53 protein-coding genes, 2 tRNA genes and 1 pseudogene (2 of these 56 cut by a window edge) are annotated in these 57,671 nt (G+C 38.2%); 32 read left to right on the top strand and 24 right to left on the bottom strand.

What is annotated here, in order from left to right; genetic code table 11:
• Both ACN0TV_RS01600 and ACN0TV_RS01595 read left to right on the top strand, forming a co-directional pair.
• Positions 1-21: the end of a DUF6364 family protein gene (locus tag ACN0TV_RS01600; protein ID WP_417359444.1), read on the top strand. It extends 234 nt beyond the left edge of the window; 21 of the gene's 255 nt are visible here — the last part of the coding sequence; the start codon falls outside the window, past its left edge; it ends in the stop codon at positions 19-21.
• Positions 11-442: a type II toxin-antitoxin system VapC family toxin gene (locus tag ACN0TV_RS01595; RefSeq protein WP_417359442.1), complete on the top strand. Its 432-nt coding sequence runs from the start codon at positions 11-13 to the stop codon at positions 440-442. The genes ACN0TV_RS01600 and ACN0TV_RS01595 overlap by 11 nt, the downstream gene beginning before the upstream one ends.
• A gap of 171 nt (positions 443-613) precedes the next feature.
• On the opposite strand, the gene ACN0TV_RS01590 is transcribed toward ACN0TV_RS01595, so the two are convergent.
• The 4 genes from ACN0TV_RS01590 to ACN0TV_RS01575 all read right to left on the bottom strand — a co-directional run bounded on the left by ACN0TV_RS01590 (position 614) and on the right by ACN0TV_RS01575 (position 9,750).
• Complete coding sequence (locus ACN0TV_RS01590; RefSeq protein ID WP_417359440.1) at positions 614-2,485, bottom strand: right-handed parallel beta-helix repeat-containing protein; 1,872 nt, start codon at positions 2,483-2,485, stop codon at positions 614-616.
• A gap of 180 nt (positions 2,486-2,665) precedes the next feature.
• Positions 2,666-5,071 carry a glycosyl hydrolase family 95 catalytic domain-containing protein gene (locus tag ACN0TV_RS01585; RefSeq protein WP_417359438.1) on the bottom strand — a complete coding sequence of 802 codons (2,406 nt, stop codon included), beginning with the start codon at positions 5,069-5,071 and terminating at the stop codon, positions 2,666-2,668.
• A gap of 37 nt (positions 5,072-5,108) precedes the next feature.
• Complete coding sequence (locus ACN0TV_RS01580; protein WP_417359435.1) at positions 5,109-6,578, bottom strand: RagB/SusD family nutrient uptake outer membrane protein; 1,470 nt, start codon at positions 6,576-6,578, stop codon at positions 5,109-5,111.
• Between the two features lie 10 nt (positions 6,579-6,588).
• Entirely contained in the window at positions 6,589-9,750 is a 3,162-nt protein-coding gene (locus ACN0TV_RS01575) for a SusC/RagA family TonB-linked outer membrane protein (protein WP_417359433.1), read from the bottom strand.
• Between the two features lie 794 nt (positions 9,751-10,544).
• Between ACN0TV_RS01575 and ACN0TV_RS01570 the strand changes: the two genes are divergently transcribed.
• On the top strand, positions 10,545-10,748 hold the full coding sequence (locus tag ACN0TV_RS01570; RefSeq protein WP_417359940.1) for an IS3 family transposase: 204 nt from the start codon (positions 10,545-10,547) through the stop codon (positions 10,746-10,748).
• Positions 10,749-11,328: 580 nt separating this feature from the next.
• On the opposite strand, the gene dnaB is transcribed toward ACN0TV_RS01570, so the two are convergent.
• From dnaB to tgt, 5 genes are all read right to left on the bottom strand, one after another.
• Positions 11,329-12,864 carry a replicative DNA helicase gene (dnaB, locus tag ACN0TV_RS01565; protein WP_417359431.1) on the bottom strand — a complete coding sequence of 512 codons (1,536 nt, stop codon included), beginning with the start codon at positions 12,862-12,864 and terminating at the stop codon, positions 11,329-11,331.
• A 169-nt stretch (positions 12,865-13,033) separates the two neighbouring features.
• Positions 13,034-13,987 carry an acetyl-CoA carboxylase carboxyltransferase subunit alpha gene (locus tag ACN0TV_RS01560; protein ID WP_417359429.1) on the bottom strand — a complete coding sequence of 318 codons (954 nt, stop codon included), beginning with the start codon at positions 13,985-13,987 and terminating at the stop codon, positions 13,034-13,036.
• A 46-nt stretch (positions 13,988-14,033) separates the two neighbouring features.
• Positions 14,034-14,936, bottom strand: coding sequence for a DMT family transporter (locus ACN0TV_RS01555; protein WP_417359427.1), 903 nt, complete (start codon positions 14,934-14,936; stop codon positions 14,034-14,036).
• On the bottom strand, positions 14,923-16,002 hold the full coding sequence (locus tag ACN0TV_RS01550) for an LptF/LptG family permease (RefSeq protein ID WP_417359425.1): 1,080 nt from the start codon (positions 16,000-16,002) through the stop codon (positions 14,923-14,925). The genes ACN0TV_RS01555 and ACN0TV_RS01550 overlap by 14 nt, the downstream gene beginning before the upstream one ends.
• Before the next feature lie 70 nt (positions 16,003-16,072).
• A complete protein-coding gene (tgt, locus tag ACN0TV_RS01545; RefSeq protein ID WP_417359423.1) occupies positions 16,073-17,203 on the bottom strand; it encodes a tRNA guanosine(34) transglycosylase Tgt in 1,131 nt (376 codons plus the stop codon).
• Positions 17,204-17,445: 242 nt separating this feature from the next.
• Between tgt and ACN0TV_RS01540 the strand changes: the two genes are divergently transcribed.
• The 4 genes from ACN0TV_RS01540 (at position 17,446) to ACN0TV_RS01525 (ending at position 20,837) form a co-directional block, all read left to right on the top strand.
• A complete protein-coding gene (locus ACN0TV_RS01540) occupies positions 17,446-18,291 on the top strand; it encodes a transketolase (protein ID WP_417359421.1) in 846 nt (281 codons plus the stop codon).
• Positions 18,292-18,336: 45 nt separating this feature from the next.
• Positions 18,337-19,290, top strand: coding sequence for a transketolase family protein (locus ACN0TV_RS01535; RefSeq protein ID WP_417359419.1), 954 nt, complete (start codon positions 18,337-18,339; stop codon positions 19,288-19,290).
• A 49-nt stretch (positions 19,291-19,339) separates the two neighbouring features.
• A complete protein-coding gene (locus ACN0TV_RS01530; RefSeq protein ID WP_417359417.1) occupies positions 19,340-19,933 on the top strand; it encodes a porin family protein in 594 nt (197 codons plus the stop codon).
• Positions 19,934-20,255: 322 nt separating this feature from the next.
• Positions 20,256-20,837, top strand: a complete 582-nt coding sequence (locus ACN0TV_RS01525) for a porin family protein (protein WP_417359415.1) — start codon at positions 20,256-20,258, stop codon at positions 20,835-20,837.
• A gap of 225 nt (positions 20,838-21,062) precedes the next feature.
• Here ACN0TV_RS01525 and ACN0TV_RS01520 read toward each other — a convergent pair whose 3' ends face one another.
• The 8 genes from ACN0TV_RS01520 to ACN0TV_RS01485 all read right to left on the bottom strand — a co-directional run bounded on the left by ACN0TV_RS01520 (position 21,063) and on the right by ACN0TV_RS01485 (position 30,304).
• A complete protein-coding gene (locus tag ACN0TV_RS01520; protein ID WP_417359413.1) occupies positions 21,063-21,530 on the bottom strand; it encodes a nuclear transport factor 2 family protein in 468 nt (155 codons plus the stop codon).
• 137 nt (positions 21,531-21,667) lie between these two features.
• Positions 21,668-22,450 carry a glucose 1-dehydrogenase gene (locus ACN0TV_RS01515; RefSeq protein WP_417359411.1) on the bottom strand — a complete coding sequence of 261 codons (783 nt, stop codon included), beginning with the start codon at positions 22,448-22,450 and terminating at the stop codon, positions 21,668-21,670.
• A 213-nt stretch (positions 22,451-22,663) separates the two neighbouring features.
• Positions 22,664-23,077: a VOC family protein gene (locus ACN0TV_RS01510; protein ID WP_417359410.1), complete on the bottom strand. Its 414-nt coding sequence runs from the start codon at positions 23,075-23,077 to the stop codon at positions 22,664-22,666.
• Positions 23,078-23,629 (bottom strand): DUF4287 domain-containing protein, encoded by a 552-nt coding sequence (locus ACN0TV_RS01505; RefSeq protein ID WP_417359408.1) that lies wholly within the window; start codon positions 23,627-23,629, stop codon positions 23,078-23,080.
• 188 nt (positions 23,630-23,817) lie between these two features.
• Entirely contained in the window at positions 23,818-25,074 is a 1,257-nt protein-coding gene (locus tag ACN0TV_RS01500) for a serine hydrolase domain-containing protein (protein WP_417359406.1), read from the bottom strand.
• A gap of 783 nt (positions 25,075-25,857) precedes the next feature.
• Entirely contained in the window at positions 25,858-29,004 is a 3,147-nt protein-coding gene (locus ACN0TV_RS01495) for a CHAT domain-containing protein (protein WP_417359404.1), read from the bottom strand.
• A 45-nt stretch (positions 29,005-29,049) separates the two neighbouring features.
• The gene (locus ACN0TV_RS01490; RefSeq protein ID WP_417359402.1) at positions 29,050-29,766 is read right to left on the bottom strand and encodes a tetratricopeptide repeat protein; all 717 of its coding nucleotides are present in this window, start codon (positions 29,764-29,766) and stop codon (positions 29,050-29,052) included.
• Complete coding sequence (locus tag ACN0TV_RS01485) at positions 29,759-30,304, bottom strand: RNA polymerase sigma factor (RefSeq protein WP_417359400.1); 546 nt, start codon at positions 30,302-30,304, stop codon at positions 29,759-29,761. Before ACN0TV_RS01485 ends, ACN0TV_RS01490 begins: the two co-directional genes overlap by 8 nt.
• Positions 30,305-30,625: 321 nt before the next feature.
• On the opposite strand from ACN0TV_RS01485, the gene ACN0TV_RS01480 reads away from it, so the two are divergent.
• From ACN0TV_RS01480 to ACN0TV_RS01455, 6 genes are all read left to right on the top strand, one after another.
• A complete protein-coding gene (locus ACN0TV_RS01480; protein WP_417359398.1) occupies positions 30,626-30,913 on the top strand; it encodes a hypothetical protein in 288 nt (95 codons plus the stop codon).
• Positions 30,914-30,940: 27 nt separating this feature from the next.
• Positions 30,941-31,666: a lipocalin family protein gene (locus tag ACN0TV_RS01475; RefSeq protein WP_417359396.1), complete on the top strand. Its 726-nt coding sequence runs from the start codon at positions 30,941-30,943 to the stop codon at positions 31,664-31,666.
• A 30-nt stretch (positions 31,667-31,696) separates the two neighbouring features.
• Entirely contained in the window at positions 31,697-32,434 is a 738-nt protein-coding gene (locus ACN0TV_RS01470; RefSeq protein WP_417359394.1) for a lipocalin family protein, read from the top strand.
• Positions 32,435-32,629: 195 nt separating this feature from the next.
• Entirely contained in the window at positions 32,630-33,130 is a 501-nt protein-coding gene (locus tag ACN0TV_RS01465) for an outer membrane protein (RefSeq protein ID WP_417359392.1), read from the top strand.
• 71 nt (positions 33,131-33,201) lie between these two features.
• Complete coding sequence (locus ACN0TV_RS01460; protein WP_417359390.1) at positions 33,202-34,458, top strand: hypothetical protein; 1,257 nt, start codon at positions 33,202-33,204, stop codon at positions 34,456-34,458.
• 147 nt (positions 34,459-34,605) lie between these two features.
• Positions 34,606-35,883 (top strand): hypothetical protein, encoded by a 1,278-nt coding sequence (locus tag ACN0TV_RS01455; RefSeq protein ID WP_417359388.1) that lies wholly within the window; start codon positions 34,606-34,608, stop codon positions 35,881-35,883.
• A gap of 428 nt (positions 35,884-36,311) precedes the next feature.
• Here ACN0TV_RS01455 and ACN0TV_RS01450 read toward each other — a convergent pair whose 3' ends face one another.
• Positions 36,312-37,307, bottom strand: a complete 996-nt coding sequence (locus tag ACN0TV_RS01450; RefSeq protein WP_417359386.1) for a hypothetical protein — start codon at positions 37,305-37,307, stop codon at positions 36,312-36,314.
• 110 nt (positions 37,308-37,417) lie between these two features.
• Between ACN0TV_RS01450 and ACN0TV_RS01445 the strand changes: the two genes are divergently transcribed.
• Together ACN0TV_RS01445 and ACN0TV_RS01440 are read left to right on the top strand one after the other, a co-directional pair.
• Entirely contained in the window at positions 37,418-37,801 is a 384-nt protein-coding gene (locus ACN0TV_RS01445) for an RNA-binding S4 domain-containing protein (protein ID WP_417359384.1), read from the top strand.
• Positions 37,802-37,889: 88 nt separating this feature from the next.
• Entirely contained in the window at positions 37,890-38,393 is a 504-nt protein-coding gene (locus tag ACN0TV_RS01440; RefSeq protein ID WP_417359382.1) for a phosphoribosyltransferase family protein, read from the top strand.
• Here the strand turns inward: ACN0TV_RS01440 and ACN0TV_RS01435 are convergent.
• Entirely contained in the window at positions 38,385-38,897 is a 513-nt protein-coding gene (locus tag ACN0TV_RS01435) for a shikimate kinase (RefSeq protein WP_417359380.1), read from the bottom strand. The genes ACN0TV_RS01440 and ACN0TV_RS01435 overlap by 9 nt on opposite strands.
• A gap of 156 nt (positions 38,898-39,053) precedes the next feature.
• Here ACN0TV_RS01435 and ACN0TV_RS01430 point away from each other — a divergent pair.
• Positions 39,054-39,126, top strand: a tRNA-Lys gene (locus tag ACN0TV_RS01430).
• A gap of 357 nt (positions 39,127-39,483) precedes the next feature.
• Here the strand turns inward: ACN0TV_RS01430 and ACN0TV_RS01425 are convergent.
• Complete coding sequence (locus tag ACN0TV_RS01425) at positions 39,484-40,020, bottom strand: hypothetical protein (protein ID WP_417359378.1); 537 nt, start codon at positions 40,018-40,020, stop codon at positions 39,484-39,486.
• Between the two features lie 95 nt (positions 40,021-40,115).
• Complete coding sequence (locus ACN0TV_RS01420; RefSeq protein ID WP_417359376.1) at positions 40,116-41,216, bottom strand: hypothetical protein; 1,101 nt, start codon at positions 41,214-41,216, stop codon at positions 40,116-40,118.
• A gap of 286 nt (positions 41,217-41,502) precedes the next feature.
• On the opposite strand from ACN0TV_RS01420, the gene ACN0TV_RS01415 reads away from it, so the two are divergent.
• From ACN0TV_RS01415 to ACN0TV_RS01340, 16 genes are all read left to right on the top strand, one after another.
• Positions 41,503-43,371, top strand: coding sequence for an ATP-binding protein (locus tag ACN0TV_RS01415; RefSeq protein WP_417359374.1), 1,869 nt, complete (start codon positions 41,503-41,505; stop codon positions 43,369-43,371).
• The gene (locus tag ACN0TV_RS01410; RefSeq protein WP_417359372.1) at positions 43,364-43,975 is read left to right on the top strand and encodes a response regulator; all 612 of its coding nucleotides are present in this window, start codon (positions 43,364-43,366) and stop codon (positions 43,973-43,975) included. Before ACN0TV_RS01415 ends, ACN0TV_RS01410 begins: the two co-directional genes overlap by 8 nt.
• A 425-nt stretch (positions 43,976-44,400) precedes the next feature.
• Positions 44,401-44,886 (top strand): DinB family protein, encoded by a 486-nt coding sequence (locus ACN0TV_RS01405; RefSeq protein WP_417359370.1) that lies wholly within the window; start codon positions 44,401-44,403, stop codon positions 44,884-44,886.
• Between the two features lie 76 nt (positions 44,887-44,962).
• Positions 44,963-45,535, top strand: coding sequence for a sugar O-acetyltransferase (locus ACN0TV_RS01400; RefSeq protein ID WP_417359368.1), 573 nt, complete (start codon positions 44,963-44,965; stop codon positions 45,533-45,535).
• Between the two features lie 437 nt (positions 45,536-45,972).
• Positions 45,973-46,045, top strand: a tRNA-Lys gene (locus ACN0TV_RS01395).
• 505 nt (positions 46,046-46,550) lie between these two features.
• Positions 46,551-47,213, top strand: a complete 663-nt coding sequence (locus ACN0TV_RS01390; RefSeq protein ID WP_417359366.1) for a MarR family winged helix-turn-helix transcriptional regulator — start codon at positions 46,551-46,553, stop codon at positions 47,211-47,213.
• Positions 47,210-48,691 (top strand): phytoene desaturase family protein, encoded by a 1,482-nt coding sequence (locus tag ACN0TV_RS01385; RefSeq protein WP_417359364.1) that lies wholly within the window; start codon positions 47,210-47,212, stop codon positions 48,689-48,691. The genes ACN0TV_RS01390 and ACN0TV_RS01385 overlap by 4 nt, the downstream gene beginning before the upstream one ends.
• Positions 48,688-49,524 (top strand): phytoene/squalene synthase family protein, encoded by an 837-nt coding sequence (locus ACN0TV_RS01380; protein WP_417359362.1) that lies wholly within the window; start codon positions 48,688-48,690, stop codon positions 49,522-49,524. Before ACN0TV_RS01385 ends, ACN0TV_RS01380 begins: the two co-directional genes overlap by 4 nt.
• Positions 49,524-49,979, top strand: a complete 456-nt coding sequence (locus ACN0TV_RS01375; RefSeq protein WP_417359938.1) for a hypothetical protein — start codon at positions 49,524-49,526, stop codon at positions 49,977-49,979. The genes ACN0TV_RS01380 and ACN0TV_RS01375 overlap by 1 nt, the downstream gene beginning before the upstream one ends.
• A gap of 3 nt (positions 49,980-49,982) precedes the next feature.
• Positions 49,983-50,450, top strand: coding sequence for an SRPBCC family protein (locus ACN0TV_RS01370; protein ID WP_417359360.1), 468 nt, complete (start codon positions 49,983-49,985; stop codon positions 50,448-50,450).
• A 1-nt stretch (position 50,451) separates the two neighbouring features.
• A complete protein-coding gene (locus tag ACN0TV_RS01365) occupies positions 50,452-50,910 on the top strand; it encodes a sterol desaturase family protein (RefSeq protein ID WP_165319616.1) in 459 nt (152 codons plus the stop codon).
• A gap of 17 nt (positions 50,911-50,927) precedes the next feature.
• The gene (locus ACN0TV_RS01360) at positions 50,928-51,608 is read left to right on the top strand and encodes a lycopene cyclase domain-containing protein (RefSeq protein WP_286591865.1); all 681 of its coding nucleotides are present in this window, start codon (positions 50,928-50,930) and stop codon (positions 51,606-51,608) included.
• The gene (locus ACN0TV_RS01355; RefSeq protein WP_165319900.1) at positions 51,592-52,155 is read left to right on the top strand and encodes a lipocalin family protein; all 564 of its coding nucleotides are present in this window, start codon (positions 51,592-51,594) and stop codon (positions 52,153-52,155) included. The genes ACN0TV_RS01360 and ACN0TV_RS01355 overlap by 17 nt, the downstream gene beginning before the upstream one ends.
• The gene (locus tag ACN0TV_RS01350) at positions 52,145-53,452 is read left to right on the top strand and encodes a cryptochrome/photolyase family protein (RefSeq protein ID WP_417359357.1); all 1,308 of its coding nucleotides are present in this window, start codon (positions 52,145-52,147) and stop codon (positions 53,450-53,452) included. The genes ACN0TV_RS01355 and ACN0TV_RS01350 overlap by 11 nt, the downstream gene beginning before the upstream one ends.
• A gap of 18 nt (positions 53,453-53,470) precedes the next feature.
• A complete protein-coding gene (gene idi, locus ACN0TV_RS01345) occupies positions 53,471-53,989 on the top strand; it encodes an isopentenyl-diphosphate Delta-isomerase (protein WP_165319619.1) in 519 nt (172 codons plus the stop codon).
• Complete coding sequence (locus tag ACN0TV_RS01340; protein WP_165319620.1) at positions 53,986-54,888, top strand: TIGR01777 family oxidoreductase; 903 nt, start codon at positions 53,986-53,988, stop codon at positions 54,886-54,888. The genes idi and ACN0TV_RS01340 overlap by 4 nt, the downstream gene beginning before the upstream one ends.
• 450 nt (positions 54,889-55,338) lie before the next feature.
• Here ACN0TV_RS01340 and ACN0TV_RS01335 read toward each other — a convergent pair.
• The 3 genes and pseudogenes from ACN0TV_RS01335 to ACN0TV_RS01325 form a co-directional block, all read right to left on the bottom strand.
• Positions 55,339-55,481 (bottom strand): annotated as a pseudogene (locus ACN0TV_RS01335) (transposase); the annotation flags it as partial.
• Between the two features lie 296 nt (positions 55,482-55,777).
• Entirely contained in the window at positions 55,778-56,878 is a 1,101-nt protein-coding gene (locus tag ACN0TV_RS01330) for a DUF3667 domain-containing protein (RefSeq protein ID WP_417359355.1), read from the bottom strand.
• 586 nt (positions 56,879-57,464) lie between these two features.
• Positions 57,465-57,671, bottom strand: partial view of a PLP-dependent aminotransferase family protein gene (locus tag ACN0TV_RS01325; protein WP_417359353.1) — the end only. 1,209 nt of this gene lie beyond the right edge of the window; only the last 207 of its 1,416 coding nucleotides appear in the window; the start codon falls outside the window, past its right edge; its stop codon occupies positions 57,465-57,467.

The raw sequence follows: 57,671 nt of genomic DNA, 5'->3' as shown, positions 1-57,671 counted from the left end.
TCAAAAAAATATGGAATATAAACTTTTTGTAGATTCGGATGTAGTCATTGACTTTTTCACAGACAGAGAACCTCATGCGAACCCGGCAAGTGAAATTTTTGAGCTTAATGAACAAGGAAATGTAAAACTGTATTTGTCTGCTATCAGCATTAATAACATTTACTATATCGTTAGAAGGCTTTTAGGACACAAAAAAACGATTGAAGTTGTTGAGTTATTAACTGAAATGACAGAAATTGTTGGGACGACCAAAAAGGAAATTATCCAAGCTTTAAAAAACAATTTCTCGGCTTATGAAGATTCTGTTCAATATTCGTCTGCATTGACAATTAAAGATTTGGATGTAATAATTACTAGATATATAAAAGATTATAGAAATTCATCAATCGCTGTAATGACACCTTTGAATTTTCTGAAAATGAGAAAAAAAGTGAGTAAATGACAAAACGTTCCCTTGTTCGGAGCTACCAAAAATATGGAGGTAATAATGACTTAAACCGCATTATTACCTTTTCCCTTTTGAATATTTTTATCGATGACTCGTTCCAAAGAATTAAAATTCCATTTAATCGTTCATTCCCCAAGTGTTTTATACAGCATAATAACAATTGTTTTACTCCATTTTATGAACACTTTCAATTAATTTAAAAGGCCTTTTAGGTCTGTACTTTAATTGTCCTTTTTGCATATGCTCTAACTGTATGTTTTTTTCTGAAAACTGTGTATCGAATTGATTGTTTACAATATCTACATTAGCACAATGCTCTAAGAAAAACATGGGCTTTTCGCTCAAAGGAAAATCTTTGGTAGCTTGACCTGTAATGTGATTATTTTCAAAAGTTAATTTTTTTGTTGCTCTGGCAAAGAGTAGCGGTGGTGCGAATAGGGAAAATTCATTATCTGTAATATGAATATTGGAATGTACATACCTATCTTCTGCAAACTCTTTTGCTTCAGGCATAATTGCTATAGGGTAAGTATTTGGAAAAGAATTATAGCCGCACTCGACGAATTTGTTATTACGGATGGTTACATCTGTAACAGGTCCGGACTCATACCAGGAATTCGCATCATCTGCAATCAATATAGCATGCATTCCGGTTCTGAAAAAGGTATTGTTTTCAATCAGTACTTTTTTTCGGGTTGTCATCAGAATACCTCGAGTATTGGTATGTTCAAATCGGTTATTTCTAATGGTCACCTTAGGAGTTTTTGTGAGATTCTCCACAACATGTCCTTCTCTTAATTCTTCAGAAACAGGGCGATCTAGGGTGAGTTCCAGTTCTCTTGGATTAATTTTGGAAACCTTCTTTATTTTGGCAAAATCATAAACAATTAGAGTCTTGTTATTCACAAGACCAATGGAGTCTCCCGGCTCAAAAGCCATCAAATTCCAGGTTTGATGATGCATAAATCGAACTTTAATGGTATTGTCCTTATGCGATATCACTCGAAGATGCGTGCCGTGGACATTAATACCGTCATCATGAGATCCTGAAAACAAACTGTTTTCTACTGTAATTTCACCGTAACACCCTGAGAAATGTAAGAAATCAGCAAAGGCTGCAATAGTACGTCCGGAATCATCTCTAGGTTTTCCGATAAAATTATCAATATGAATATTTTTTGAGAACTGGCTTACCATTCCCATACCGTGCATATAATGTATCTGGATATTTTTAAAAGATATATCATTTGAAAAATGATTTAATATCCCTAAATAATCTCTATAAACATCACGAAAGGTCAGTATATCTCCTACTCGATATTTAACGTTAGAAAAGTCCCCGGTGTACCTTAAGGTATTTGGGGCAATTTCAGCGGCCTTTCCATTGGCTAAAAATGTGTAATCGCCATAATACATCGTCTCTAAAGAAGGGCGATAAATTATTAAGTGCATATTGGCTTTTTTGGCCTTCCACCCCTGCCCATACCAACTAACTTTATCTTCTTCCATCCAGTACTTGGAATCTTTATGTACGCGCACTGTAATAGCATTATCATTCAATTCTAATACCTCCATCTCAGACATCGTTGGTCTTTCATAGTCAAACTGGAGATCTTTTACCTTAATTCCACTACTGTTGTCAATGGCCAGGTGTACCATTTTTCCATGAATCATGACAAGGGTATTATTCCCTTCCAGGGTGATATTATGCATATTATCAAGTAAAATACCAACCGACTTCACCTTAGTTAAACTGTCTGCCTCTGTGGTGTTGGACACAAAGTATTCCTTACTTCTGGTGCCTTGAGGCCATAAATCTATTCGACCCCCGGGAAAGCGGATCACTGCGTTTTTTTCTTTCTTTGCATCCGCTATTGCTCGCACTAGCGCATGAGAAGCATTTTCAAAGGAATTGGGTACAATACCGTAATCTTTGAGGTCTATGATTGTTTGAGCTTTTAACTCAGAACCTGCTGTTAAAAATAAAATGAGCACGATCCAAATTAAAGGGTAGCTGTAAACAGAATTCGTCTTCATAACTTTTTGGATTAATAATGTTGGACTTGTTGTTTCAAGCTTCAATTTGATTGAACATGTATACAAGTTGAGCTTCAATCTTAGAGCTGGGTTGTATGTTGCTCTGTTCAAAACAGAAGCAATTGGAATAGCATATAAAAACACTATACGCTATTCCAATACTTCAATATTGAATTTTCTTTAGAGTACCGTAAAAAACCGAACTTGATCTCCTTGCTCAAGGTCAAGGGTGATAAATTTTGCATCAATTGCGATTCGTTGTTTTGGCTTATTACTTATGGTATAACTCTTAATGGTATGCGGTATTTTAATCTTAAAAGTGTTTTTTGTTGTAGCCCTGAGCCGAGCACTGACCACCTCACCCTTTTCCCATGACACCTCTACTTCACCTCCACCTCGGACTCGCAAACCGTTATAACTGCCATTCCCCCATGCCCTGGGGAGTGCCGGTAGAAAATTAATAAACCCCTCATGGCTTTGAATTAACATCTCAGCGATACCGGCGGTACCACCGAAATTTCCATCAATTTGAAAGGGTGGATGGGCGCAAAATAAATTCGGATAGGTTCCACCGCCATCGGTCATATTAAATCCGGTTTCAGTTACGGGCTTGAGCAAATCGCCAAACAGCTTATACGCCCGTTCTCCATCGCCAAGTCGCGCCCAGAGGTTAATTTTCCAAGCTAATGACCAGCCCGTACTCACATCACCCCTCTTGATTAAGGTTTTCTCTGCTGCTCGGGCCAACTCAGGAGTTTTGCTAAGGCTGATTTCATTACCCGGATAAAGTCCCCAAAGATGTGAAACATGGCGATGATGCGGTTCCGGTTCCTGATATTCTTTAATCCACTCCATCAGACGTCCTTCACTTGAGATTTGGTTAGGAGGTAGTTTTACAATATCGCGCTCTAGCTCTTTTCTGAACTCTTTGTCGGTGTTTAAGATCTCAGAAGCCGTAATTACATTTTGGAATAGGGCTCTTATAATCTGATTGTCCACTGTTGGAGCAATAGTCACATGAGCGGTTTTCCCATTAGGCAATCGAAATGAATTTTCCGGAGAATTAGAGGGTGCTGTTACCAGCCAGTCCTTTTCAGGATACTCAATCAAGGTACTGTTGTAAAATTGTGCGGAACCCTTTAAAATAGGATACACTTTCTCTAGGTATTGCCTGTCTTGTGTAAATACATAATGCCTCCACAACATTTGGGAGAGCCATCCTGAACCGGAATTAGTTGCTCCCCATGAGGGGTGTTCTCCCGGAGAAGTATAGCCCCAAATATTTGTAATCACGTGCGCCACCCAGCCATCTCCATTGTAATAGGTTTTTGCAGTTTTTTCCCCAGGCTCGACAAGACCTTTTATTAACTCGTAATAGGGCTCGTTCAGCATGGGAAGATTGGCAACATTTAAAGGCCAATGGTTCATTTGAATATTTACGTCTAAATGATAGTCACCATTCCAAGGAGTTTGCAAGGTATTGGCCCACAACCCCTGTAGGTTGGGAGGCAACAAGCCCGGTCGGGTACTTGAAATTGCCAAATAACGACCAAACTGAAAGTACAGTTCTGCCAGTCCGGGATCATTTTTAGTTTGCGCAAATTGTGCAAGACGCTTTATTATCGGCAGAGCTTCAGCTTTGGGATTTGTTCCCAGATCTAAGGTAGCTCTGTCAAACATGTTTTTGTAAAACTCAATATGCTTTTGCTTTACCTTTTTATACGCCTTTTTTGCAACTACGTCCAGCACCTCAGTTACGGTGTTCTCAAATTCTGAATCCTTGTAATCGGTGGCTGCAGAAATTAATATCAAGGCTGAATTTGCACCTTCAAGTTCGAGAGAGCTCGTTGTAGCTTCTAAGGCTCCTCCTTCGGGAATAACTCTTAGGTTTACCGCATATTTCATTCCCTTTCCGTCTGTACCGTTATTCAATTGCCCACGCATTTGAAGTTCCTTCCCTTTGGTTGTCGTGGTGAACCTTTCAGGCCTGTCCAAGTGCAGATCAAATGAAATATTTCCCGGCTGACTTGCGGTCAGCTTAATGAGGATCACATCATCTGAAAAGCTGGTGATGTATTCCCTTTTATAGGTTACACCGTTAATCTCAAAGCTGGTGGAGGCTACTGCATTGGAAATATCTAACTCACGGCTATAGTTTTCGACCTTTTCCGGTAAGTCGTAATCCAAATGAAGGTTTCCTAAAATTTGATAACTACCATAAGGCACATTCGCACCATTTCCTTGACCACTACCGGCACCTTTGCTCACAAATGTTTTATACATCAGAGCTTCGGCTTCACTGTTTTTACCCGCAAATAGTAATCTTCGTATTTCGGGAAGGTGTTTAATGGCATTTGGATCATCAGCATCCTGTGGCCCGCCGGACCACAGCGTAATCTCGTTCAATACGAGCTTCTCTTGTGATATTCCTCCATCGGGCATAAGCCCTAAACGACCATTGCCCAGTGGTATTGACTCTTCCCACATTTCGGCTGGGCGCTCGTACCGGAGTTTTAAATTATCCTGAGCAAAGCCTATTTGAAAAAGAGAAATGGCAAATAATAATGTATTTATTTGTATTTTCATTTTCTACATTTTTGTTTCAATATACATTCCAATGAATCTATAAATAATCCGGATTTTGTTCCAATACACCCTGACTTTTATCGATTTCAGTTTGAGGTAACGGCCACAAGTAAAAACGATCTTCAAAGTGGTACGAGAGCACACCGTCGGTTACATTATTTAAAACCTCATCGGCAATTCTCCAACGCTTCAGATCGTAATAGCGCATTCCTTCAAAAGCAAATTCTATTCGTCGCTCGTGCCGTATTTGCGCTCTCATCTCTTCCTTGTTCAGTCCATCCGCAAGTCCTTGCAGATCTGCGCGTTCTCTTATGGCATCCACAGCATCAATAACAGATTGATCAGGCCCCACAATTTCGTTCTGCGCCTCAGCATAAGATAACAATACCTCAGCATAACGCAACATCACCCAGTCTTGCTGGCTTTGGGTAGAATACCCGTAAGGCATCAAACCAGGGCTCAAGAATTTTTTAAGACCATAACCGGTAGGATCATCATTGGAAGGAGAATGAATATTCCCATTGATATCGATGATATCTTCAAAAATGGATTTCTCATATCGCAAATCGCCTTCTTCAAAATCATCAACTAAGTTTTGAAGCGGGCTGACAACCAACCAGTCTCCATACCACTGATCCATTGGTGTTGAATTATCCGGTGCCAAAAATTTAATAGAAAACATAATCTCCCCACTATCTTCTTGTGTACCGTCTCTAAACACATTCTCAAAAGTTGGATCAAGCGAATAGCCTGAATTCATGATTTCTAAGGCCAGATCCCTTGCCTGCGTTAAAATCTCAGTGTTTGGTGAACCGGTCTGATCATAGGCCGTATACATAAGCACACGTAATTTTAAAGCCTGCGCCGATGTCTTTACCGCATGACCCGCATTGTCCGGATAAAGCGATTGTGATAGATTGGCAATCGCAAAATCAATATCAGACAAACTTTGATTCAATACTTCTTGGGCAGGGGATTTGGGTTGAATTTGATTTTCCAAATTAAGGGGCTCGGTGGTTATTGGAACAGCACCATAGCTAAAATATAAAAGATAATAGTAGTACCCTCGAATAAATTTAGCTTCAGCTTCGTATTTAGATTTAGTTTCTGCGTTTATATCTGTCCCCTGATAATTAGCGAGCTGCTTTAGAAATATATTCACGCGAGTGATCCCGTTATAACAGGTATCATACATATCAGTGATGTATCCACCGGTAGCAGGTGAAATGTTTCCCTGTACAAAAGTCTGACTTCCCCAGTAATTATGTTGCCCGTAAGCATTATCTGTAAGTACATCCCAGTTCGGCATTCCATAAGAAATTATCCCTCCTCCACCTTGAGTACTCGAGTACACAGCTGCTAAAGCCATGTCAAAATCTGATTTTGATTTCCAAAACTCAGAAGAAGATAATTTATCTAAAGGATTCTTGTCTAAAAAATCAGTTTCACAACTTCCCATTCCAAGGACGATGAAAACCAAAAAACTATAAATGATATATTTTTTCATAATACGCGCTTTAAAATATGATATTCAGACCAAGTGAATAAACTTTATTTTGTGGATAGTTTAGGAAATTCCCACTACCACCCCTTTCAGGATCAAGGCCAAAATAATTTGTGAATGTTAATAAGTTATCCCCTGAAACATACAAACGTAGTTTCTTAATGTTCAACCGCTGAATCACTTCATCAGGAAGGCTATATCCCAATGTGATGTTTTTTAAACGTAAATATGAAGCGTCCTGCAGATAATAGCTCGAATTTCTTCGAATTTTATCAGGAGCATTAAACCCCCAGTAAATTTTAGGCATTGTTGTCGAAGGATTCTCCTCTGTCCATCTGTCTCTCCAATGTGTAGTCGGAGGCGATCCCTGAACAAAAGGTTGAATCCCCCAATTGTTTACGAAAATTTTTCTACCTTCAACTCCTTGGAAGAAGAACGAAAAATCAAAATTCTTCCAACTGGAACTAAAGTTGAATGAATATTCAAAATCAGGATATTGCCCGTCTAAATAGGTTCGGTCATCATCATTAATCACCCCATCCCCATTTTGATCTTTAAACCGCAGATCCCCGGGTTGTGTATTGTCATTATATTGTTTTGGTGCGGCATCCACCTCAGCCTGGGTTTGAAATATGCCATCCCATTCCAACATATAGAAAGTATTCCAAGGCCGGCCTTCTTCATTAACTACCGTACCTGAGATTTCCTGAGCTCCAAAATCAACTAGTTCATTCTTGAACTTATCGACATAAAAGCTGGCATTATATGACAAGCCTTCAAAAACTCCGGACTGCACGATATTTCTGTATTGCAGACTTAGCTCTAAGCCTGTGTTTTCCATCGTCCCGCTATTTACTGTCGGTGCATTCAGACCAACAATCCCGGTTAATTGGGAACCTCTTAAAATATCTGTGGTTGTTTTCTTATACCAATCAAAGGTAATATCCAGTCCCCTAAAGGCTGTTATATCAATACCGATATCTGTGATTTTGGTAGTCTCCCACATTATATTTTGATTGGAAAGCGCTAATTGCGCAGCACCTGAAGTCAGATTGGTATTATCAAAGGGATAGTTCCCGGTAAATGCAAGGATGTCTTGATAAGGATAGTCTCCTATATTTTGATTTCCCAACTCACCGTAAGATCCTCGTATTTTCAAATTATTTAGCCAATTTATATTTGCATTTTGAATAAAAGGCTCTTCTGTAACTCTCCAACCTGCTGAAACTGAAGGGAATGCCCCCCAGCGCTTATCTTGGTGCAAACGTGAAGTCCCATCATATCGCAAGTTGAACTCTACAAGATATCGTTGTTTAAAGTCATAGCCCAATCGACCGAAAAAAGATTGTAACGCCCATTCGTAGGTCGAACCGTATGCATTTTGTATTGCAGGGCTTCCTGCATCGAGTTCGGTCAGGTTATTCCCGGCATAATCTCGCCTATAACCTTGGAGATATTGGTTTTCGTTATATTCCTGACTATACCCAATTTGAGCGGTAAGGTTATGATGTTCTGCTAAAGTTTCTTCGAATTTTAAATACGAAAAAAGGTTTGTATAGATATTCTGGCCATCATTAACTGTTAATCCACTGCCTCCAACATCGAGATTAGTTGCAAATTCTCCACTATGGAAATTATAAAGCGGGACTTGCGGTCTCCAGTCTTTCCATTTTTCAAAATCTGCTACAATAGCCACTTTAGTGTACCAGTTCAGGTTATCTGTAAAGTTTATATCCACCCATCCTTGAGCATTCACGGTATAATCAACCGTATTTCTTAGGGCGTTATTCTCCACAATGGCAACCGGATTCTTATTATTAGCCTCAAAATCATACGCCTTATATGAGTAGCGTCCATCCGCTAATCGCGGTGAGTAGGTCGGTGCCTGAGACAGGGTAGAAAGAAACAAATCTGAAGCCCCTTGTCTGGGTGCACTTCGATCTCCTTTTTTCAATGCAAGATTGGTCCCGAATTTAATATTATCATTGATCTGTGAACCAAAATTAAAACGAACGTTGTAGCGCTGATAGTCAAATCCTATCATCACACCTGGTTGGTCAACATAACCAAGAGATAAATTATAATTAGTATCTCCTTTGGTACCGTTGATACTCAAATGGTGGGATTGTACAAAAGCAGGGTTAAAGACTGTATCCATCCAATCAGCATTTGGATACCTCACGCGATCTGTCGCATTGCGATACAAGTCTATTTCAGATTGGGGATATAAGCCCGAAGTAATTCCGGTGTTTTGCTTGGCCTCATTCCATAGCTCCATGTATTCAGCTGAATTGGTAATAAGATCAAATAGTTTGGTTGGTGTATGAATTGATGTGTTCAAGTTATACTCCACATTAACACCCTCACCTTTACCCTTTTTTGTGGTCACTAAAATAACTCCATTTGCCGCACGTGATCCATAAATAGAGGCTGAAGCTGCATCCTTAAGCACTGATACATTCTCTATATTATTAGGATCAATACTATTTAGACTTCCTTCAACTCCATCGATCAGCACCAAAGGGTTTGAACCGGCTCCACTAAAGGTACCTTGCCCACGTATTCTCACTGACAGGCCTTCATTACCGGGTTCTCCCGAATTCTGTACTACTCTAAGACCCGGAACCTGACCCTGTAGCATGGAAGCAGAATTCGTCACCGGACGTCGATTAAGTGTCTCTCCGTCAACAGAACTCACTGCTCCCGTAAGATTAACCTTCTTTTGTGTACCATAACCGACCACAACAACCTCATCTAAAGCTTGTGTTTCTACATCAAGCTTTATAGAAATTGTGGTCTGTCCATTAACTTGTATTTCCTGTGTCGCAAAACCAATATAGCTCACCACCAAAGTAGCTTCCTTGGAAACCTCAATGGAATAATTCCCGTCGAAATCGGTCATCACACCATTAGTGCTACCTTTTTCCAATATATTCACTCCCGGAATAGGCATGCTCGTTCCGGCTTCCGAAACGGTACCTGTTACTGTAATTGTTTCCTGCTGTGTGGATATTTGAATTGGTTGAATGCTCTTGCGAGATAACCGTGGGCTATCTGTAGCTGCATGAGCATTAGCAAGGGCTACCAATACTAAAACTGCTGCAAGTTTTAGTCCTAATCCGTCCTTATAAAGCCTTCCGGAATCGGAAAGCTTAGTGAAAACATAATTTTTCATATTTTTGTTTAGATTTAGTGATTGAACATACTCTCATTTTAAATCAAATATTATAACCGGGAAATGCGCCAACATCTTCCGGTTTTTTTGATTTTGAATTAAATTTTAACTCATAGGCGTTTTAAGTTTTATTGATTCGTTTGTTTGCTTATCTATACTCACTATGAAACTATAGTGCTTTCGTTTCCTTTAACTTTTATGGCTAAAGTATTGTAATATTTAACTAATATCTACCACATTATTAACTGAACCTGATATTTTTTTTGCATCTTACTAGAAATTGTAGCATTATTTTGTCAATTTGAATTTAATTTAATTAATTTTTTGTCAAATATTAAATCACACAACTGAACCCAAACACTACAATATATGGAGTTGAATATAAGTACGTAATACGATAGAATTTCGCATTAATCTTAGGTGTATTTATAGTAATTTCTCTGATTTATAACAAAGCTGCTGTCATTGATCTAGTTTGAATTGTTCAAAAGCAGATAGTCGTGTATAAATCTATAAATCAGCCGTTTTACAACAAATTAGTTGCTATTATTTTCAAAATATAAGGTTTGTGAATTATAGTATTTGGTAGTAGGGTAATATAGGTTGTAATAAAATTAAAATTGCATGGTAAACTCTTCTCATTACATGGTAAAACGAATACTTGCCGCACACAACCATAGTACTTTTTGTTCCGTCAGGCGGTACTGAAGTCCAAGAATAAAATGATTCTCCGCCCACAACCTCAGGATGAATTTGTAGATAAATTCGCTACAAACCATGTATAACAAGCTCATATTGAGGCTTATCACGGTATACTTAAAAAGGAGGTATTTACTCGATTTGATTACAGAACCTTTGGTCAGATCGAGCAAATCTTAAAACGATATGTTGTCTTTTACAATAATGATAGGCTCCATGGGCAACTAGGAAGGATCACGCCAATGGAAAAGTGGAATCAGGATCAGCACTTAATTTTAATGAAAAAATGTGTTGTTTAATTAATTTTTGAAATGTAGAATAATTCTCTTGTTTTATAGGGGTCAAAACACAATTGAGACCCCCGTAATATCTTCTAAGGAAGCAATTGCTTGATAAACAAAATCATAATCTTTATACATCTCTGTTCAATAATATTTAATGTTCAGCAGTACTGAACAAGTAAATTTAATGAACAAAATTAATAAATAAAAGCTTTTCCACCTTAAAGTTATCTGTCAGCCAAGATTCTAGAGCTAAAAACAGTAAGACAATCATAAATGATCAACTTTATAATATTTACAATAATCTGTTAAGAACAATGTGCACTATAAACAAAAATAAACGTAAACATTTGTTTTTGATAAAATACAAGGGCTATTAGTTGACTAACGCGCAAAAGAGCGTACAACATTGAAAATAAATAACTCAAAACAAGGAATTACATAACCATAAATCAAAACCAACTAGTTTTGTTCATTAAATTTAGTGTTCAGCAGTGCTGAACACGTAAATTTAATGAACAAAACTGAACAGAAAACAAAAATTGCCCAGGGACACATTGAAGTATTTGGGCAATAGGTTAGTTTTTATCAGTGACTCTTAAAACGGCACATCTCCATCATCATCATTCATAGAGCTTCCGAAAGCTTCGTCAGCACTGGGGAGATCAGTTGTTGCAAAAGGATTGTCGTCATTGGCATTCATCTTTGACTGGAATTCAAAGGGTGAATCAAAATCATCCAAGTTGTCAAATTTACCGAGGTGACCAACGAATTTAAGACGGATATTCTCCAAACCACCGTTACGGTGCTTCGCTATAATGAATTCCGCCTGACCTTGTGTTGGGCTTCGCTCTTCATCATCCCATTCATCAATCTTATAATATTCCGGTCTGTAGATAAAGGACACAATATCCGCATCCTGCTCAATTGCTCCGGATTCCCTAAGATCCGAAAGTAATGGTCGTTTACTACCTCCCCTGGTTTCCACAGCACGTGATAACTGAGAAAGAGCAATAACTGGTACGTCCAATTCTTTTGCAAGCGCCTTAAGGTTCCTTGAAATAGTAGAAATCTCTTGTTCACGGTTTCCGCCTTTTTGGCTACCCCCGGCGGTCATAAGTTGCAAGTAATCAATTACGATAAGTCGAATACCGTGTTGAGAAGCCAATCTTCTCGCCTTTGCTCTGAGGTCAAAAATAGATAGTGAAGGCGAATCATCAATAAATAAAGGTGCGGTTTCTAATCCTTTCACCTTTACATTGAGTTGCTCCCATTCGTGTTTTTCTAATTTCCCCGTACGGAGTTTCTCAGAAGACAATCCTGTCTCTGAAGAAATCAAACGGGTAATAAGCTGTACTGAGGACATCTCTAGTGAGAAAAAGGCCACAGGTATGTTTGAGTTTACCGCAATGTTCCTGGCCATAGACAAGGTCAGCGCAGTTTTACCCATACCCGGACGCGCAGCAACGATAATTAAATCACTGGGCTGCCATCCTGAGGTTAATTTATCTAAACGATCAAATCCGGAAGGAATACCACTGAGCCCTTCTTTGTTTGATATTTCTTCAATTTTTTTCTTTGCCTGGATTACCAAACTCTGAGCAGTCTCCGAGGATTTTTTGATATTCCCCTGAGTTACTTCATACAACTTAGATTCTGCTGAATCTAAAAGGTCAAAAACATCAGTACCCTCATCATAGGCCTCTTCGATAATCTCACTGGAAATTTTAATCAGACTACGCTGAATGTATTTCTGTAAAATAATACGGGAGTGGAACTCAATATGCGCCGAAGAAGATACTTTTTTAGTCAATTGGATCAAATAAAAGTCCCCTCCTACTGCTTCAAGTCTTTTGTTCTGTTTTAAACGCGCCGAAACTGTTAATAAGTCTATGGGCTCGGAAGATTCAAATAACTGCACTATGGCCTCAAAAATGTGTTTGTGGGCCTCCTTATAGAACGCATCCGGGCTCAAAATGTCGATCGCCTCGTCGACACCTTTCTTGTCAATCATCATTGCCCCTAACACAGCCTCCTCTAAATCAGTAGCTTGCGGTGGAATTTTGCCTTTTTCCAACGGAATCACACTGGATTTATTGATTCTGACGCCTTGTATCGGGTTTAAATTTTCCATAGACACGAATGTATATAATTGTATTCTCAACTAGGGTTAAAACGCGCGTGGGTTTATTAACCGGTTGTGAACAATTATAGTGTTAATAACTTGAATTTCTTGTTAATAAAGGTAAAAAAAACCGAAGCACAAACTCCGGTCTTAACATTTTCGTAACAAACACAGGGGCTTATCCGGAATAGACGCCCATCTTTGAATATTTATCCATACGTTTTTTGACCAAATCTGTTGGGGATAACTTTTTAAGTTGCTCATGTACTTCATGAATTTTCTCCTCTACGATTTTAAAAGTCGTTCCACGATCGGAATGCGCTCCCCCTAATGGTTCTTTTACAATATCATCCACTAGGTGTAATTTTTTCATATCACTGGCTGTCAGCTTAAGCGCCTCAGCAGCCTGTTCTTTGTATTCCCAACTTCTCCAAAGAATTGAAGAACATGATTCCGGTGAGATTACAGAATACCAAGTATTCTCTAACATCAGTACGCGATCACCTACTCCAATTCCCAAGGCTCCTCCGGAGGCTCCCTCACCGATTATAAGTACGATGATCGGTACCTTTAATCTGGTCATCTCAAGAATGTTTCTGGCAATAGCCTCACCTTGTCCACGTTCCTCTGCTTCGATACCGGGATAAGCACCGGGAGTATCAATAAGGGTCACTACAGGAACTCCAAACTTCTCTGCCATTTTCATCAGGCGAAGTGCTTTGCGATAACCTTCAGGATTTGCCATCCCAAAGTTTCTGTACTGACGTGTTTTCGTATTATAACCTTTTTGCTGTCCGATGAACATATAGGTTTGTTCCCCAATTTTGCCCAACCCTCCGATCATCGCTTTGTCATCTTTGACATTTCGATCACCGTGAAGTTCTAAGAAGGTATCTCCGCAAATGGCCTCAATATAATCCATGGTGTAGGGTCTGGACGGATGTCTGGACAACTGCACACGTTGCCATGCGGTAAGGTTTTTATAAATATCTTTTTTGGTCTTTTCTAGTTTCTTCTCCAATTGCTTGCAGGTATCAGATACGTCAATTTCACTCTCTGATCCCAACACCACACATTTATCCAATTGTTCTTCAAGCTCTTTAATTGGCAACTCAAAATCTAAATATTCCATGAGTACATTTAATTTATTCTACAGCCCACAAATATAAAACTTTAAACTATTTGTCTTGCTTTATCGCTGTTTTTCTTTTCAGTGTATTCTTCATTATTCCGTTAGCCAGTACTGTGGCTAAAATCACAGCGCCCCCTACATAAAAACCCGGACTCATCTTTTCAGCATCTCCAAAGATAAGGTATGCTAGGAAGATTCCATAAATCGGCTCCAAGTTAATGGTCAGCATCACTGTATAAGGGCTGATAAGCTTCATAACTTTCACTGAAGCAACAATAGCAAAAGCAGTACAAATACTAGAGAGTAGTAGCATGTACATCCAATCTGAAGTTGACAATTGGAAGTATTCAAAAGTGAACTGTTTAGTTATAAAAAGATAGCCGGTAATCAGGAGCACCCCGGCAGTAATCTCATAAAGACCGATTACAGTGGAATCGAGTTTATGTACCAGTTTTCCATTAATTAGAGAAAATATCGAGGAGAGCAATGCCGATACTAACGCCAGTATAATTCCTAATTTATAGTCGGCACCCACATTAAAGATGATATACAACCCGGCAATCACAATAAGACCAAACATAATCTCATACCAAACCATCTTTCTCTTGTAAAAGATTGGCTCCAAAAAGGCCGTAAAAAAAGCGCCCGTTGAAATCGTTGCCAAAGTGACCGACACATTGGACACCTTGATAGCCATAAAGAAAGTGATCCAGTGCAAGGCAATGATCCCTCCTGCGATGACCAGTGTAATAAATAACTTTTTAGTGACGCGTAGTTTAATACGCCTAAAGGCCACATAGATCCCAATGAATACTGCGGCAAGGGACATCCTAAACCACACCAGAGGTATGGCGTCCAAAGAAATTAAGGCTCCCAAAATAGCCGTAAACCCCCATATGAATACAATCAGATGTAAAAGGAGGTAATTTTTTAATTTAGCGTTTAGCATTATTAAGTAGATAAATAGCGAGTACACCAAATATAATATTTGGGAGGGCCACAGCAAGTAGCGGTGAAAAATCCGACTGCTCTGCCAGTGTTCCAAAAACCTTGTCAAAGAACACAAAAATAAAAGCCAGAGAGATTCCGATGGCTAAATTTAGCCCCATACCCCCACGGCGTTTCATGGAAGAAACGGATACCGCAATAATCGTTAAGATAAAAGCCGATACCGGTAAACTCCAACGTTTGTATTTCACCACCAAATAGGTGTTAATGTTTGGAGCGCCTTTGTCGCGTTGTTGCTGAATAAATTCATTTAACTCAAATAAATTTTTGGTCTCCGCTACATAAGAAACGGGCGTCAAATCTTCCAAGTCAAAATCAAAAATGGTATCTAGTCGGTTTTCTTTTATGATAATATCGTCTCTTTCTCCAACGATACGTTTGATATAACTGCTTAAACGATAGGTGCTATCCTTATCTACCCAGCGAATATTACTGGCCGTAATTTTATACTGAAGCTCATTACCCTTAAAATTCTCCAAGGTAAAGTTATAGCCAATCTTGGTACTGGGGGTAAAACTACTCACGTAAATATATTCGTTTTCGTTGATCTGATTGAAAAGGTTGGTTGTCTCCCTACCCTTATCTCGACCTCCCTTAAGGTAGGTGATATAAAAATCATTATAACCCTCACTGGCATCAGGAACGATAAACATCCCCATGATAAAAGCAAAGATTGCAATGATGGTTGCGCCTATAAAATAAGGGCGTAAAAATCGTCTAAAGGATATCCCGGAACTTAGGATCGCAATCACCTCAGTGTTGTTGGCAAGCTTGGAGGTAAACCAAATGATCGATAAGAATAAAAATATAGGGAACAAGAAACTGGCAAAGTAAAACGTAAAGTCAATATAATACGCAATAATTTCACTTGTAGGCGCTTCATTGGCAATCATCTTGTCTACCTTCTCCGAGACATCGATCATGATACCGATGGGGATAAACAAAACCATCATCGCAAAGAAGGTCATTAAGTAGCGCTTTAATATATACCAGTCTATTATTTTCACTTTAATAAATACTCCTTTTGGTTAAAATATATTCCGTTTTTTAAGTCTGTTTGCTCTTGTTTAATGCCAGCTACAACCGCTTGTCCATTTGCTTGACCATGGTATTCTTCCAAGCCGTGAAATCTCCTGCTAAGATATGTTTTCTTGCCTGACGAACCAACCATAAATAAAAACCTAAATTGTGAATTGTCGCAATTTGTTTTCCTAAATATTCATTGGCAGCAAAGAGGTGTCTTAGATAAGCCTTGGTATAATAGGTATCCACATAAGTAATACCCATCTCATCGACAGGAGAAAAATCATCCTCCCATTTTTTATTTTTTATATTGATTGTACCGTGTGCGGTAAACAGCATCCCGTTTCTGGCATTACGCGTCGGCATCACACAGTCAAACATATCCACTCCTAAGGCGATGTTCTCCAAAATATTAATCGGTGTCCCCACACCCATTAAATACCGTGGTTTATCTTCGGGCAATATACCACACACCACCTCGGTCATCGCATACATTTCTTCTGCGGGCTCCCCTACCGATAAGCCGCCGATAGCATTACCCTCAGCGCCGGAATTGGCGATGTACTCTGCGGATTGTATTCTTAAATCTTTATAGGTAGAACCTTGAACTATGGGAAACAAGGTCTGATTGTAACCGTACTTTGGCTGCGTTTGATCAAATCTTTTAATACAACGGTCCAGCCATCTATGCGTCATATGCATAGAACGTCTTGCGTAATTGTAATCACATGGGTAGGGTGTACACTCATCAAAGGCCATGATAATGTCTGCACCTATGGTACGCTGAATATCCATAACGTATTCAGGACTAAAGAAATGGTAAGAGCCATCGATATGACTTTTAAACTTAACACCTTCCTCTTTAATCTTTCGCGTTCCGGAGAGCGAATACACCTGGTATCCTCCACTATCGGTTAGGATGTTTCGGTCCCAATTCATGAATTTATGCAACCCTCCTGCAGCCTCTAAAATAGAGGTTTTAGGTCGTAAGTATAAATGATAGGTGTTCCCCAAAATAATATCGGGATTGATATCTTCTTTGAGTTCACGTTGATGCACGCCCTTTACCGAGGCCACTGTTCCCACCGGCATAAAGATCGGAGTCTCAATGGTTCCGTGATCTGTAGTAATGGTTGCTGCCCTGGCTTTACCGGCCGCATCCTTTGCTGATATTTTAAAATCCATGTAGCTTGTCTGCTCTAATTTGTTTCCTGGGTCAAATCCAACAACTTGCGTCTATTTCCTTTTCTAACGCAGGACTTTTATTTCAAAGATGCAAAGATAAACAAGTTAATCGCTCCACATTACTAAAGATTGTATAATCTGGGCGTATTATATCACAAATAACCCGAATTAGTGTGCTAAATTCCTTTGCTATACATTTTTAAAACTTTATTTTTGTGGGAGATAAATAATAAAGAAAACCAATGTCAGACACACAGAAACTAAAGGAGTTAACAACCCAAGTAAGAAGGGATATTGTAAGGATGGTACATAAAGTAAATTCAGGTCACCCCGGAGGATCTTTAGGATGTGCCGAGTTTTTAGTAGCCTTATATAATGATGTCATGGAAATCAAAGAAGAATTTACCATGGACGGAATCGGTGAAGATTTGTTTTTCCTATCTAACGGTCATATCTCTCCCGTATTTTATAGTGTATTGGCCCGAAGAGGATTCTTCCCAGTTGAAGAATTAGATACATTCCGATTATTAGACTCTCGTCTACAAGGACACCCAACCACGCATGAAGGCCTTCCAGGTATTCGTATCGCATCAGGTTCCTTAGGACAAGGGATGTCCGTAGCCATAGGCGCAGCTCAAGCAAAGAAACTTAATAAGGATAATCATATCATCTACACCTTACATGGTGATGGTGAACTTCAGGAAGGTCAAAACTGGGAAGCAATTATGTATGCTGCCGGTAACAACATAGACAACCTAATTTCTACTATTGACTACAACGGTCAACAAATTGACGGAGCGACTAAGGATGTACTTCCACTTGGAAACTTAAAAGCTAAATTTGAAGCTTTTGGTTGGGATGTGTTGGAAGTAGAACAAGGGAATGACCTCGATGCCGTTTTAGCAGGTCTTGCAGAGGCAAAAAGCAGAACCGGAAAAGGCAAACCCGTTTGTATTTTATTACATACCGTTATGGGGAACGGCGTAGATTTTATGATGGGCACCCATGCATGGCACGGAAAGGCTCCAAACGACGAGCAATTGGAAAAAGCATTAGCTCAAAATCCGGAAACCTTGGGTGATTATTAAGTCACTACCCCATAGACGCATTGTAAAACACAAGAAAATATAAAGATGAAAAAATATACATATACAGAAAAGATAGATACCAGAAGCGGATTTGGAGCAGGACTTACTGAATTGGGACGCACCAATCCAAATGTAGTAGCACTTTGCGCTGATTTGGTAGGTTCCTTAAAAATGGCTGACTTTATCAAAGAAAATCCGGAGCGTTTTTTCCAAATCGGTATTGCTGAAGCCAATATGATGGGTATCGCTGCCGGACTTACTATCGGTGGTAAAATTCCTTTTACCGGTACTTTCGCAAACTTCTCTACCGGTAGAGTTTATGATCAAATCAGACAGTCAATCGCTTATTCCGATAAAAACGTAAAAATATGTGCTTCTCACGCTGGTCTTACACTAGGTGAAGATGGTGCAACGCACCAGATCCTTGAAGATATAGGTATGATGAAAATGTTACCGGGAATGACTGTAATCAATCCTTGTGACTTTAATCAAACCAAAGCAGCTACTATTGCTATTGCAGAATACGAAGGACCTGTATACCTGCGTTTCGGACGTCCTGCAGTTCCTAACTTCACTCCTGCCGATCAAAAATTTGAGATCGGTAAAGCTGTTAAGATCAATGACGGTACCGATGTAACTATTATCGCAACCGGTCACTTGGTATGGGAATCTATAATCGCGGGAGAAGAACTTGCTAAGCAAGGAATTTCAGCTGACATCCTGGATATTCACACCATAAAACCTATCGATAGAGAAGCAATTCTGGAATCAGTAGGTAAAACAGGTTGTGTAGTTACTGCAGAAGAGCATAACTACCTTGGCGGACTGGGAGAAAGTGTCGCTAGAGTACTAGCAGAAAACAACCCAAGCCCTCAAGAATTTGTTGCAACACAAGATACTTTTGGAGAAAGTGGTACTCCTGCGCAGCTTATGGACAAGTATGGTTTAAACAGTGAAGCAATTGTTAAAGCTGTTATAAAAGTGTTAAAAAGAAAATAAACCTCAATAAAAACAGTTTAATAGCAATAGACCGTAAAATAACTTTATTATGAAAAAAGCAATTTTAATGATCTGCCTATTGGCAGGAGCAGTAACCTACGCACAATCAGGTTCAGGTATCGGACTTAAGGGTGGACTTAACTTTGGAGCCAATGGTGACGCCTCAATCCGTGAAAACCTAGGCAACATCGGTTCAGATTCTAAAGTAGGCTTCCACTTAGGTGTATTTGGTAAAATGGACTTTGGAACACTTTATTTCAGACCTGAATTGGTATATACTAAGCTCAACTCAGAATACGATTATGATACAGGTACCAATAAATTTGAAATGAGCAAACTAGATATGCCACTTCTTGTTGGTCTTAACATTCTAGGCCCATTACATATCTTTGCGGGACCTTCTTTACAATATATCCTGGATACAGAATTGGAAAATATTGAATTGGAAGATGTTAAAAATGACTTTACAGTAGGTCTTAACATTGGAGCCGGTGTAAACCTCTCTGATCAATTAGGAGTTGACCTTAGGTTCGAAAGAGGATTTAGCGATAATGAAGCGGAGTTTTCTAGTAACGAAGAATTCCAAGGTAGAGTTGACACCAGACCTTCTCAACTTATTTTGGGATTGTCATATAAATTCTAAAAATAGTATGCTGACAACAAGGCCAATAAGCTGAATTGTTACCATCAATATAAGATTAAGGGCTGCCACATGGCGGCCCTTTTTGTTTTAAATAATTATCATAGCGATTAAGTGATTCAACACGTCTCAAATACCCGGGTCTTCTGCCGGAGTCAACAAAAAACCATAAACAATCGAAATTATACCACCTTTAAAATGAAATTAAAAGAGCCGTAACCTGAGAAATCGTTAATCGTTAAAATGCAGAAAAAGGGAATAGAAATGAAATAAATGTAGGAAAAATCAGTTAAGTAGTAAAACACTGTAATAAAATAACTATTTCATGAAAAAAGCAATTATAATCATCTGCCTTTTGGCAGGAGTAACAACGTATGCACAGACAGGAACCGGTCTTGGAGTTAAGGGTGGTCTTAACTTTGGAGCAACGGGAGACCTCACCCAGAGCATCGGAAATCTAAATTCGGATTCTAGTTCAAAACTAGGATTTCATATTGGAGCCTTTGGAAAAATGGACTTTGGTACACTATACTTAAGACCGGAGCTCATCTATACTCGACTTAATTCTAAGTATGGCGACGATGATTTTAAGATGAATAAACTGGATATGCCGCTTTTAGTTGGTCTAAACATTCTTGAACCGGTACATATTTTTGCCGGACCTGCATTACAATACATTCTAGATACAGAGCTTGAACATGTGAAACTAGAAGATGTTAAAAACGACTTTACAATTGGTTTTCAAATTGGAGCAGGTGTAAACCTTTCCGAAGAGTTGGGTCTTGATATTCGTTACGAAAGAGGCTTTAGCGAAAATGAAGCTAAGTTTGTTGGTAATGATGCCGTTGAACGTAGAATCGACACAAGACCATCTCAAATTATTTTAGGATTGTCATACAAATTCTAAAGATATTAAAATGTCTTAACAAAGCCCATTGGCTGGTAAGTATATGACATTTGATTAAGAGCTGCCCATGGGCGGCTCTTTTACTATTTAATAGGTGAATTGAATCTTTCACAGCCACATCTTCTCTAGTTAACAGTTCAGCACATTAAATTGGAAAAATAGAAGGGATCTGTAGATAATGCAATGGTATCCGCACCATGTTTTCTTAGGTGCAGTTTTTTCCCGCTACCAATATTCAAAAATTCGAGAAATTTTTCCCTTCCTAAATTCAAAAAGGGTCATCTGCGGTTCTCCATCTTTAATTGTACCATCTTTCCTTTCCACAAAACATTTTTGCGTCACCACAGCGTTCAATCCGACAATTTTATTTAGTATTTTAATATCCGTGACTTTTCCATCATACCCTCCATTTTTTTGATTTCGAACGTATCCGTTATACAATTCCTCTCTGGTGTACGTTCCGCCATATTTTGGATGAACATATGTAAAGTCGTCCGAAAAAAGTTCAAAGATGTTGTCGATATCTTCTACTTTCGAATTTGCTTGAAATATTTTAAGATTTAAATCATAATATTTCTTAACAATTGTTTCCAACGAATCCTGATGTGCTTCTGTGGCCTCCTGTGCAACAATTTGATTTGTTGCCAAAAGAACTAGGAAAAAAGAAGCTAATATTTTTAGACGTGTTTTCATAACCGCTTTTTGTTTGTTTTAAATTGTATCTAATGGTTTGGGGCTTGGCGAAGGTGGCGATTTTCACCACAAATGTTTATGCGGAGTACTAAAGAGCCACTTTTGCAAAGCCCGTGTTAGCGGCTGCCAAAATTGAATTATGAGTTACCATAAATGTTTGATTCGCCTCCATCAATAGCAATGGTTTGTCCGCTTACATAGCCGTTGTCTTCACTCAAAAGGAATGCAACTAATTTGGCTACATCACGTGGCTGTCCCAATCGTTTTGTAGGGTTGCGTTGTGCATATTCTGTTTCCGCTACTTTCGGATTGTCAGGATTTACTTGTTTGAATGCTTCTGCAACCATTGGAGTCAGAATTGCTCCGGGTGCTATTGCATTAGTTAGGATTCCGTCTCTGCCATATTCCAAAGCGGCATTTTTTGTCATACCCGAGACAGCGTGTTTGCTCGCCACATAAGGCATTTGGTTTAAAACTCCACGAATGCCACCAACAGATGCCGCATTCACAATACGACCAAACTTTTGTTTTTGCATCACTGGAATTACATAGCGTAAACCGTAGTAAACTCCCATCAAGTTGATGTCAATTACCTTTTTGAAAACATCTATATCATATTCGGTAATGCTTTCCTGTTTTCCCTCAATGCCTGCGTTGTTGTAGAGTCCGTCAATTCTGCCAAATGCCTTTACTGTTTCATCAACATAATTTTTAACGGCTTCCTCATTTGAAACATCCGCCACAACGGTGATTGTTTTTACATCAGGAAACTCTTTGTTTAGTTCTGATTTTGCGTCCACTAACGCTTTTTCGTTGTAGTCAACCAACACAAGGTTTGCACCTTTTGAAGCTAATTCCTTTGCTGCTGCTAATCCAAGTCCCATCCCGGCACCTGTGATAATGATTGATTTGTTTTTCATTTTATTTTAATTGTTTATTGTCAAAAGTTATCTTTATTCTCTGGTCATTCAGCGAACTGTCGTCATTGGTTTCTGCTAACGGTCTCGGCTATGGCCAGTGCGGGATTTCAAAGCACTTTAATGTCCGCCTACCGATATGTTTGTTAATATTCATTTGTTTTCAATTTTAGCACCAAAACCCGCATTACGCATAGCCGCTGTTTTGGGTAGTGGTTATTTTGTACGTCCTTCAACGATTTTATCATACTCAATGTCATTTGGTTCCCACAGTTCTATCTTATTCCCCTCTATGTCTATGATGTGGGCAAATTTTCCATAATCAAAAGTTTCTATTTTATCAACTATGGTCACTCCTTGTTTTTTCAATTCCTCAATAAGCCGTTCAAGATTTTCTACCCTATAATTAATCATAAATTCTTTTTGGGACGGCTCAAAATGAGATGTGTTTTCTGCGGATGGACTCCATTGGGTAAAACCCTTTTTTGTGGAATCCGAACCTTGTCGCCATTCAAAATTAGTTCCCCATTTATCAGTGTCAAATCCTAAATGGTTTCTGTACCAATCTTTCATTTTTTCGGGGTTCTTACATTTAAAAAAAATCCCCCCTATGCCTGTTACTTTTTTCATTTATCCTGCGTTTTCGTATGCGGTTTTAATCCAATCAATTACTTCTTTGTCGATGTCTTTTATGTTAGTCAAGTTCATTTTATGCGAACACATTGCATTTGGTTTTTCGGGTTCTAACTTTCCTTTGGGTTCTTGCCCTTTGAGGTTAATCCCTATTTCAAAACGGTTTTTTGTTGCGGGATTTAAAGTTGCAAACTGCTTTTTTCGCCTTAAACTTACATACGCGTTTTTGGGCGCTATTTCAATGTCATTTCCAAAACTCTGGATTTCAGAAATGAGTTTGTCGTAAATGGGTTTGAAATGTTCTTTGCCTTTGTATTGTTTCGTTATCAAGTCGTCTTGGTTTTTTACAGAACCAGCATCAGTTTCTTTTGCTTTGTGTGCAACAAGATTGGCAAATCCATGAGTAAATTTGTGTTGCTCTTTCAGGTACTTTACAATTTCTCCGTGTTTTGCGAAATTTTGTGCTTTAACAATATCAATCCACTGTGCCAATGTTTTACCTGTGTTCTTGTGCAGGTTTTCAATCATTGTTTGTGTTGCTTTATCCATATTTCGTTGATTTTGGTTTTATTTCGTAGATGTGTTTATACCATTACCCATAACGGTCGTGGCTATGAGCAGTTAGGGATTTTAAACCCCAAACCTTTTAATTTATCACTGTCCTTTATTTTATCATTATGATTTAAATTAAGCATCTAGACCCCAATTGCTTATAGCCTTTGTTATGTGCTGGCTATTTATAGGTTCAGCTTATCAAAATATTCATTCATTGTATCCCAAACCGTATAATATTCTAATTCTTTGGTTCGTTTATCATTACCCATATCTGTGTTAATTACAATGTATCTGCCCGTTTTTTTCTCTTTGTCAAAATACATCCAAGTTGCGACTCCTGCATCTCCGCCTGAATGTCCTATGTAACCCAATGCACTATGTCCAATGAACAAAGCAGGGCTATAATCTCCATTGTAGGGATTACCTGCATTTCTTGATTCAAAGTTATGTTCTTCTAATTGTTCTGTAAAGAGTTCCTTGTAGCTTTCTTTTAAAAGTAATGTACCTTCTCCAGAATAGCCTTTAACTAATTCGGCTAGGTATTTAGCCATATCGTTACTTGATGAAATCAACATACCGTCAGGATAAGTTATAGCGGTATAAAAGGGTAAAAGCGTATTGTCATTTCTATACAATCTCGAATGTTTTTTTATATCCACATCCTCTAGTGACCAACCTGATGAATTCATACCTAAAGGCTTTAAGATATGTTCTTCGGTAAATGAATCAAATGCTTGACCTGTCGCTTTTTCGATAACTAATGCACATAATGTAGCACCTATGTTTGAATAGTTATACCGTTCTCCTGGTTTGAACTTAATGTAATTATTATCTTGGTAGTATTGGCCATTTATTTCTAAATAGCCGTTCAAATATTTTTCCATTGGAACATCAAATTCAGATGAATTCAATCTTTGAGCTGGATAAGCTGTGCTTATATTTGTTAAGTCTTGGTCTTTTGTAAGAATCCAAGCTCTTTCCATATATTGTTCGGTATCATTAATACTTGAAGTATGTGTTGCTAATTGTCTTATTGTAATTGTTTCATCAGGATAATATGGGTTTATTACCTTAAAGGGTAAATAGTCCTGAATTGGGTCGTCTAAATTTAGTTTCCCCATTTCTTTAGCTTTCATTAAAGCGATACCAATTAGTGTTTTAGAAACCGAAGCAATATGTTGTATTGTGTTTTCAGTATACTTTTCTTTGGTCTCAATATTAGCTAGTCCAAAGCCTTTTTCATAGAGCACTCCATTTTGGCTGACCATCGCAACTGCAAATCCATTTATTTGTCCATTTCTTTGAATTGAATCCAATTCTGCTGTCAAAGAATCTAATATAATTTGGTTTTTACTTATCGAATTGGCTGTGTGTTTTTTGCTTTGATTACAAGATGAAAATGAAATCCCGATGATTAATAGTAAAGCTAATTTATTCATTTGTTCTTTTGTTTTTCTTGAAAATCACAAAAATGGATTCCTATTACAGTTTCGTTTTTATTGCTTGCACATAACGTAGCCGGTGCTTGGCACAGGTTCGGGCGCATTGCGCCAAGCGCGTGTTAGAGGACAGTCCCGTAGAGCTGGACTCCGTCAAGCGCCGGCTACGTTGAGCGGGAAGCCCGAAGGGATTTCCGCTCAACAACACAATTATCGAAACAGAATTTCGCTAAACCGTCTCTATATTCGTATTGCGTAATGTGCAGTTATGAAATTAGTGATATTTTTGTAAATCAGAATGATAACTATTATTATTTCCTGGATAGCGAAATAAACTACTTAGTTTCTTCATTATTAAGGTATGGATAGCGAAGCATTGATATTGGTAATGACTGAGCGTATGACTTTGCTTGGACTAATACTATTTAGGCATACAAACAATATGCTCAGGTTTTCCTAAAAGTGATGTCAGATTATCCCAGATTGTAGGATATACCATTGTTAGAAATTGAAGGATTTGTCAATGGTATGGTTAGGTATCAATAATGCGCCTGCCTATAGCTAATGGTATTCAAACAACTTTGAAATATGCTATAACTATAAACTGATGGAATTCTAGTACATGTGCTTATGGGCATAAAACAATCAAAGGTAACTTTGAGGTACACTGATTTGAAAATAGGCAATCATTTATTTGTTAAATAACTTTTAAATAAACCGCTAGGAGAATTTCTGATGTGGTTTTTGGTAACCGATATCTTAAAAAAACGTGACTGCTATTCGTTAATTGTCTTTACCCTTGATGCCTTTTTTCTTTTTTCTATTATAAGCAACAACTACTAGAATGATTAACAATACCGGCAAGCCAATGATAAAGGTAGGTTGCTTCCAAAAAGGCGTTGAAAAATGGATGGGAGAATCATCTCCTGACAAAACAAAACCTGCCCAATAGAAGGGATGCGCTAATTCTTGGTACTTTACGTTTTTAAGGTAACTTAGTTTGGCGTTTTTTAAAGCTTCACTTTTGGTTTGCCCCTGCTTTAAATACTCATAAAACAGTACCATTAATTCAGAAGTCTGTTGATCCGGCACTTTCCACAAGCTCATCACCGTACTCGATGTACCTGCATAGGTAAAGGCTCTGGACATACTCATCACACCATCGCCTCTGTAGACACCGGTTCCTGTGTTACATGCACTTAATACCGCCATATCGGCATTGAGTTGTAAACCATAAATTTCCGAAGTGGTCAGCTCGTTTGAAGCTTGGTCTTTAGAAAATAATATTTTATTGAGCATGGGGTTAAGCTTATCCAATTCGGTATGCGTAGCAAGGTGAATGATAGAAGCCTCATCACTGAGTTGAATGAGCTTTTGTTTGGTCGCTTCTTCTCCCAGGATAGGATTTCCTTCTACAATCTCACTAATAGAATAGACTTCCTTTTCATTGTCAAAAAGACTCGCCGTCTCATATTTGGGTGCAAAACCAACCCAATTATAACCATGCTGCCCTCCTATCTCCTTTTGCTTTTCATAGAGTTGTAGCGATCCTATATAATTGATGTTGTAGCTTGTTACCAGTGGCGCTTCATTGTAGTGCAAGACTTCAAAAGGAATTTGATTCAAAGATCGATCAAGTACAAATATAATATCCGTGATATTCGAAGGTAACTTAGGCAATAGTAAGGTTCCCAACTCGGATGATAAAGAGGTGATTTCTTTATGTCCGATCAACTGATCCCGAAGTTTTGTAACTGATTGCTCCCACCCCTTTTCAGCAATGATTTTATCATATGCGATCTTGCCCTTGGATACGGTTATTCGGTAAATGATCGTATCATTGATATAATACTCGACCAAGGCCTGATTATCAGCAAGGGTGTTTTCTTGATAAAAAGAAAGGTCCTCGGTTTGCTTAAACTCTATGGCCTGAACATATTTTGGATAGTCATCCTCTAAAACGGATGTGATGCTATCTAAGCCTTTTATATAAGCCAGCCGTTTATTGACCAGTTCTATTTGCTGAGCTTGGGTATCTTCTTTTGTTGTGCCAAGGGTATAAATTTGCTTGTTTATATCCGCTAACTTAATCTCCAGGGAATTTTGCTTCTCTATAATACGATCCGGCACCCCAAGTTCTTTTTTGATGCTCGAGTCATTGATACCGTCTAGAAGAACGGATGATTTATTAAGCTCCATCAACTTAAAGATGGTATTGATCACCGAGGGATCTTTACTTAAGTGATATTTTAGATGACACACCTCCATGGCGGTGTTGATAGACCCTACAATACTTTCACTATAATAAAGCTTGGATTCATTGTGTTTATAGAAAGCCTTTCCTGAAATGACTTCATCGATTAGCTTCGCCACATGAGAATAGGCCTTATTAAGACTGGCCGAATCCTGTTGCTCTTTGTATAAATTTAAATACAAAAGCATTTCCAAGGAACGTGATCTTAGTTTTATAACACCATCGGCATCACTGTTTTTCGCATCTAAAACACCTCTTGCACCTGCTATATAGCCAGCTGCACTGTCCAATGCTTTTAAACCCATGTAACCATCGGCTAACAATAATTGCGCATTAACTGTGCTCATATGATCACCTTCCAGGGCTTGTTTGTCTAATTCATAATAAATATGAGCATTGGTCACAGCGTTTTCATAGTCTTCCCTTTCCAGATAAAAATTCACCAGATTCTCATAGGCTGATAGCCTGGAGTAGACACGACCGGTGTTTTCAGCGGCCTCTACTGCACGCTTTAAATACACTTGGGCGGTATCGTAATTTTTGGCTTGAATTTCAACATTCGCCTTATCATTAAAAGCCTGCACGGTAAATTTGTTATCTTCCCCAAAAAAAGCAATACTTTCTTCCACGACCTTATCGATTACCCGGCGCGCATTTTCAAAGTCCCCCTTTGCTGCATAAATCCTGGAATAAGACATAGAAGGCAGTGATCGATAATAGACACTTTCTAATTTCAGGACATCATTTGCCAGTAAATACCCTTTTTCGGCATAGTATTCCGACTGCTCAATATCTTTAAGCTCAAAATAAACATCGGCTAGAAGCGAGTATAACATTACCAGAAAATCAGTTTCTCCTCTTGATTCGATCTGATAGTGAATGGATTCTTTAAAGTAATCTATGGACTTTTGTTTATTTGCAAACTGGCCTGCATTAATTAACGCAATATTAAATGCTAATTGAGATAACCTATAGGCATTAGGATGCTCAAATGTTTTGAGTAAGCCATAAGCCTTTTCCATATATTCCAAACTCAGTTCTGCCTTATCCATCCAGTGATAGCATCCTCCCACAAAATGGATCGTAGCGACATACATGGCCTTAAAACCGGCTTTGTCGTAATAGGTAATAGCCTTTTCACCGTAGGCTGCCGCAATCTCAGCCGCTTCATAGTCGTCTTTCTTTAGGCTGAGACGACTAAGGTTATCATAAGCCATGGCAACAATCTCATAGTTTGGTTGCGCTTTCTTTAATTGATCATCAATAATTTGCAAGATATTCTCTTTAGCACCAGGCTCGCCTACATAAAACCGTAAAAACTGCTGATAATAAAGCAGCATATCATAAAGCTCCTTATCGTCCAAAGCTTCAGTATTATAGGTGTCGATTAATTCTGTGAGAATCTTCAGGTCATCTTCTGCGCCACGAGAATGCCCGATGCGTATAAGATAAAGTTCTGTAGCGATCTTCTCTGAGGTAGATGCAAATTCCCCACTTGCCTTTAAGGCAGTAAATACAGAGTCGGCCTGTTTAAAGGCTTGAGGGTCGCCTGTGTGAAACTTATTATAGAAATAGGTTTCACCTTGTTCAAATAATGGAACATCTGTTGTGGGCTCTTGCGCAGATAATAATATGCAACAAAAGAATATAGCAAGCAAGAATGTAATTTTATCCATATTTAACGCGTAAATTTTGTAGTCCTTAAAGATAGTAAAACATTTCTACCTCAGCGTTTTTAGGATTTCTTTTGCTTGATGAGCAATTGGAGTCGAAGAATTTGCGACTTTTTCTAAATATAGAATGGCTTTTTCTTTATGCTCCAGTTTCAAATAGCCTAATGCTACATACCACTGTGCATTAGTCTTGTATTTTTGTGGTGTACTCCAATGGTGCAGTTCTAAATTCGCAACTGCTGTTTCTGTTTTACTGGCTGCCATTAAACTTATGTTTTGATAGAAGTAGGCGTAATCCTGGTCTGTTTCTTTGTAAAGCTCCCCAAATAATGAGGCAGCCTCGGTGTAGTTTTTACTATCGTATGCGTGGAAGGCTGCTTCCATCATAGGCATGTCAGCCTCGGAGTCTCCGCGCACCGTAGGTGCTATTACATTGGGATAGGCTTCAAAGTTTTGGGCATACAACTCTTGGAAATCAGGTTGCGCGTTATAAAAGAGGTATCCAATACCAACACCAATAAGCACAGCCACTGTGGCGGCATATAAATACCATTTGGTTCTAGGCGCTGATTTTTTATCTAACCCTGCGAATCGATCTTTTAAGAAGGCACTTTTTTCTTGGGCAATAGTCTGCTGGATTTCCAACTGCGCATGGAATTCCTTCTTGAATTCAGGATCTACTTCCAATAAGGTCTTTAATTCTAAGAACTCCTCATTGGATAGTTGTCCAGTAAAATATTGTTCTATTAAATCTTGTTTATTCATATTTTTTTGCCACAAATTCTTTTAATTGTCTTAAACATCTCGATTTTTGACTTTTCAGTACATCTTTAGAGCTATACCCTAAATAGTCTTGTATCTCGTCTAATGTCAAACCTTCGTAATAATACAATTCCAATACTTTTTTACACTTAATCCCCAGCTCGGTAAAGGCGCTTTTTAACACCTGCTGTTTTTCAATATCAATATCAACTTCAAATGTTCTAACCTCTTCATCTGCATGAATAATCAAATCATTGCTGATACGTGCTTTATTACTTTCCATTGCCTTGTACATCTTAAATTTACCGATGGCAAATAAATAGGTTTTTAAGGTGCTGGTTAGGTTATTGAGTTTTCCATTCTGTATGTTTTCATAAAAACTGATAATGGTCTCATGGTATAGATCCGAAATATCTTCTTCCGGAAAAGACAGACTTCTGGCAAATAGAAAAAACTCTTCTTTATAAGTAAGGTAGACCTGATCCAGGGTCTTTAGTTGTTTTTGTTTGAGTTGATCAATTAAATAATGGTCTTCAATCATTAATACGTTGGGAGGTTACAAAGTAAACATAAACAAAGTTAAACTTTTTTAAAAATTAAACTCTATAAGCCAGTGCAGATATCTGGATTAAAACATTAGCACTTAATAACTTCCAGATTTAAGCAAGTAAAAAAATGCAATTCAATCAATTATATTACGATTAATTATCTAAAAATCAATCCTTTATGTGTTTCAACTCATTTTTATTTATAGGATTAGCGGAACATAGAGGGTAACTAATCTTTTTTGTCCCCCTAATGATTTCACAATCAGGGTCTTGAAATTTAATTTGAGGTTTTAACACACTTTTCTTTTAAAAAAATGTTTACCTCCTTTTTCCTATGGTATAAATGGGTAGGAAAAATCGTAAAGAATATGTTGTGTCCTGTAAGATTAAGACTCGCTCATGATAAAATGGTGCAAGCACTAGATAAACTCATTTTACAATCAAGCCCGATTGGTGTTCTTGTTATGGTAAAAAACATGGTTATCAACCGCAATGGGTATAACGCTGGGGGTACTTGTCGCCTATACCATAAGCTGAGTCGCATTTCTACTTCGAAGGCACAAGTTAATAAGACCTACCAGGGCATCTCCCCTATATTTTAAATGTAAACACTAAATATAAAGCTAAACATGAAAACTAATTTTATTAAAATTAAACAAACCGGACGATGGGCCATCCTTTTATTTTTAACGATTACAATTGCAGCGTGCAGCAGCGATGATGATGGCCCAAGTAACCAAGCACCCGATAAAGCGATACTTCTAAACCCATCCAACCAAGCCAAGGATCTCGAGGCTAGTGAAGTCGAACTAAAGTGGCAAGCCACTACTGATCCAGATGGTGATGCTGTATCTTATGACATCTATCTGGACACGATACATCCGCCTGAGGCAAAAATTATGGGGGATATCTCTGAGACAAGTTTAAAGCTCACAGAGGATATTGAATTTGATAAAACCTACTACTGGAGTGTTGTCGCTAAAGATGAAAGTGGGGCTGAAAGCAACAGTAACATTGGGGTATTTTCTACAAGAGAACAAACTACAGCAGAATTGCTTATTGGAAAGTGGATCATTACTGGAGTGGAGCACAACTCAAACCCTGAAGACTTTGAATGCCTAGGCAAGTCCTATTTTCAGTTTGACCCTGATGGAAAGCTTACCCTAAATATATACTCTGGAGCTACATGCAATGATTCCAGTTCCGCGGTATTTGAATTCATCCTAACGGGGGCAAACACCATTACTGCTTCGCGAGGAACCGAACAATATTCCTTAAGCATTCTCTCCATAACAAAAACAAGTCTACGCCTGTTAGAGGAAGGCGTAATGACGTACCAACTCGAGCGCGAGTAATATAATTTATTACTAAAAAAAAACAATAAAATGAAAACTAATTTTTTTAAATTTTATAAATACCCTGCGTGGATACTTATCGCATCCTTAGCACTTATAATAAGTTCATGTAGCAAAGATGACGAACCAAGTAACCAAGCTCCAAGCCAAAGTTCTCTTGTTACTCCATCCAATCAAGAGAAGGATGTAGATATAAGTGAAGTTGAACTAAGCTGGAAAGCCTCTACTGACCCAGATGGTGATACAGTATCATATGACGTCTATCTGGACACGTTGCTTCCACCTGAAGAAAAAATTATGGGAGATGTATCCGAAGTTAACTTGAAACTGCAAAACGATCTTAAGTATAGCACAACTTACTATTGGAACGTTGTTGCTAAAGATCAAAGTGGAGCTGAAAGCAACAGCGAGATTGCAACATTTACTACCCGAGATGCGATGGTAGAAGATTTAATTGTAGGAAAGTGGTTTATGAAAAGTGCAGTTGTAAATGGAAACCAAGTTATCGTATCGGAGTGTTTAAGTCAAACGTATTTCGAATTTACGGCTGACCAGACATTGAGGTTCGTCCTTTATCAAGGATCCCCATGTGGTATTGCTGAGGACGAATTATATAATTACCAGATAACTAATGCAGGTAACTTAGTTCTAACCTTGTCAACAAACTCGACGGTCGAATCAAATGTAGAAGTTATTTCCATCACAGAGACACACCTGGAATTAGTGATCAATGAAGGTACACAATACAATTTAGAGCGAGACCAGTAAAATTCCAAAGCGGATATTAATGTAATGAAAAACAATAAGAAGTTTCATTAAACAAGTAGTGTTAGCTAGAGACACCTTTGTGTTGTTTTAAAGAGCACACACTCACAACACAAAGGTGCTCACTATGATCGAGCATCATAACACAGATTGAAAATTAATAAATCAAAAAAACATTAATCCTTAAACATAAACATTATGAATCTAAAATCAACAGTACTTGGAATTTTTATTATGGCACTTAGCCTAGGGTATTCGGTTAACGCACAAGAAAATACCCGAATTGGAGCATTATTAGCCTATGGAACAGAAATAGAAAGCATTGGTATTGGTGCCAACGCCGAATTTCCGGTTCTTGAAAATTTAACCATCTCTCCTTCGGTAATCTATTATTTACCAAAAGAAGAATCTGGTTTTAAAATGAACTGGATTGAAGTCAATGCCAATGCTAACTACTACTTTGTTTCTCAAGACAACATGGGAGTTTATGCCATAGGAGGACTAAACTATAGTCACGTTAAATTGGAGTACGATACTTCCTTTGCGTTTGCTGATGCTTCAGATGGGCGATTTGGACTCAACCTTGGAGCAGGCGCGAATTTTGAGCTTGGCGGTATCACTCCATTTGCTGAGCTTAAGTATGTTATTATTGATGGCGGTCAATTGGTCATTGGCGGCGGAGTTAAATTTAATTTATAAAAATTAGAGAGGTAATTCCCAACATTAAAATTATCTAATTCAAATAGTATAATATAAAAACAATGAAAACAATGAAAATTTTTAGAAACACACAAAAAGTAGCTACAATTGCTCTTGTATCATTAATGATATTCGCTTGTAGCTCTGAGGACGATGTTGATGAAACATTGGATCCAACCGACCCAATTGAGGAACTAGTAGAACCGATTATTTTGGATTGTGGTATTTTCTCAGAAGCCGAAGTCCATCTAACTGATGACCCAAATGCACCAGTAGATTATATCATGAATTGCGATCCGGAGGTCAATGGAAATCTTACAATTGACCCAGGCGTTGTGATCGCCTTCAAGAGTGATGCTGGAATGCGGATAGGAAAATCAGGTAATGGAAAAGTTCAAATGAAGGGTACAGCTGAGAAGCCGATTGTTCTTACAGGGGTAAATAAGTCCAAAGGATCATGGAGAGGTATACAGATCTCAAGCGATAATACGGCTAACGTAATGGAATATGTAACCGTAGAATATGCCGGACAAACCGGTCGTGGTGGATGGGCCCTGCAAGGCTCTGTTATCGGTACCGTTGGTGGGACGATGAAAATGGATCATTGTACTATTCAGCATGGGAATCTCATTGGTTTACATTGGGTAGGTGGATCACTTAACGCAGGAGACTTAACTTTATCCAACAGTACCTTAACCGGTAATGACACTCCTGTGGTAACTAATATAAATCACGTCAGTTCCATTGACGGCAGTAATTCCTATACCGGTAATACAAATGACTACATTGAATTGAAAAACGGTGGCGGTGCGTATAGAGACGTAACTTTTCATAAAACCGATGTCCCTTTTTTCACTAATGGATTTGGTCCTGATAATGAAGAGAAACGCAGGTTTACCTTTAAACCTGGTGTTACTATGTTAATGGAAGCCGGAAGTTTGATCAGGTTTCAAAATGCTTTTCACTATAACCATGAAATCATTATGGTGGGAACAGAGGATGAACCTATTACAATTAAAGGAAAAGAGGACGTCGCAGGATATTGGACAGGTATCAAAATCGATTATACGACTAACCCATTAAATGAGATGGCGTTTGTGGATATTGCCAATGCAGGAGTAACCACAGGCAATCCTAATGGAGCTGTTCATATTGCAAGTAGCGATGTATATTTAAACATGCATGATGTTAACTTTATTGATTGTTTCGAGTATGCCGTAAGTATTGAGCGCCCCACTGCAATCAATTTCACTTACAACAATCTGAATTTGATCAATACTCCAAAATTATTCTCAGATTGGAGCGGATCTGAATTAGTAAATCCATAAAACACATATTTATTTATGGCTTGTAATACGCAGGAGTGCTGCAAAATTGCGCATTCCTGCAATTACTTACAAAACGGCAATAAAACAATAAATTATATGTCTGTAGGTATTGTTATAAATGCATAAACCAAATTAAAAATCACTATTATGCAACCTTATTTATTCACATACGTTAAAAGAGCAGGAATTCTATTTTTTATATTGTTCTTGTTGTTTTCTTGTTCCAAAGACGATGGACCGACTAAAGATCCTGATCATTTAGAAAAACACCAATTAACGCTTACTGCCAACAACATGGAAGTTGAAAAAGGGGATACTATCACCTTTGAGACCACTGTTGACGGCAAAGCCGTTCTTGCCGATATATATATCAATAACAATAAAATAAGTGGTACAAGTCACATCTTCGAAAAAGCCGGTATTCATCAAATTGTAGCTAAAAAAGAAGGCTATACGGACAGCGAAGCGGCAGAACTAAAAGTATATCAAATAGACGTATATATTGCTGGAAATGAACGCAATGAAACAAAGGCTGTTGCGAAATACTGGAAGAATGGCAAAGCAATAACCTTATCCGATGGAAGCCAAGACGTCTATATAGAATCCATTTTTGTAGATAAGGGAGATGTTTATGTTGCAGGCTACGAAGTTGGGGACTTAGGAAGATATGCCAGATATTGGAAAAACGGTACGGCCATAAATCTTACCGATGGAAGTCAAATATCGAGGGCATTATCCGCTTGGGCAGCTAATGGAGATGTGTATATAGCCGGATACGAAAGAACCGATGGATTATTCATTGCTAAATACTGGAAAAATGGCATAGCCGTAGAACTCACTGATGGAAGTGAACATGCACAAGCTTATTCTGTGTTGGTAGATAACGAAGATGTACACGTTGCCGGAAGTGAATATAATGGTTCAGAAGACATTGCCACTTACTGGAAAAACGGTACGGCTGTTAAGCTTACAGATGAAGGCACGGAGTCATTTGCTTACGATATTTTCATAGATAAGGGTGATGTCTATATAGCAGGAGTGCTAAATAGGGGTTCAGAAGACATTGCCACTTACTGGAAAAATGGCATAGCCGTAGAACTCACTGACGGAAGTCAAGAATCGGCACTACATTCCATTTTTGTACATAATGGAGATCTGTACGCAGTCGGAGTAGAATCTTCTACAGCAAAGTTCTGGAAGAATGGAAAAGCCAAAGCGCTCACAGATGGAAGTAAATCCGCAATTGCCAATTCAATTTTTATAGTAAACGAAGACATCTATATTGCCGGATATGAAAATGGTGACGGCAGATCAAGAATCAATCTGAGATACTGGAAGAACGGTAAAGCTATAACTCTACCCGATGTGAACGAAAATTCCTATGCAACATCCATTTTTGTGACACGTTCATTAGGCGAAAATTAAGCGGTTAGAGACATTCAACATGGAAAAGGCATCTTAGTCATTCGATTGGCTGGAATGGAAACCTAAGCTCATTTGGATTATTTCAATACAGTTATCTTTTCCAGCAACAAATGCATCATATATGGCCAATGTGTTATCATTAAAAACCCCAACCTACACTTCCAATAAAATCGTGTTGAAACCTTGATTTAAACATGGAAAACTATGGGATTAGTCGCCATTGCCCCATGATACCTACTGGCTGACTAATTATGAAAACATGAAATTCAGTAATGAAACCGATTTTGTTTTCATAATGTTCCTGCTTTGGCCGATGTACAACGCCAGAGCAGGTTTTTTATACGACAAATCGGCTTTATGAAACTCGGTTTTAAGGCATTCACATCAAAGCCCTTGCAACACTCTAAAGTGTTGATGTTAAGCCTTAATTAGATACCACTCCCTATTTGATTATCGGGATCTAGGTAATCATAGATACCATCACCGTCACTGTCATCAGGAATACCGTCTCCATCACCTTCATCTATAATACCATTGTTATTGTTATCCGGAAGTACATCATATTCATAAATGGTTAGGATACCATCATTGTCGTCATCTGCATCCAAATAGTTTGGTATACCATCGCCATCGGTATCATCATCTCTTGGATCTCCATTACCATTTACATCTTCCATACTTGATGGGATTCCATCGGGTGAGCTTACATTACCCCCTGCAGTATAGTCATATATATAATCTTGATCTATCTGATTAAAAGCTAACATATCTACCTTAAAAATAAAGGGTTTGTAGTTTCCGCTTCTGTAATACGCAAGTCCAGCCGGTACAAAACAGGCTCCGATACCATAATCGTTATTCCATGTCAATGTTCCGTCTGCGTTTTCTACGTAACCACTACCCACGTGTAAATCCAGAATTAAATGAGTGAAGCCTTCTGTGAATTGATACATTTGTTGAGGATCTGTTGATAAGGTTGGACTAGAAAATTCTACTGCTGAAGCATCCACGATTGTACCATCAGGGTTGCTAGCCTCATATTTAACTACGACCTGATCACCTAGAAGTGGCTTGTCACCAGTACCCTGTCGGACATTTAAAATGTACATTTTATGTGGCACGTCATCAACTGAAACCACCATGTCTTTAAGTTCTGGTCTATCTATCAGTGGAATTTTATCGGCATTATCTCCTGCTATAGTATCAAACACAATTTTATAGTCAAAACCTTCTGTCGGGTTTGCAAACTCTTCGTAATTATAAAAATGAGTTTTTAAATAAGCTTGTAATTCTGTCTCATTTTCAGCCGTTACCTCAGAAAGATCTCTAAGTGTCGGTCCATCAGGATTATTATCGTCATCGCTTTTACAAGCCATTAAGGCAAGTAGGGCCATTGCGGCAAATCCTACAAATTTTATCTTCATCAATCTTGCTTTTACTTTCTTAAATGTTATATTCAACATATACAGGTGCGCAAGATACTATTTTCTAGTATTTTTGCTTCAACGTTAACGAAATTTTTTAAATTATCATTATGCGTGTCGATAAATATCTGTGGTGTGTTCGTTATTTTAAAACCAGAAACATTGCCACTACAGCATGTAAGAAAGGTCATGTTCGCGTAAATGGCCAAAGTGTGAAGTCTTCCAGGGAGGTATATCCTACGGATAAAATTGTGGTGCGTAAAGATCAGATCGATTATCAATTAACTGTTCTGGATATTCCCCAGAGTCGTGTCGGTGCCAAATTGGTGGATATCTATCGTATAGACACCACTCCTAAGGAGGCTTTTGAACATTCGGAACTATTGCAGTATTCCAAGGAATACTATCGTAAAAAAGGTACCGGGCGTCCTACCAAAAAAGATCGTAGGGATATTGATGATTATTTGGATGAGACCCCAACGAAAGAGATCTGATTTTTTTCCTAAAGGTTTTAAAGAAAGCCCTTGTGTTGCACAATAGATTTTGACATTATATCCTATCTTTGAAAAAACATTTTTGGTTATGACAACTCTAGAAAATAAAATTCTTTCTCACCAAGAGATTCAGCATAAGATTAAACGTATAGCGTATCAGATTTATGAAACCTATGTAGATGAGGATGAAATCGTAATTGCCGGAATTGCTTCTAGTGGATTGGAATTAGCTAAAAAGATTGATGAGAGCTTTAGTGAAATATCAGATATCAAAACTACCTTTTGTGAGGTCACAATAGACAAAACAAACCCGTTAAACCCTATTATCACTTCCTTGGATAAATCTGCGTACGAGAATAAATGTGTCATCTTAGTGGATGATGTATTAAATTCCGGGAGCACCCTAATATACGCCGTTCGTCATTTTTTAGATGTTCCTCTTAAGAAATTAAAAACTGTAGTCCTGGTCGATCGAAATCACAAGAAATTCCCGGTAAAAGCTGATTTTAAAGGGATCTCACTTTCAACTTCGCTTCAAGAGCATGTTGATGTTGTTTTTGAGGAAGGAAATGACGCAGTTTATCTACGATAGTTTTTCACTTACCTCAGCTGCGAGTTCTTCAGGAGTTTGATTTACTACATTTACAATGTGAGGAGCCTGCATGTAATAAAAATTGCGTTCAAACAGGTGTTTTCTAATGAATTCAGAAAGGTCCGCGTCTGCTATGTCTTTAATTAACGGACGGTATGCTTTTTCAGGTTTTAATCTACTGATGAGTTTATCTACTGAGAGTTTTAAATAGAATACATTTGGTGAGGCTTCTACAATAGTTTGCATGTTGGTGCCAAAACAAGGAGTTCCACCTCCCAGGGATACTACAACGTTTGGATTTTCATCGAGCAGCTCACCTAAGTATTGGGTTTCTTTGTTTCTAAAATACACCTCCCCTTTTTGTTTAAAGATTTCCGGGATACTTCGATTTTCTTTAGCTTCAATATAATTATCGAAGTCTATAAAATCCATTTCCAATTGTTTGGCTAAAACCTTGCCTACAGTGGATTTTCCACTCCCCATATATCCAATTAATACAATCATACAAAAAACTTAATTCGTTAATTTTCACTTCTTTAAAGATGACCCTTAAAAAAAAGACAAATTTATAGTAAAAATGACTTGAAAAATAAATAAATGATCTTATATTTGCACCCGCTAACAGAAAAGTTAGCCAGTGTTAGAATAACATACTGTAATGACTCGATAGCTCAGTTGGTAGAGCACAACACTTTTAATGTTGGGGTCCTGGGTTCGAGCCCCAGTCGGGTCACTAAAGAGCTCAATCGAAAGATTGGGCTTTTTTTATGCCTTAAATTTTAGACAGTATAATTATTCATGTTCCCATAATCCCTTGTCATCTCTTGGACAATTCGTTGAATGTGTTTTCAAAGACTGGGATATCATTCACTGCAGTATCCCAAATTATTCTTGAAAATAAAGGTATTGAAATACAAGTGAGAAAGCCAGTTATCGAAACGATATTTCGGTAACCCCTTTACTAAAGGCTTATGTTTTTAGATAAGGAATTTTTTGAATCAAAACCAAGAAGTTTAATCAGCAATAAACCCCCTGAGAATATTCAGCGGGTTTATCTTTTGAAAAGTAGGCGTAGCGTATTCCTATTTCTTTAGAATTTATAAGTCACCCCTGCATTCAATACCGATACTCCATAACCCAACTCAGCGTAGGCACCGATATGCTCAGTGAAAAACCAGCGTCCTCCTAAAAATCCAGTAAAACCAAGGCCGCTACCATAGCTATTCGCCAATGAGTTATCGCTATCCGACGAGTATTTTACAATATTATATCCGAGCATTATCCCGCCATAGAAGTCTAGCTTTGGCACGTTGGTAAAACCGTTGTAATGATAGGCACCCCTTACTCCCACGATGGTATAGTTCCATTTCGCTGTATACCCCAGGTCGGTATATTTGTACCCGGTGTTTCCTACATAACCACCTAGGCTGATCACGCCCGGGCCGCCGATATCCCACATACCGTGGTCAACGGATATGGATATGGCAGGTCGGGCTTTTCCAAGACCTCCCAAAGCAGTACCTAATCCGATACCGAGATTGGCCGTTGTGGTACCATTTTGAAATTGCTGAGCCTGAGCAGTGACGGCGATAATAACGGCCATAAGTGTAAAGATTGCTTTTTTCATGATTTACGAATTTGTTCTTGAAGTTTGTTATGAATTATTCAATAGGTATGGTAAAACAAGGGCGTTTGATTCTCGCCCTTGTTTTATTCACTAAACTAATTACTCGAGTATAATATGTTCGGGCTTTGCTCCCAATTAGGGATTGCACCATAGGCATTACGAAGGCCTTGCCAATCTCCTGATACTGGGGAAGTGGTGCTCCCGTCTCCGTTAGTATCGCCTCCATGGTCATCGTCTTTGTAAGAAGTCAGGATTGCCGTAGGATTGAGGATAATATTCTGGGGCGCATTTCTTTGAAGTCCTGCACTTGTACTCATAAATTTCACAACTACATCGGGTCCGATATTGATTGTAGCAGAATTGTAGACCTGATAATTCTGATCCACTACATAGGGCACTTCCGTATTGTTCCAATCCACCGTCATATCAAGTACTTGACCGTATAAATAGATGCCATTATTTGTGTTGGTTATCGAAGGGTCTTCCGGGTTGTGGAATACATTGCTCGGATCTAAGGTGTAGAATGCATTAAAATAAATAGGCTTTCCATTATCGTAGAGTGCGTTATTGGTAAACTTACTTACCTTGGCATCTGTCATACCCGTGCTCCCGTGAAAGGCTTGGGAATCGTGTCGGGTACCACTCATCGTGTGTGCGATTCTACAATGGTCGAAAGTAAATGCAACGGACTGTTGCCAACCAATATCTACCGCTCTATTCGTTCCACCGCTGCTTTGCCCGGCATAAAAAATATCGACAAATTTAAACACCGAACCAATTGTTCCTTGAAGGGTTAATGACACCCAATCCCCTTTTTCGGGTCCGGTCGCGTTTTCGTCACCATTAGTATCACCGCAATAATGGTCATCTGCAAGTGAGGTAAAGACAATGCGTTTGTCTGCCGTTCCTTCTGCGATGATTTTGCCCTGTTCAAGAATGCTGATTCTGGCATTCCGTACTTTTATCACAACGCCCGGCTCTATAGTTAGCACCGACTCAACCCTCAGGTCGAAACCGTCAATCACATACACAAAACCTGCCTGCCAAACAGTAGGCTCGTTAATTGTTCCTGATACTTCAATGATTTCACAAAAGGTAACCTGAGGTTCAGGGTTGATGTCGTCGTCTTTGCTACAGCTTGCCAGGGCAGCTGTTATCAATAACATTAGAAATGTTTTTCTGATGGTTGCTTTCATTTTGTTTATTTTTATTGTTTATAATTTTTATCCGGATGACGGTCAACAGAACGCGTTGATCACTTTCCTCCATTTGATAAAAACAAAAGTATGGTGGCAAAACTTCCCCCAATACCCCCCAAAGGGGGTTTTTAACAAAGGTGTCTACCACTACCTTTGTCTTAAGAACAATTAAAATAATCCCGAATAATCAAACAGGATGATAAAAAGATATATACATAGCGTAATACAGCAGGCACAGCATTTATCGCTATATCTATTGATAGCACTTGTGCCGGTTATAACTTTGGGACAGGATCTGGATTCGCTGGAGCATGTATTGAATACAAAGAAGCTGACAGAGGAAGAACGGATTAAAATATTGGATGACCTCAATTGGTTTTATAACAGTATCGATGCCGACCGCTCTATCGCTTTCGGAATACAGGGACTAGCACTTGCTAAGAAAATCGGAAACGAAAAAATGACCGCCACTTTCCTTAAAAATATCGGCATATCCTATTATATGGATGATGCGCAAGATACCGCGCTAGTGTATCTCAACAAAGCCAGGCCAATTATCGAAAAGCTGGATGATTACCGAATGCAGACCTCTCTTTATAATGCGTATGCCAATATCTACCGCCAACAAAGCCTGTATAACGAAGCGATCGCCAATTACCTAAATGCGGTAAAAATTCTCGAATCACAGAATGATATCAAAAGGCTAGGTATCGTCTATTCCAATATTGGTGGAGTTTATCAGATTATGATAAACCTTGAACAGGCATTGATTTACTACAAAAAAGCGGAACAATTGGCTATAGAAGCTGATGACAAAGATGGGGTGGGAAGTGTCTATATTGCTTTGAGCGATATCAGTCTTCATCAAAAGGCCCCTATTGAGGAATCTATAGCGTATGCAAATAAGGCAACAGAATTATTTCGACAAACGGATAATAAACTTTTTCTGAACAAAGCTTTACAGACCCTTGCAAAGGTTCACTATCATCACAATGATTTTGCTACAGCGTTGCCGCTCGCACTACAAGCGGTCAAACAAGCCAGAGAATTAGGTTTTGACCATTACACTGCCGAAGCGATAGAACTGACCTCCAATATTTACTTCTATCAAGGTCAGTATGGGCAATCTGCCGAAGCGGCACTGGCGGTATTAGCCATCGACACGACCGACATCAATCTCACAAGGAGTATCTATTTCAATCTTACTACCGCCTATGCTTACTTGGGGAAACCAGACCTCACCCATCAGTATATGATTAAATATATGGAAACCTTGGATCGCTATAGTAACGAAACGTATCAGAATTCACTCTCGGCTATGGAAGTCAAATATGAAACCGAGAAAAAAGAAATCAAAATTACCGCATTGGAAAAACAACGGCAATTATATATATGGCTTGGTATTTCCGGGGCAACTATTCTTCTTATCGCATTGGCTTTTGCTTTTATCCGCTATCGTTTGGCGGTAAGCAAGCGAAAGCTGGCGGAAAAAGAAACCGAACGACTGGAACAGGAAAAGCAATTGGTCGCCGTGCAAGCCACATTAGATGGTGAGGCGGCAGAACGAACCCGTTTAGCCAAAGACCTACACGATGGACTGGGCGGGATGCTATCTGCTGTAAAGATGAATTTGCCTCAGGTAAAAGGCAATACTCTATTGGAATCAGTGGACGTAACCCGATTTCAAACAGCCCTGGGCATGCTGGACGACTCCATACAAGAACTCCGCCGTGTAGCGCACCATATGATGCCCGGATCGCTACTGCGCTACGGGCTGAAAGTTTCACTTGCCGATTTCTGCGCTGCCATTCCAACAGCCGATTTTCATTATTTCGGAAATGAAGCCCGGTTGCCAGATAAAATTGAGATCGTGGTGTACCGCTGCATCCATGAGCTGGTCAACAATGCGCTGAAACACGCCCAGGCTAGCCATATCAACGTGCAACTGGTACAGGAACCGGACCGTGTTTCCTTTACAGTACAGGACGATGGAAAAGGATTCGATCAGCACACTGTTTCCGAAGGGATGGGCTTGCAGAACATCCGGCAGCGAGTAGACGCATTTCAAGGTAAATTGGATATATTTTCTTCGGCAGGCGGAACAGAGGTACATGTAGAATTGGAACTGACAAAAAATGAACAATATGATTAATGTAGCAATTGTGGACGACCATAAGATCCTGACAGACGGACTAAAAAGTCTTATTGAAGAATCGGGCATAGCGAAAGTAGTCGGTGTGGCGCACAGTGGCGCCGAATGCCGGAACTCCATCGGCTTCTGGAAACCTGATGTGCTGCTCCTCGATGTAGGCTTGCCCGATATCAACGGGGTGGATTTATGTAAGGAACTCAAAGAGCATCTTCCCGAACTCAAGATCCTAGCATTAACTACGCACAATGAATACAGTGTAGTACGACAGATGCTGGAAAACGGTGCTTTAGGCTACCTGATCAAAAACGCCATGACCGAAGAGGTTCTTGCAGGAATACAGGCGGTTGCCGCAGGCGAAACGTTCCTCTGTCATGAAATCGATGTGCTGATGAAACGGCCAAAAGAGACTCATCTCTGGCTGAGTCAGCGGGAACGGGAAATGCTGAAATTGGTGGCCGAGGGACTGACAAACGGGGAAATAGCCGACCGTATTTTTCTTAGTCCTGAAACGATCAAAAGCTATCGCAAAAACTTGTTGCTCAAGCTGAATGCCAAAAACACTGCAGTACTGGTAAGAATAGCTATTGAACAAAAACTGATCTAATGTAAGGTTTAAGGTGTAATATGTTCTTGAAAAGGAGTAAATTGCAGCTAGTGATTACGCGCGCTTTCGTAATCAAATGCTGTAAATCGGTACCATTTTTAGTTCTGTTCGTCTATTCTCCGTACAAATTTTCCCCGAAGCGCATCAAGGAATTTTGAACGGTTCGTTTCGGATTCTAACTCCGAATAAGTTTGATAAAAAGTTACTCCTACTGCCTCTCACTTCCCACAATTGGATTTCATTATTCTGATCTTGCTACATTTGTTAGGACATTGAGTTAAGGGACATAAGTGGACTACTCCCTCTAAATCATAGATTATAGGGGAGAGTTTCGAGATTTTTAGTTAAAAACCTTAACTTTATAAATGATGAATGGAAACAGAAGTAAACAACTAAATTCGAAATTAATATTAAATTCATTGACAATGCAGGACATTGAATTATACTTAAACACTCAGTATTCTTTAGTTCAACAATCAAGAGCTAAAATTTTTGAGTATTGTAAAACGATCTCTACTGATGACTTTGTGAACGAAAATACGTCATTTGGACTTGGAGGTAGTATTCGTAATCTACTCATCCATGTTGCAGATACATACAAATTCTGGATTCAAAAGAGAGCCTTAAATAAGACCGTTAACGAAACTCAATATTCTTCATTGGGTACTGTTGCTGAAATTGAAAATCTATATCGCTCGGTTGACAATGGTGTCTTAGAATTTATAAAGCGCTATCAATCTACTATGCTTGACACCATACGCATTAATAAAGCAGGTGTGGATCATGATATTTCTCCATTGGAATTATTTACCCATGTCACCACCCATGAATTCCACCACAAAGGTCAAATTTTGTCACTAAGCAGACATCTGGGTTATACCCCAATAGATTCTGATATAATAACATTTTAGTTACGTTCATCTTATTTGGGAAAACAGGAGTTAAACATCTTAATTTTCATATTTTTATGATAAACCAAGACTAATCATGGACAAGAAATCAATAGATATCTTTGAACGCTTGAAAAATGGTAAAAATATTGCTCCAAAGGATCCAATGGGTCACCAATTAATGGAAGCATCTTACGCTACCAAGGAATTACTAGTACGGATGAACAATTCCTCGGATCCTTCAGAAATCAGGGCATTGTTAAGCAATATTACAAATAGTGAGATTGACCAAAGTGTTAATGTATTTACACCCCTGTATATCAATTATGGAAAACACACTAAAATAGGTAAAAACGTATTCATCAATTTCAATTGTACAATTTTAGATTTAGGAGGAGTTACTATAGAAGACGGAGTTCTCATCGCTCCAAACGTTAACCTATTGTCGGAAGGACATCCTATTGCTCCACAAGATAGGCAAACACTGGTTCCAGGTCCTATTCTTATCAAGAAAAACGCGTGGATTGGAGCAAATGCCACAATACTTCCAGGCGTTACCATTGGTGAAAATTCTGTCGTAGCTGCTGGGGCAATCGTTTCCATAGATGTACCGGATAATGTCATTGTTGGTGGCATCCCTGCAAAGGTCATACGAGAAATAGCTCAATAACAAACAGGCTCATTGCCGTTTAAATTGCTTTTGTACTAACACAAAATAGCTGTGCTTTAATTATAATAGACCATTTTTACTGATTAAATGGGCAGGACAGACATTATTAGCGGTAGAAAGTTCTTTTTAATCCAATTAAAGGAAATCATTTTAACGTAAACATCTCTATTCAAGTAGATTTAAAGAACTATGCTGATTTTTCTTAAAAAAAAGGAGAAATAAATTTTTATAATTCTTAAAAAGAAAATACATTTGCACCGCTCTAAACGGATAGAGAAAACCGTTTACAAGTTCTATTACATAGTATATTCAATTCTGGAAGTTGATTGAAAAATTAGGCACATGAAAAGTCAATAGTATTCCAGATTCATAAATAAAAAGTTCGAAATTTACTTTTTCACAATACTAATAGCCAAACTGGCTATTTATTTTATTTAGACTCGATAGCTCAGTTGGTAGAGCACAACACTTTTAATGTTGGGGTCCTGGGTTCGAGCCCCAGTCGGGTCACTAACAAAGCTCAATCGAAAGATTGGGCTTTGTTTGTACCCGCCGGATTCGAACAGAAGGGTTGGGATGGGTTCGATTCTAGAAGGTTCAGGCATGAGTTTGGGCAATGTGGGATTGAAGCAATCCCAGCGGGATCACTTCTTGGGACAAGTGTAAAAGAGATAGATTTGTCCCATTTTTCACCTTGTAATTCACGGTTAACCAGTGGATTTTATCAACAACCATCAATTGATTTATTTCAACCTGATTTGTTAAACAGTCCATATGGTTTTTGGGTAAGCTTTTATTTCTCTTCTTTCTATAAGATTCACCTCCAATATTTATTATTAGCTAATTTTCGGTAATAAACTGAATGATACATTATTGCCATTACATCCTCATAATATATATACTACCGACCTTATCAAGAGTCTTGTATTGCTAAAAATTAACCCGCAAATAATTTAGTATAAATTTATACATTTAATAGATTGAGTATAGTATATTTGTAAACTAATATAATTGTATGAAATATGATATTTTAAAAAATGTTGTCAATCTGCTTGAGGAATTTGAAGCGGATATTCTTCAAGGAAGGACATACCCTAATGATATCGAAGGTTTTAAAAGATGGATAGTTGCCAATTATAAAGGTGAGGAAAAAAATATTGAACCTAATTGGGATGGAAAGGAAAAGGGACGTAGTGCAGAAAGTGTTATTAATACTTTAATTGTCCATATAAACAGATACGCTAAGAGTTATTCAAAATCGGCAATATTCGGTTCAGATTTTTCTACGCAGGAAGATTTTATCTACCTCATTAACCTAAAAGCTTTCGGAGAAATGACCAAAATGGATTTGATAAAAAAGAATGTTCATGAAAAACCTGCCGGGATGCAAGTTATCAACCGGTTGATTGCGCAAGGTTGGGTCAATCAAACCGACTCTGAGACCGACAAAAGAAGTAAGATTTTAAGCATCAGCAATAAAGGGCTTGAGGTTTTAGAAAATCAAATGGACAGAATCAGAAAAGCAACTGAAATAGTTACAGGAAATTTAACATATATCGAAAAAATGGAATTGATTAGGTTGCTCAATAAGCTTGATGATTTTCATAAACGGATCTATGATAAAAATATTGAGTCCGAGTATTTGTTGAATGAAGTTTTAAAAGATAAAAGACGATGAAGAAGAAAATAGCCGTTATCGGTTCCGGTTTCTCGGGTTTATCTGCAAGTGCTTATTTGGCAAAAGCGGGCAATGAAGTTCACGTATTTGAAAAACATGACCAGCCCGGAGGAAGAGCAAGGCAATTTTCTACCGGACAAGGTTACGTTTTTGATATGGGGCCAAGCTGGTATTGGATGCCTGATATAATGGAGAGTTTTTTTGCCGACTTCCGTTACAGAACTTCTGATTTCTTCGAGTTGATTTCGTTAAACCCGCAGTTTGAAGTGGTTTTTTCAGAAGACAAAATCAGTGTCCCTAAAAATTTAGAGGAATTAAAAATCTTGTTTGAAGAAATTGAAAAAGGTGCAGGCTTGCAATTAGAGAAATTTATGCAATCGGCCAAGTTCAAGTATGAAGTCGGGATGAAGGATTTTGTGAATAAGCCTTGTCACAATTGGGCGGAATTCATTTCTCCTAAAATAGCCAAAAGTGCGTTGAAATTGGATTTGCTGACCAACTTCAGAACGTATGTTGACAAATACTTTAAAAGCGAAACACTAAGGACATTGATGGAGTTTCCTGTAATTTTTCTGGGTGCTTCTCCAAAGAATATTCCTGCATTGTACAGTTTGATGAATTATGGAGGTTATGCTTTGGGAACGCATTATCCGAAGGGCGGCTTTTATCAATTGGTATTGGCGATGAAAAAAGTAGCCGAGAAGCAAGGTGCTGTTTTTCATTTTAACAAAACAGTTGAAAGCATTAATACACACAACAGTAAGGTAGCCTCTTTAACCATCAATGACGAGATCTATGAATTTGATACTGTAATTGCTTCTTCGGATTATCATCATACAGAAACACTTTTAAATAAAGAATATAGAAATTATTCCGAAGCATACTGGCAAAACAGAACATTTGCACCATCAAGTTTGATCTATTATTTAGGTATCAATCAAGCCATTCCCAACCTAAACCATCATACACTTTTCTTTGAAAATGATTTAGACGAACATATTGATTGCATCTATGGCGAGAAAAAATGGCCCGAGAAACCATTATTTTATGCCTGTTGTCCGTCAAAAACAGATGATGCCGTTGCCCCTGAAGACAAAGAAAACCTATTTCTTTTGATGCCTTTGGCTATTGGGATAAAGGATGATGAGGTCATTCGCGAGAAATATTTAATAGAAATGCTTTCAAGAATTGAAAAACATACAGGCATAACCGATTTATGGTCAAAGATAGAATACAAAAGAAGCTATTGTGCCAGTGATTTTGTTTCAGATTACAATGCCTATGGTGGCAATGCTTACGGACTAGCAAATACGCTCGGTCAAACTGCGGTTCTAAAACCTAAAATAAGAAATAAAAAGCTGAAAAACTTATTCTACACGGGTCAATTGACCGTTCCCGGCCCGGGAGTTCCTCCTTCCATCATATCGGGCAAAATTGTAGCGAACGAAATAATCAAACTTAGACAAGAAGAACGATGAAACAGCTGTTTGACGAACTTTCTTACTCGGTAAGCAAGATAACAACCCAAAAATACAGTACGAGTTTTTCCTTGGGAATTTTAGCGCTGAAACCGTCTATCCGTTCCGCTATCTATGCGATATATGGATATGTGAGACTGGCAGATGAAATCGTGGACAGTTTTCACGGGTACGATAAAGTGAAGTTATTGAATCGATTAAAAGTAGAAACGGACAATGCACTGCATGAAGGGATTTCACTCAACCCTATTCTGCAATCGTTCCAAGAAACTGTAAATCGGTTCAAAATCGACAAAGACCTGATCGAACAGTTTTTACACAGTATGGAAATGGATCTGCAAAAAATAGATTACAATTCAGAACTATACAAAGAATACATTTTTGGTTCAGCGGAAGTAGTCGGGTTGATGTGCCTGCAAGTTTTTACAGATGGGAATATGGAGAAATATAAAGAACTGAAACCTTATGCAATGAAACTGGGCTCGGCTTTTCAAAAAGTTAATTTTTTAAGGGATCTGAAAGATGATTATCAGATTTTGGGCAGAACTTATTTTCCGAATATTGATATGTGCATATTTGATAATTATGTAAAATGTCAGATTGAAGAAGAAATAGAGGAAGAATTTAAGGAAGCGTTGATCGGGATTAAGAAGCTTCCAAATTCTTCGATGTTCGGTGTGTATCTGGCCTATAAATACTACCTCTCTTTGTTCGGAAAGATAAAGAGAAAATCTTCCAAAGAGATAATGAACAATAGGGTTCGCATCCCTAATTCCGAAAAGGCGTATGTAGCATTCAAAAGTTATGTAAGGTATAAAACGGCTTGTCTGTGATGAAATTTCTTGGTTTACTAATATCGGCCATATTCTTTTTGATAAATTTTAATGGAACAGATTTGGATGTAGTAAGGGCTAATTACAACAAGCTGGTATCAGATAAAGAATTGTGCGAAAAAATGATTGCGGATTTGGATAAAGCAAAAAATAACTCAGCTACTCATTTGGCTTATTTAGGTGCTTTGCAAACTATTTGGGCAAATCATGTCTTTAGTCCTGTAAGTAAACTAGGTACATTTAAAGAAGGGAAGAAAAACATCGAGCAGGCAATCAAAAAAGAACCTGACAATGTGGAATTAAGGTTTATCCGTCTTTCGGTTCAAAAAAATGCCCCGTCTTTTTTAGGGTATAAATCAAACATAAATGAGGATACCGAATTTATTAAGGAGAACCGCCACCAAAACGAGTCGGAGATTTTGCAGAAAAATATAGAAACGCTTTTAAAGGACTAAGCTATGAAACACCGGTTATACAGGGAGCAACAATTGTATTGCGATATCGAAGCAGCGTGGGATTTTTTCTCTTCTCCTAAGAACCTTTCGAAGATCACACCCAAAGATATGGGTTTTACGGTGCTGTCGGATTATAACAGCGAACAGATTGCTGAAGGAATGGTGATCGATTATATCGTTTCGCCGTTGCTGAAAGTTCCGTTGAAGTGGAGAACGAGAATTACTCATGTGGAATCAAATAAAAGCTTTACTGATTTTCAGGAGAAAGGACCTTATAAATACTGGAGCCATTTTCACGAATTTATCCCCAATAAAGACGGAGTGCTGATGAAAGATACGGTAGATTATGAATTGCCTTTCGGCTTTTTGGGGAAGATGGCACATCTACTTTTTGTGAAAAAGAAATTGGCGTACATCTTTGATTTCCGATACAACGTTTTAGAAAAACTTTTTAACCCAATAAAAAACTGATATGGCTTTTTTAATCGTATTGCTCACGTTTACATTGATGGAAGGGGCAACCTGGATTATCCATAAATATGTTATGCACGGTTTTCTTTGGGTTTTGCACAAAGACCATCACGACCACAGCAATGAGGGCGTTCTTGAAAAGAATGACTATTTCTTTGTCATATTTGCCATACCCACGATTGCTTTGATGTATTTCGGTTCGCTTGAAAATTTCAACTATCTGTTTTATATCGGATTGGGCATTATGCTGTACGGAATGGCTTATTTTTTTGTGCACGATATTTTTATCCACCAACGGATTAAATTTCTGTCCCAGACCCAAAGTGCCTATTTTTTGGCACTGCGCAGGGCACACAAACAACATCACAAACATATCGGAAAAGAAAACGGTGAATGTTTCGGGTTTTTATATGTGCCTTTCAAATATTTCAAAATGTATTTTAATTCCGCGAAAAAATGATGGCATATACTTATTCAATGATATTATTTTTTACGGTCATCATTTGCTTTATCGCATCTTTTGACAGCCGGATTCTCTTTAACCGTTATTTTGGATCGTTTATAAAATCTGCGATTTTGGTTGCTATACCATTTATTTCTTGGGATATATGGTTTACCGCAAAAGGTGTTTGGTGGTTCAATACAGATTATACACTGGGAATAGTGATAGCGGGTTTGCCTCTTGAAGAATGGCTTTTCTTTATTTTCATTCCGTTTTCATGCGTGTTTACCTATTTCTGTTTTGATAAGTTTTTCAAGTTAGGATGGCTATCCGCCTTAAATAACCTGATCGTTTTTGTCAGCGTCATTATCTGTTCGGTTATGGCTTTGTTGCATTATGATAAAATCTATACACTTATGACGGCTATCGCCACTATAGCAACTTTAATTTACCTGCATTTCATTGCACAGGTAGATTGGATTGGCAAGGCATCTTTGGTGTTTACTATATTGATGTTAGGTTTTTTTCCTGTAAATGGCGTGCTGACGGGGACTGGGATCGAAACACCTATCGTAAATTACAACCCGGGAGATTTTCTGGGTATACGGATACTAACGATACCAATTGAGGATGCCGTTTATGGATATACGCAGTTTCTTTTGGTGCTTTATTTTTTTAAACGGTTTAAACATATAGATGATGAAAGCAAAAAATAAAATTTTAACAGTGGCCTTTTCCATAGCGTTAATTGCTCTTTTAAATTCCTGTGCCTCGATCCCCAAAAAGGCAAAAGCAGTGGAAAACTTTGATGTCGATGAATATTTAGGCACGTGGTACGAAATTGCCCGTTTTGATTCTCGTTTTGAAAGGGACTTGGACAATGTTTCCGCTCAATACAGCCTGAATGAAAATGGCAATGTCATCGTCTTGAACAGTGGCTATAACCATAATAAGCAAGAATGGAAAAAAGCGGACGGTTTAGCAAGGTTCAGAGGAGATAAAAATGTTGCAAAATTGAAAGTAAGTTTTTTCGGTCCTTTTTATTCTGGTTACAATGTGGTCGCATTGGACGAAAATTACCAGTATGCGCTGGTTGCGGGAAAAAACCTAAAGTATTTATGGATTTTATCGAGAACAAAGAACGTTCCCCAAGAGGTTAAAGCAAACTATCTGGGAATTGCAGAAGGGATTGGTTATGATACCTCTAAACTGATCTGGGTAAAGCACGACAGGAACGATAATCCATTTTTGAATGAAAAGTAGGGTCTCCGTTTTTTGGTTTCGCAGAGATCTGCGTTTGGAAGACAATGTGGGTTTGTATCAGGCACTTGCTTCCGAATTACCCGTGTTGCCGGTTTTTATTTTTGATGAGACCATCCTAAATAAATTAGAAGATAAAAAAGACCGAAGGGTTGACTATATCCATCAGGTACTCTCGGCAATAAATAGCGGATTGAAGACATTCAACGCAAGATTGAATACATTTTATGGAAATCCTTTGGATGTTTTTAAAATGCTTTCCGAAAAATATGCTGTTCAAGGCGTTTTCTGCAATCGGGATTATGAACCGCAAGCCATTAAACGGGATACGGAGATTTACCAGTTTTTCAACGAACAGAACATTCCTTTTAAGGCATTCAAAGACCAGGTCATTTTTGATAAAAACGATGTATTGAAAAATGACGGCACACCCTATACGGTTTATACCCCGTATTCAAAAAAATGGAAAGAGCTATTGACAGAAAAAGATTACAAGTCGTATAATCCTGATTGCACTAATTTTTTCAGACAGCGGTTTGCCGAAATTCATTCGTTGAATGAATTCGGTTTTGAAAAAACAGATATCACTTTTGATCCGCCGAAATTAGATGCAAAAATCATTGACGAATACGACAAATTCAGGGATTATCCTGCAATGCAACGGACAACAGAATTGAGCATCGCTCTTCGATTTGGCACCATTAGTATTCGTAAATGTGTAGCTTTTGCATGGAACCACAATCAAACGTGGCTGAATGAATTGATCTGGCGAGAGTTTTTTATGCAGATCTTATATCATTTCCCTAAAGTGGTTAATCAATCTTTTAAATCGAAATACGATAACATCAAATGGCGAAACAATGAATGGGAATTTGAAAAGTGGTGCGAGGGAAAAACAGGTTATCCGATTGTCGATGCAGGAATGCGACAATTGAACCAAACAGGATCTATGCACAATCGGGTACGGATGATTGCAGCGAGTTTTTTGTGCAAACATTTACTGATAGATTGGCGTTGGGGTGAAGCCTACTTTGCACAAAAGCTGAACGATTACGATTTATCGGCCAACAATGGAAACTGGCAATGGGCATCGGGTTCGGGTTGTGATGCTGCACCGTATTTCAGGGTGTTTAACCCAACTGTTCAAACCGATAAGTTTGATAAGAAGTTGGAATATATCAAAAAATGGATTCCCGGATTTGGAACAGATGCTTACCCCCAACAAATAGTAGAACACAGTTTCGCAAGAGACAGAGCGTTGAAAGTATATGGAGAAGCCGTTAAGGAAAACAATCAATAACGCTTTAATTAAAGTAAAATGGAGAGAAACAATGTAGTGTTGGTCGATGAAAACGATAATGCCATTGCTGAAATGGAAAAATTGATGGCCCACGAGCAAGGGCGTCTTCACCGGGCATTTTCGGTATTTATATTTAATGATAAGGGAGAGCTTCTTTTGCAGCAGCGGGCAAGCCACAAGTACCACGGAGCAGGGTTATGGACGAACACCTGTTGTTCGCATCCGCAATGGGGAGAAACTGTTGCTTTAAGTGCAGAGGAGCGGTTAATCTATGAAATGGGACTGAAATGTGATTTAAGATTGGTCTATTCATTTATATACAATGAGCGGGTTGAAAACAATTTGACAGAGCATGAGCTGGATTATGTTTTTGTTGGTTATTCTGACCAATGTCCTGTTTTAAACAAAGATGAAGTACAGGACTATAAGTGGATGAATGCGGATGAAATTCTATCTGATATAAAAAATAATCCATCACATTATACGGTCTGGTTCAGACAGGCCTTTCCGGAGCTGCTTTCAAAAATCAATTCATGAAAAAGATATTAATCGCCGGAGGTACAGGTTTTGTCGGAAAAGCATTGATAAAGCACCTAGTAAATTGTGGTTATATGGTCAATGTGTTAACACGGAGGAACAAAATCAGCAGCATGGAGAACATTCGGTATTTTGAATGGGATATAAAGAAAGGATTTATTGACGAAAAAGCATTTGAGGGCGTTTCGAAAATCATCAATCTAACAGGCGCAAACATTACCGAAAAGCGTTGGACGGAAAAAAGGAAAGTTGAAATAATCGAAAGCCGGACCAAGGCAATAGATTTACTTTTTACCTATGTTAAAACAAGAAATTTTAGCATAGATATCTTCATTTCATCTTCCGCTGTAGGTTATTATGGTGCGATTACTACGGATGAAATATTTACAGAGAAATCCAATAACGGCAGCGATTTTTTGGCTTCGGTTTGCCGGAAATGGGAAAAAACAGCACTGCAATTTGACAGTTTGGGTGTTGCTACCGTGATTTTAAGAAAAGGCGTTGTCCTTGGGAGAGATGGTGGTATGTATCAAAAATTAGCACCTTTGGCGAAGTTGGGCATCAATACATCTTTAGGAAATGGCAGGCAATACTTACCCTGGATTGACATCCGGGATTTAGTCCGGTTGTATGAATTCATCTTGAAGACAGATGAACTCAGCGGGGTTTTTAATGCTGTTTCTTCCGAGCACATTATGATGAATGATTTTTCTAAAGCCCTGCTAAGGTCATTCGGAAAAACGAGTTTTTTGCCCAATGTACCAGCATTTCTGGTAAGGTTATTTTTGGGGGAAATGTCCGTGATGTTGTTAAAGGGTTCTAGGGTCAGCAATTACAAAATAAAACAAACCGGCTTTAAATTTGAGTATAGCTCGATTGAGAAGACATTTTTTATGTAGTAATAAAGCTGGTTGAAGACTTTAGTATAGCTTTCTTTATTGACATTTTTTACAATTTCCGTTTTTCCGTGTTTAAGATGATTTTCGGTTTAGCGGAGCTAACTTTATTTTTATCTAGATCATACTTATAAGAGGTGTCTTTCAATTGGTTCAATCGCCTTAAATCTTCCAATAAAGAGTTCGAGCTTTGTACCAGTGGGTTCACTTGAAAAGCCGTTCTAGTCAAATAGATCGGCTTTTTTTATTACTGCTATAGAAACAGGCATACAGAGCTATCTGCTTAATTTCATGTTCCTCTATTATTCATGTCGATTGATTAATCATGAAATAAGATTCATGTCTGCATATAAAAATGTAAATACTAGACCATATTTCAATCGAAAAGTATACCACTTATTATCTCTGATACAAATAGTTCTGCTGTTGTCATCGGTAAATAAATCTGCACAGTTATAGGTAAATAAGAATATAACCCACCAAGTGATATAAGTAGTATTCTGTATTTCTCAATCCCTAAATTGAGCTCTAAATACCTTTATTTTGGCATTGAAAGATTCTGCTGAAGTATTTGTACTTCTGTTTAAAAAATAATTCTCACTCCTTGAACCAGACCGTAGGCTTTCTTTATTTCCGAATAGTCTTTAAATAATATTATCCTCTTTCTTTTTGATTTAGAAACCTCCCATCGACATAGTGAGTGCTCGGGCAGCACAAAATAATTTAGTATTGGGGTAAACAAAGGTTGACGACAAGTCCAATGAATTAACTGACATTCCCAAACTCTTGGAAGTATTGGCAGATGTAAAAGTCCACTTTGACCTATAAATCAACACTTCCATTGAAAGAATACTAACCTGTAATACTAATCCGATTTAAGTGAAAACTTTAATTATTGATTAATTAATAATAAACTAATGCCTATTAGGAACACCAGCATAAATGAAAACACCAAAACATTTAATGTAAAAACAGTAAACCCGATTAATATACTTTTGAAATTACTAGTGCCGTAAAAACGGTGGTGAGCAATAAAGAAATAAACCCCACTATAAATAACGGCTACCAGAAAAAACAGGGAATCGATGAAATTAAATATTGCATAACGTTCCAACAGCGGTGTCAGTAATTTTAAACTCACTAAAAATGCAACAACAATAAGCAGAAAAGAGAAATAATGTAATGTGAAAACTCCATGGTCGAAATACCACCATTTCTTTTTGTTGTGGAATATCCAAAGGATCAAGGCGAATATAGGTAGAAAAACAAAGAGTGCTTTGGGAAGCGTCTGCATAAAAACTACAACAAATCCTTGTGCAATATCTTTCAAAGGAATCTTTTTTTCTTTGAATTCAAAAAACTTTTTAGCAAATGGACGAAAGAGTTTCCTTGATAATGAACTGTGCGAGTCCATAATGGAATCATATGCTGTGATCGTCTGAGCATCTCCAAATGACACGTCTGTTAAATCTCCTTCTAATCTAAGCATTTTCATTTCATCATCGAGAGTTTCCAAATTTTCCTTCTTTGCAAATAAACTTTGAATAGCAAGGGAATCCTGATGTGTCAGTCCTGGAGTTTCCAAGGCTTTGCGAAGTAAAAACTCTGAATTGTTAACGGAATCAATTTTTGACCCCACCTCATCTTGGGTGCGATCATTACTAGTCTCGTTAACGCTTACTCCTAGAAATGATAATATAAAAAACGTAAGGAACGAGACAAATATATACAACTTCACAGGTGGTACATATTGTTTGCGTTTCCCTTGGGAGTACTCCTTAGTTAGTGTACCTGGAGAAAAGAGCAGATTGTAAATGGTCTTCCAAAATTGACTTTCATAGCTCGTGAAATTTTCAAAAAAGTTTGAAAACAGATAGTGAAATGGTTGTTTTGCTTCGGTGTTTTCTTGCCCACAGTTTGGACAATATTGCTCTTCTACGTTATGTCCACAATTTAGACACGTTTGATCAACTCGTAGGTTTCGGCGGTTCATTTGTTAAAATTTTGAGCCAAATATACTTTTTTTTGACAACAAAAATGATAAAATTAATTTACTGAAATGCAGCTATAATTTTTTCTTCTAAGAAAAACTTAAATACTTCAGCTCTAGGATAATTATTTCCTTTTTCTTCTCTGTTGATTTCTAGAAATGTCGCATTAGGTATAGCACTGACCTCTAGACGAGGTCTTAAATTTATATGACGGCTACCGGAAAAAATAGGAATCGATAAAGTTTATTTACTGAAATACAGCCTTAATCTTACTCTTAAAATTGATACAAGGACATTCACGATTTGAAATTCAATGCCAACCAAGGGTTAATTATACTATGTATCTTTGCACGCTTCAAACTCTTTCAGGCTAATATGTATAATCATCCTCATGCAAAACGAGGATTTTCGTTTCAACCTCTGCGATAAATTACACCCTCACCCCTTTAGGTAATGATTCCTATTCTTTTCTGATCAGTTTGGAGGCATCTTTCGAATTCACGCCGATCATAATAATGTTGCTGGTAAGGCCACAAACATGGTTTCTATATTTTAATCTCGATAGATCCGGATCATCTAAACAAACCATCATAACATTGTTTTAGCCAGATTTCCTAGCTGTTGTAATTTAAGTTTTAATTCGTTTGTCCATGGCAAACCAAAACTAAGGCGCATACAGTTATGAAATTGATCTTGCAGTGTGAACATCCTACCTGCAGAAATACTAATCTTACTTTTAAGGGCAAGGTTGTATAGTTCTCCTGAATCAATCCCCTTAGGGAATTCTATCCACAA

The sequence above is a fragment of the Galbibacter sp. genome, from assembly GCF_048266365.1.
Lineage (GTDB): Bacteria > Bacteroidota > Bacteroidia > Flavobacteriales > Flavobacteriaceae > Galbibacter.
The sequence above is the reverse complement of the archived record's forward strand: the minus strand, read 5'-3'. Positions and strand labels throughout refer to the sequence as shown.

Bases quoted from the DNA above. Each gene is read 5' to 3' on its own strand.
- ACN0TV_RS01595 (WP_417359442.1), top strand. From the start codon at position 11: ATGGAATATAAACTTTTTGTAGATTCGGATGTAGTCATTGACTTTTTC.
- ACN0TV_RS01590 (WP_417359440.1), bottom strand. From the start codon at position 2,485: ATGAAGACGAATTCTGTTTACAGCTACCCTTTAATTTGGATCGTGCTC.
- ACN0TV_RS01585 (WP_417359438.1), bottom strand. From the start codon at position 5,071: ATGAAAATACAAATAAATACATTATTATTTGCCATTTCTCTTTTTCAA.
- ACN0TV_RS01580 (WP_417359435.1), bottom strand. From the start codon at position 6,578: ATGAAAAAATATATCATTTATAGTTTTTTGGTTTTCATCGTCCTTGGA.
- ACN0TV_RS01575 (WP_417359433.1), bottom strand. From the start codon at position 9,750: ATGAAAAATTATGTTTTCACTAAGCTTTCCGATTCCGGAAGGCTTTAT.
- dnaB (WP_417359431.1), bottom strand. From the start codon at position 12,864: ATGGAAAATTTAAACCCGATACAAGGCGTCAGAATCAATAAATCCAGT.
- ACN0TV_RS01560 (WP_417359429.1), bottom strand. From the start codon at position 13,987: ATGGAATATTTAGATTTTGAGTTGCCAATTAAAGAGCTTGAAGAACAA.
- ACN0TV_RS01555 (WP_417359427.1), bottom strand. From the start codon at position 14,936: ATGCTAAACGCTAAATTAAAAAATTACCTCCTTTTACATCTGATTGTA.
- tgt (WP_417359423.1), bottom strand. From the start codon at position 17,203: ATGGATTTTAAAATATCAGCAAAGGATGCGGCCGGTAAAGCCAGGGCA.
- ACN0TV_RS01540 (WP_417359421.1), top strand. From the start codon at position 17,446: ATGTCAGACACACAGAAACTAAAGGAGTTAACAACCCAAGTAAGAAGG.
- ACN0TV_RS01535 (WP_417359419.1), top strand. From the start codon at position 18,337: ATGAAAAAATATACATATACAGAAAAGATAGATACCAGAAGCGGATTT.
- ACN0TV_RS01530 (WP_417359417.1), top strand. From the start codon at position 19,340: ATGAAAAAAGCAATTTTAATGATCTGCCTATTGGCAGGAGCAGTAACC.
- ACN0TV_RS01525 (WP_417359415.1), top strand. From the start codon at position 20,256: ATGAAAAAAGCAATTATAATCATCTGCCTTTTGGCAGGAGTAACAACG.
- ACN0TV_RS01520 (WP_417359413.1), bottom strand. From the start codon at position 21,530: ATGAAAACACGTCTAAAAATATTAGCTTCTTTTTTCCTAGTTCTTTTG.
- ACN0TV_RS01515 (WP_417359411.1), bottom strand. From the start codon at position 22,450: ATGAAAAACAAATCAATCATTATCACAGGTGCCGGGATGGGACTTGGA.
- ACN0TV_RS01510 (WP_417359410.1), bottom strand. From the start codon at position 23,077: ATGAAAAAAGTAACAGGCATAGGGGGGATTTTTTTTAAATGTAAGAAC.
- ACN0TV_RS01505 (WP_417359408.1), bottom strand. From the start codon at position 23,629: ATGGATAAAGCAACACAAACAATGATTGAAAACCTGCACAAGAACACA.
- ACN0TV_RS01500 (WP_417359406.1), bottom strand. From the start codon at position 25,074: ATGAATAAATTAGCTTTACTATTAATCATCGGGATTTCATTTTCATCT.
- ACN0TV_RS01495 (WP_417359404.1), bottom strand. From the start codon at position 29,004: ATGGATAAAATTACATTCTTGCTTGCTATATTCTTTTGTTGCATATTA.
- ACN0TV_RS01490 (WP_417359402.1), bottom strand. From the start codon at position 29,766: ATGAATAAACAAGATTTAATAGAACAATATTTTACTGGACAACTATCC.
- ACN0TV_RS01485 (WP_417359400.1), bottom strand. From the start codon at position 30,304: ATGATTGAAGACCATTATTTAATTGATCAACTCAAACAAAAACAACTA.
- ACN0TV_RS01480 (WP_417359398.1), top strand. From the start codon at position 30,626: ATGTTTACCTCCTTTTTCCTATGGTATAAATGGGTAGGAAAAATCGTA.
- ACN0TV_RS01475 (WP_417359396.1), top strand. From the start codon at position 30,941: ATGAAAACTAATTTTATTAAAATTAAACAAACCGGACGATGGGCCATC.
- ACN0TV_RS01470 (WP_417359394.1), top strand. From the start codon at position 31,697: ATGAAAACTAATTTTTTTAAATTTTATAAATACCCTGCGTGGATACTT.
- ACN0TV_RS01465 (WP_417359392.1), top strand. From the start codon at position 32,630: ATGAATCTAAAATCAACAGTACTTGGAATTTTTATTATGGCACTTAGC.
- ACN0TV_RS01460 (WP_417359390.1), top strand. From the start codon at position 33,202: ATGAAAATTTTTAGAAACACACAAAAAGTAGCTACAATTGCTCTTGTA.
- ACN0TV_RS01455 (WP_417359388.1), top strand. From the start codon at position 34,606: ATGCAACCTTATTTATTCACATACGTTAAAAGAGCAGGAATTCTATTT.
- ACN0TV_RS01450 (WP_417359386.1), bottom strand. From the start codon at position 37,307: ATGAAGATAAAATTTGTAGGATTTGCCGCAATGGCCCTACTTGCCTTA.
- ACN0TV_RS01445 (WP_417359384.1), top strand. From the start codon at position 37,418: ATGCGTGTCGATAAATATCTGTGGTGTGTTCGTTATTTTAAAACCAGA.
- ACN0TV_RS01440 (WP_417359382.1), top strand. From the start codon at position 37,890: ATGACAACTCTAGAAAATAAAATTCTTTCTCACCAAGAGATTCAGCAT.
- ACN0TV_RS01435 (WP_417359380.1), bottom strand. From the start codon at position 38,897: ATGATTGTATTAATTGGATATATGGGGAGTGGAAAATCCACTGTAGGC.
- ACN0TV_RS01425 (WP_417359378.1), bottom strand. From the start codon at position 40,020: ATGAAAAAAGCAATCTTTACACTTATGGCCGTTATTATCGCCGTCACT.
- ACN0TV_RS01420 (WP_417359376.1), bottom strand. From the start codon at position 41,216: ATGAAAGCAACCATCAGAAAAACATTTCTAATGTTATTGATAACAGCT.
- ACN0TV_RS01410 (WP_417359372.1), top strand. From the start codon at position 43,364: ATGATTAATGTAGCAATTGTGGACGACCATAAGATCCTGACAGACGGA.
- ACN0TV_RS01405 (WP_417359370.1), top strand. From the start codon at position 44,401: ATGCAGGACATTGAATTATACTTAAACACTCAGTATTCTTTAGTTCAA.
- ACN0TV_RS01400 (WP_417359368.1), top strand. From the start codon at position 44,963: ATGGACAAGAAATCAATAGATATCTTTGAACGCTTGAAAAATGGTAAA.
- ACN0TV_RS01390 (WP_417359366.1), top strand. From the start codon at position 46,551: ATGAAATATGATATTTTAAAAAATGTTGTCAATCTGCTTGAGGAATTT.
- ACN0TV_RS01385 (WP_417359364.1), top strand. From the start codon at position 47,210: ATGAAGAAGAAAATAGCCGTTATCGGTTCCGGTTTCTCGGGTTTATCT.
- ACN0TV_RS01380 (WP_417359362.1), top strand. From the start codon at position 48,688: ATGAAACAGCTGTTTGACGAACTTTCTTACTCGGTAAGCAAGATAACA.
- ACN0TV_RS01375 (WP_417359938.1), top strand. From the start codon at position 49,524: ATGAAATTTCTTGGTTTACTAATATCGGCCATATTCTTTTTGATAAAT.
- ACN0TV_RS01370 (WP_417359360.1), top strand. From the start codon at position 49,983: ATGAAACACCGGTTATACAGGGAGCAACAATTGTATTGCGATATCGAA.
- ACN0TV_RS01365 (WP_165319616.1), top strand. From the start codon at position 50,452: ATGGCTTTTTTAATCGTATTGCTCACGTTTACATTGATGGAAGGGGCA.
- ACN0TV_RS01360 (WP_286591865.1), top strand. From the start codon at position 50,928: ATGATATTATTTTTTACGGTCATCATTTGCTTTATCGCATCTTTTGAC.
- ACN0TV_RS01355 (WP_165319900.1), top strand. From the start codon at position 51,592: ATGAAAGCAAAAAATAAAATTTTAACAGTGGCCTTTTCCATAGCGTTA.
- ACN0TV_RS01350 (WP_417359357.1), top strand. From the start codon at position 52,145: ATGAAAAGTAGGGTCTCCGTTTTTTGGTTTCGCAGAGATCTGCGTTTG.
- idi (WP_165319619.1), top strand. From the start codon at position 53,471: ATGGAGAGAAACAATGTAGTGTTGGTCGATGAAAACGATAATGCCATT.
- ACN0TV_RS01340 (WP_165319620.1), top strand. From the start codon at position 53,986: ATGAAAAAGATATTAATCGCCGGAGGTACAGGTTTTGTCGGAAAAGCA.
- ACN0TV_RS01330 (WP_417359355.1), bottom strand. From the start codon at position 56,878: ATGAACCGCCGAAACCTACGAGTTGATCAAACGTGTCTAAATTGTGGA.